Below are 57,671 nucleotides of genomic sequence, written 5' to 3'. Positions count from 1 at the left end.
CCATCGGCGCCGGGGCCGGCTTTCTGGTCTGGGACCACTGGTTTCGCGGCAATGCCGGTTACCCGCTGGAGGTGATCAAGCAAGCCAATGAAATGCAGGACCGCCTGCTGTCGTTCGACAGCCACATCACGGTGCCGATGGATTTCGGCACGGCCGGCAATGAGGCCGACAAAGATGGCAGCGGCCAGTTCGACCTGGCCAAGGCGGCGCGCGGGCGCTTGTCGGGCGCAGCCCTGACGATTTTCGGCTGGCCGGAAATCTGGAACGGCCCCAACGCGCCGCATAAGCCCACCGACGGTTTTGTCGAGGAGGCCCGCCACGAGCAAGAGGTGCGCTACAAGATCATCTCCGGCATGGTGCGCGACTTTCCCAACCAGGTTGGCATCGCCTACACCCCGGACGATTTGCGCCGCCTGCACGGTGAGGGCAAATTTGCGGTGTTTATCAGCATGCTCAACGCCTACCCGCTGGGCGATGACCTGAACCAACTGGACCTGTGGGCGGCGCGCGGCATGCGCATGTTCGGCTTCAGTTATATCGGCAACAACGCCTGGTCCGACTCGTCGCGCCCACTGCCGTTTTTCAATGATTCGACCGACGCCCTCGAAGGACTGTCGCCCATCGGCCAGCAGGCGGTGCATCGCCTCAATGACCTGGGCGTGATCATCGACGTGTCGCAAATGTCGACCAAAGCCCTGGAGCAGGTGGCGCAATTGAGCCGTACGCCGATGGTGGCGTCCCACTCGGCGCCGCGCGCCTCGGTAGATATCCCGCGCAACCTCAGCGACAAGGAGTTGCAACTGATCAAGAACAGCGGCGGCGTGGTTCAAGTGGTGGGCTTCCCCGCCTATTTGCGTCCGCTGAGCCAGCCAACCCAGGACAAACTCAACGCCCTGCGCGCGCGGTTCGACCTGCCGCCGCTGCCCAACCTGGCCATGGCCCTGATGCCCGGCGACGCAATCATTGCCGCCTGGCCCGAGCAGAAGTTCGGCCAGTACGCCCAGGGCCTGTACGGCATTCTCGAAGAAGAACCCAAGGCCACCCTCAAGGATTGGGGCGACGCCATCGACTACACCGTGCGCAAGATCGGCATCGATCACGTCGGCATCTCGTCGGACTTCAACGACGGCGGCGGCATCCAGGGCTGGGAGAACGTCGGCGAGGTGCGCAACGTCACCGCTGAGCTGATCCAGCGTGGCTACTCCGAAGCCGACATCGCCAAGCTGTGGGGAGGCAACTTCCTGCGCGTATGGGACCAGGTACAAAAAGCCGCCAAGCCCTTGGCCAACCGCTAACCACCTAGAAGCACGTCCATGACTGATCGCCGTACATTTCTCAAACAGGCCGGTGTCTTCGCCGCCAGCCTGCCGCTGGGCGCTGCGCTGATACCTCAAGCATTGGCCGACAACCCGGCACCCGCTGCGAACGACCCATGGACGGGGTTGAAACAGCTGTTCAACCAGGACCCGAACTACCTGCACTTCTCCAACTTCCTGGTGGCCTCGCACCCCAAGCCGGTGCGCGAGGCGATCGACCGCTACCGCCAGCAGATCGACCGCAACCCAGGGCTGGCGATGGATTGGGGTCTTGAGGAAACCTGGAAACGCGAAGGCCAGGTACGGGAATGGGCCGGTCGCTACTTGAACGCCAAGCCGGCACAAATTGCTCTCACCGGCAGCACCTCCGAAGGGCTGGCGATGATCTACGGCGGGATAAAGCTGCGGCCCGACCAGGAAATCCTCACCACCGTGCACGAGCATTACGCCACCCAGAACGTCCTGGATTTTCGCGTGCTCAAGCAAGGCACGCAGGTGCGCCGGTTCAGGCTGTTCGAAGACGCCAATCGCGTGTCTGCCGACGAAATCCTCGGCAATATCCAGCGCAATATTCGCCCCAACACCCGCGTGCTGGGCATGACCTGGGTGCAGTCGGGCAGTGGCGTGAAACTTCCGATTGGCGAGATCGGCAGGCTGGTGGAGGCACTCAACCGTCACCGCGATGAAAACGACCGCATTCTCTACGTGGTGGACGGCGTGCACGGTTTTGGCGTGGAAAACCTCGACTTCCCCGACATGCACTGCGACTTCTTTATCGCCGGCACACATAAATGGATGTTCGGTCCGCGCGGTACCGGCCTGGTGTGCGCCCGTGACGCCGAAAACAAATACGTGACGCCGATGGTGCCGACCTTCTCCGAAGACACCAATTTCGCCACCACCATGACGCCCGGCGGTTACCACGCTTTTGAGCATCGCTGGGCGGTGGACGAAGCCTTCAAGCTGCATTTGCAGTTGGGCAAGCCGCAAGTGCAGGCGCGCATTCACGCGCTCAACAGCGAATTGAAAAGCCGTTTGCTGGCTCACTCGCAGATCGAACTGGTGACGCCGCGCAGCCCTGATCTCTCCGCCGGTTTTACCTTCTTCCGCGTCAAGGGCCAGGACAGCGAGGCCGTGGTCGCCCACATGATGAAAAACCGCGTGGTGATCGATGCGGTAGACCGCGATGTCGGCCCCGTGATTCGCACCTCCCCCGGCCTGCTTAACAGCTCGGATGAAATCCAGCGCTTCATGAGCTTGCTGAGCCAACGGTTGTGAACCCTTTTTCCTTTGAACGAGATGCCCACATGACTCCATCCCAACTCAAGCCCCTCACTGCCCTGGCGCTGACCGCCCTGTGCGGCGCGCTGTTGCCAGGCCTGGCCCAGGCCGCCACCGCGCAACCGGGCAAAGTATTCAAAGACTGCAAGGACTGCCCGGAAATGGTCGTGCTGCCGGCCGGCACCTTTACCATGGGCACCCCGGAAGACGAAGTCGGCCGCGAGCCCGACGAAGGCCCGATGCATGAGGTGACCTTCGCCAAACCCTTTGCCATGAGCCGCTTCCATATCACCGCCGGTGAATGGGACAGCTATATCCGCCAGACCGGCGTCAAGATCGCCGACGGCGACACCCGCCCAGGGCGCGAATGCATCGCCAGCAAGCCACGCTACCCACAAGGCCCGCGCCAGCCGGCGGTGTGCATGGACATGGACGACATCAAGAACTATGTGGCCTGGCTGTCGAAAAAGACCGGGCAGAAGTACCAGATGGTCAGCGAAGCGCAACGTGAATATGCGGCGCGTGCGGGCACCACCGGGCCGTTTCCGTTTCCTTTCGATGAGGGCAAGGGTTACAGCATCGCCGAACATGCCAACACCTACGGCCCGGCGGATGGCTACAGCTATTCCTCGCCGGTGGGCAGCTACCCGCCGAATGCGTTTGGCATGTACGACATGCATGGCAATGTCTATGAGCGGGTTGCCGACTGCGAGCACCCCAACTACGTCGGTGCGCCCACCGACGGCAGCGCCTGGGTCGAACCGAACTGCGAGAGCTACCAGATCCGCGGCAATGACTGGGGCGAAGCGCCCGTGTTTTCACGCTCGGGCAACCGCAACAATATTTACCCGCAAACGCGCGGCGACTGGATTGGCTTTCGGGTAGTGCGCGAGCTTTAAGCGCGGCGCCGTTCAAAATGTGGGAGCTGGTTTGCCTGCGATAGCGGTGTGTCAGTCATCACTTTATCGACAGGGCCGCCGCCTTCGCGGGCAAGCCCGCTCCCACATTTTGCCCTGAGTACACCAGGTAAAAATTCGCGATACCTGTTGGGGCGACTGGGCCTAGGGTCGTGCGCAAGCCGTCAAGACCGCCACCGTTCAAATGTGGGAGCTGGCTTGCCTGCGATAGCGGTGTGTCAGTCACCCTTTTATCGCCAGGGCCGCCGCCTTCGCGGGCAAGCCCGCTCCCACATTTTGCCTTGCGTAAATCAGGTAAAAATTCGCGATACCTGTTGGGGGCGGCTGGGCTTAGGGTCGTGCGCAAGCCGTCAAGACCGCCACCATTCAAATGTGGGAGCTGGCTTGCCTGCGATAGCGGTGTGTCAGTCACCCCTGTATCGACAGGGCCGCCGCCTTCGCGGGCAAGCCCGCTCCCACATTTTGCCTTGCGTACATCAGGTAGAAATTCGCGATACCTGTTGGGGGCGACTGGGCTTAGGGTCGTGCGCAAGCCGTCAAGACCACCACCATTCAAATGTGGGAGCTGGCTTGCCTGCGATAGCGGTGTGTCAGTCACCCCTGTATCGACGGGGCCGCCGCCTTCGCGGGCAAGCCCGCTCCCACATTTTGCTTTGCGTACATCAGGTAAAAATTCGCGGTACCTGTTGGGGCGACTGGGCTTAGGGTCGTGCGCAAGCCGTCAAGACCGCCACCATTCAAATGTGGGAGCTGGCTTGCCTGCGATAGCGGTGTGTCAGTCACCCCTGTATCGACGGGACCGCCGCCTTCGCGGGCAAGCCCGCTCCCACATTTTGGTTCTGCAGGTACCCATAGGGCTGTGTTCAGGCCTGCTTGGCCAACAACTCCAAGCCTTCGTGCAACGCCGGGAACAGGCTGTTGTTGAAGTTGTTCCAGCGCAGTTCGAGGATGGTGTCCTCGGGCGAAATCTCGGTTTTCAGCACGTCGTGAAACACTTCACCCGAATCAATGCCGTTATCCACGTAGTGGAACGACGCGCCGGTGAGGTACAGCGGCTCGGACGGCGTGGTGGCCTTGGTCGCCCAATCCACCACGGTTTGCCCGCGCGCACCATACAACGCATTCCAGGTGGCGTACGCGCCGCGGCGTTCGTAAGGCGATTCGATGCGCGTAATGCCTGGGTGAATGTTCATGATGCGCCGCGCAAACGGCGCGCCTGGCCGCACCAACTCATCCAGAATCACCAGCAAACCATCCAGCACGACGATATCGGCTTTCAATTCCACCAGCGTGTCGTGCAGGCGGCGCTCGAAATCCTGCTTGCCGGCGATGTGCTCGGCGCTGCCGCGTGGCAGACGGCGATAGGTGGACGGCACGCTCAGCAACAAATCGTTAACCAACCGGCCCTGCACCCGCAAATCAACCGGGTACAGCCACTGGCGGCCTGGTTTGTAGGCAAAGCCGTAATCGCTGACCAGTTGCTGGTCGCGCGGGTTCTGTTCGTCATCGTCGTACACCACGCCAACCAGGTTGTACGCCTCGCCCAATGGGGTGTCGTTCAACGAGCCCACCAGAAACTCCAGCACCGACTTCATGTAGCGCTCGTGGTCCTTGTAGGCCACCGGCTGCCCGGCCTTGTCGGCTGCGGCATTTCGCAGGGACCACACATACACCAGGTTCTTTTTCGTCATTGTTTCGCTCTCGCTGAATGGACTGCGCGCGGCGTCGATGCACGTGCGCCTACAGCACAAGAACGAACCAGCTGCGCGGCAATTTATGCCGCGCCACCAGCAAAGGGCACGCCGAGCTAAATACTCGCGCCGGCGCTTCGTTTGTCATGGGTAAGGGTCTGTGTGCCCAGCCCCTCTTTTCATTCTCCGGGAAGTACTTATGACCGACCCCAAACGCAGCGCCTTCAAGGGTTTACTCGCCTTGCTAAGGCCCTTTCGTACCATCGTGACGATCTCCGTCGCCCTCGGCATGGTGGGCGGCCTGGCCATTACCTTGCTGCTCGCCACCATCAATAACGCGCTGCATTCGGTCAACGGCATGACCCAAGGCGTGGTCCTGACCTTTGCGGCGCTGTGCGTACTGGCGCTGATCAGCTCGATAATTTCCGACATTGGCACCAACTATGTCGGGCAACGCATCATTGCCGCCCTGCGCAAAGATCTGGGCGAGAAAGTGCTGTCGGCACCCATCGGCCAGATCGAGCGCTACCGCTCCCACCGGCTGATCCCGGTGCTGACCCATGACGTCGACACCATCAGCGATTTTTCTTTCGCCTTCACGCCACTGGCCATCGCCGCCACGGTGACCCTCGGTTGCCTGGGCTACCTTGCCTACCTGTCGGTGCCGATGTTCCTGATGATGGTGGTGGCGATCATCATCGGCAGCGCCGTGCAATTCATTGCCGGTGGCAAAGGCATCCAGGGCTTTGACTTGGCGCGCAGCCATGAAGATGAATTGCAGCGCTACTACAACGCGATCGCTTCCGGCGCCAAGGAGCTGCGCATGCACCGCCCACGGCGCTATCGCATGAATACCCATCGCATCCAGGAAACCGCAGACCGCATCAGCGATATCCAGGTGCGTTCGGTCAACATTTATATCCTCGCCAAGACGTTCGGCTCGATGCTGTTCTTCGTGGTAATCGGCCTGGCCCTGGCGATGCAGGCCTACAACCCGAACCCCGACCCTACGGTGATCACCGGCTTCGTGCTGGTGCTGCTGTACATGAAAGGCCCGCTGGAACACCTGCTCGGTTACCTGCCGGTGGTGGGCAAGGCCAAGATCGCCTTTGGCCGGATCAGCGAGCTGTCGGAGCGCTTCTCCTCCCCCGAACCGCACCTGCTGATGGATGACAGCGAAGCGCCAAAACCGGTCGTCAACAGCCTGGAACTGCGCGGCGTGAGCTACAGCCCACCGGCGATTGAAGGCAGCGAACCGTTCCACCTGGGGCCGATCAACCTGAGCATCAAACAAGGCGATATCGTGTTTATCGTCGGCGAGAACGGCAGCGGCAAGACCACCCTGATCAAACTACTGCTGGGCTTGTATCCGCCCCAGGCGGGCGAGATCCGCCTGAACGGCGAGGCCGTCACCGACCCCGAGCGCGATGACTATCGCCAACTCTTCACAACGATCTTCTCCGACTACTACCTGTTCGACGATCTGGTGCAAGGCAGCGCCACCCATTCACTGGATAGCGCCGCCAAATACCTGGAGCGCCTGGAGATTGCGCACAAGGTCAGCGTCAAGGACGGCGTGTTCAGCACTACCGACCTGTCTACCGGCCAACGCAAACGCCTGGCATTGGTCAACGCCTGGCTCGAAGAGCGCCCGGTACTGGTGTTCGACGAATGGGCCGCCGACCAGGACCCGGCTTTCCGCCGGATTTTCTACACCGAGCTGCTGCCGGACCTCAAGCGCCTGGGCAAAACCATCATCGTAATCAGCCACGACGACCGCTACTTCGACATCGCCGATCAATTGGTGCGACTGCGCGCCGGCCAGGTGGTGCACGAAATGGAGCCTGCCTGAAATTTATTTTCCGGTTTTTACAAGTAGGAACGTCTCACTAGTGGTAATGAGAACAATACTCAATAAACACCTATAACTTGCCCACTTAAACATAGAAGAGAAAGCATCCATGCCAGCAAGACTCGGTCTCAGCCCCCTGAGCAAAGCGCTATCCATGCGCCGGGCCCTGAACATCAATCTTCTTCCGAGCGCCTTGGCCCTGGCGATATCGCTGCCGGTTGCAGGTTATGCGCAGGCACAGGAGATCGAGCTGGATATTCCTGCACAGTCGCTAGGGAGCGCACTGCAGGAGTTTGGGCGCCAGACCAACGTGCAGGTGCTGTACAGCCCGAGCGATGTGCAGGGCAAGAGCAGCCACGCAGTCAAGGGCAAAATGGAACCGCAGCGGGCAATCGACACCTTGCTGGGTGGCACAGAGACAACCCACACCTTCAATGGCAACTCGCTGACCGTGACCGCCGCCGGTACATCCGCAGCGTTGGAATTGAGCCCTACCGAGGTAACCGGCAACGCCCTGGGCAACATCACCGAGGGCTCCGGTTCCTACACGCCAGGCACCATTGCCACGGCAACCCGCTTGAGCCTGACGCCGCGGCAAACCCCGCAGTCGATTACGGTGATCACCCGCCAGCACATCGAAGACTTTGGCCTCAATAACGTCGATGACGTGATGCGCCACACCCCGGGCATCACCGTGTCGGCCTATGACACCGACCGTACCAACTACTATTCCCGTGGTTTTTCGGTCAACAGCTTCCAGTACGACGGCATTCCGTCCACCGTGCGCAACGTTGGCTATTCGGCAGGTAACACCCTGAGCGACATGGCGATCTACGACCGCGTCGAAGTTCTCAAGGGCGCCACCGGCCTGCTCAACGGTGCCGGCTCTCTGGGCGCGACCATCAACCTGATTCGCAAGAAGCCCACCTCGGAATTCAAAGGCCATGTGCAACTGGGCGCAGGTTCCTGGGACAACTACCGCAGCGAAGTCGACGTCAGCGGCCCGTTGACCGACAGCGGCAACGTCCGTGGTCGCGCAGTGGCGGCGTACCAAGACAAAAATTCCTTCATGGACCACTACTCCCGCAAGACCGAAACCTACTACGGCATTACCGAGTTCGACCTGTCCCCCGATACCATGCTGACCGTGGGCTTCGACTACCAGGACAGCATTCCACAAGGTTCGAGTTGGTCTGGTTCCTTCCCGCTGGTGAAATACGACGGCAGCATCAACAAGATGCCCCGCTCCTACAACAACGGCACCACCTGGAGTTCCTGGGAACAAAACACCCGCACCGCCTTTGCCATGCTCGAGCATGATCTGGGCGATGGCTGGGTCACCAAGTTCCAACTTGACCACAAGATCAACAGCTACCACGCCGACCTTGGCTCGATTCAGTTCGTTGAGCCCCAGTCCGATGGCAGCGCGTCGGTCAATGGGCAGAAGTACACGGGCGAAACCAAAAGCACCTCGGCCGATCTGTATGCCACCGGGCCTTTCAGCTTGTTCGGCCGCGACCATGAACTGGTCGTAGGCGGCTCGATCGGCACCTCGCGCTGGCAGGGCAAGGGTTATTGGTCACCGGAATGGCCAGGCGGCAACAAAGTCGATTTCTACAACTGGAATGGCAAGATCGCCAAGCCGATCTACGGCCCGGTCCAGCAGTACACCGACGACAATATCCGTCAGACCGGCTACTACGTGACGACACGCTTGAACGTAATGGATGACCTGAACGTGATTCTCGGCGGTCGCGTCGCCAACTATCACGTCACCGGTATTAACCCCTCCTATAAGGAAACCGGCCGGTTCATCCCGTATGCGGGTGTGATCTATGACCTGAACGACAATTTCTCGGTGTACACCAGCTATACCGATATTTTCCAACCTCAGGAAAGCACCTATAAAGACCGCAACCAGACGCTGCTGGAGCCGGACGAAGGGCAAAACTACGAGATAGGCTTGAAGGGCGAGTTCTTTGACGGCCGCTTGAACACCAGCCTTGCGTATTTCGAGGTGCATGAGACCAATCGCGCTATCTCTGACGATGCCTACAACAACCAAACCCCGACACCCGACAACTATGCGTTCAAGGGTTCCAAGGCCGTCACTAAAGGCTACGAAGCAGAAATCTCCGGTGAGCTGAGCCCAGGCTGGCAGCTGCAGGGCGGTTACACCCACAAGATCGTGCGCGACGAAGACGGCAAGAAAATCTCCACCTTCGAGCCGGAAAATCAGGTCAACCTGAACACCACCTACAAACTCAAGGGTGCTCTGGATAAGTTCACCGTCGGTGGCGGTGTGCGCTGGCAGACCAAGGCTTGGAATGAAATCTGGAACCAGCCGCTCAATAAAAACCAGGACATCACCCAGTCGTCCTATACAGTGGTGGACCTGATGACCCGCTACCAGGTCACCAAGAACCTCTCGGCGACCGTCAACCTCAACAATATCTTCGACACCACCTACTACACCAACGTGGGCTTCTATAACTCGGCCGCCTACGGTGAGCCGCGTAACGTGATGTTCAGCACCCGCTGGGACTTCTGATCAAATGCACTGATCGCCCAGGCGATCAACCCAACGCCCGATGAAAGCGCCGCTCTCATCGGGCTTTTTTATGCCTGTGTATTAAGACCATGCTCGGTCAACTGTGGGAGCTGGCGTGTCTGCGATGCATGCACCTCGAAATATCAGGCCCCCAGTCGATGCCATCGCAGGCAAGCCAGCCCCCACAGAAAATCACGTCTGCGGAGCCCTTTTTGATGCCTGCCCGACCTGAAATCCAGCACAAAAAACCCGGATCAATGATCCGGGTTGATTCGTGCGTCGCCCTCCTTACTCCATGGCGGCCACCAGGCTGTTGATGAACGCGGCGCTGTCGATAATGCCGTCATGATCGGTGTCGATCATCACCGAACGCTCGATGCGCCCCTGCCCAATCACCTTCGCCATGTTCTGTTCGATCAGGTCCTTGAACTGCCCCGCGCGGCTCAATGAGGCCCACCAGCAACTGACCGACGCCTGGATCGGCTTGAAGTCCGCCGCTTCCAAGCGTTCGCTCAACGCACGGTCAACCTCCCAGGAAATCTGCGCCTCGTTGCCACGCAGCAACTCTTCCTTGATGCGGGTAAAACCTTCACCCAAATGCTGCTCTGCCCAGGCCACGAACGCGTGCCATTGCCCGTCTTCATCCGCTGCCTGACGCTGGCACTCCTGCCACGCACCTTCAATCTGCTCGGAAAACGCCGGGAACATTGCCCCAAGCAACGCCGCACGGCGCTCATTGGCGGATGCCTCGCGCCCCTCCTCCACGATCACCGCGTCCCAATACGGCTTGAGCCACTGCGGCGGCGCCGAATCGATCCAGCCGACAAACTCCACCTCACGCCCTGCTTGCTCCAGCGCATAGGCGACTTCCATCGCCAGGTTGCCGCCCAGCGACCAACCGGCCAAGCGATAGGCACCCTGTGGCTGAGCCGCCAATAATTGCGCGGCGTAATCGTCAACCATCGCCTGCCATTCAGGCACCGACGCGCCCTCTTCCACCAGCGCACGACAGATCACCCCGTACACCGGGCGTTGCTCGCGCAGCGCCAGGGCGATCGCGGTGTAGCAATGCACCGAACCAAAGCTTGGGTGGAACATGAACAGCGGCGTACCTTGAGTCTGGCTGTTGAGCTTGACGATCAACTCGCTGCGCGCATCGCCCTGCAGGCAATTAACCTGCCCGCGCACGGTTGGGTTGAGCATCAATTGGCTGACAGACAGGTTGACCCCGCTGACCTGCCGGATGCGCTCCTTGAGCAACAGCACGCGCAAGGAGTGGCCGCCCAACTCGAAGAAGTTGTCGTTCAACCCCACCCGCTCAACACCCAGCACCTCGCTCCAGATCGCTGCAACCTGTTGCTCAATCTCGCTGTGCGGCGCCTGGTATTGGTCTGCGCCGCTGGCTTCAGGCTTGGGCAGCGCCTTGCGATCCAGTTTGCCATTCGGGCTCAGCGGCATCTGCTCAAGCACGACCCACTGCGCGGGCACCATATAATCCGGCAAGTGCGCAGCCAAGTGCGTGCCGACCACGGATTTCCAATCCTCACTCGGCGCCTGCAGTACCAGGTAACCCACCAAATGCGTGCCGTCCACGGCCAGCACGGCCGCTTCACGCACGCACTCATGCTCCAGCAGACGCGCCTCGATTTCACCCAACTCGATGCGCAGCCCGCGCAGTTTGACCTGATGGTCGATGCGGCCCGCGTACTCGATCACACCGTCGTCGCGATAGCGCGCCAGGTCGCCAGTGCGGTACAGCCGCTCTCCACTGCCGAAGGGGTCAGTCACAAAACGCTCAGCGGTCAACGCCGGCCGACGGTGATAACCCCGCGCCAGGCCAATACCGCCCAGGTACAACTCGCCCAACACGCCCACCGGCGCCGGCTCCAGGTTGCTGTCCAGCACGTAGCAGCCCAGGTTGGCGATGGGCTGGCCAATCGGCACGGCATCACTGCCTTCCTCGACACAGGTCCAGTGGGTCACATCAATCGCGGCTTCCGTCGGCCCGTACAGGTTGTACAACCGGGCAGCGGGCAGCTTGGCAAAAACCTGTTGCTGCGCGTCCACCGGCAATGCTTCGCCGCTGCACACAATGCGTTGCAGGCTATGGCAAGAGCCGACCGCCGCGTCCTGCAAGAAGGCTTGCAGCATGGATGGCACAAAGTGAAGCGTGGTGACCTGCTCGGCGTTGATCAAGCTGATCAACCGGGCCGGATCGCGATGATCTCCCGGCGCTGCAACCACCAGACGCGCGCCGGTCATCAGTGGCCAGAAGAACTCCCACACCGACACGTCAAAACTGAACGGGGTTTTCTGCAGCACCGTATCGCCGCCATCCAGGCTGTATGCCTGCTGCATCCAGCAAAGTCGATTGGTCAATGCCGAATGCCGATTGCCGGCGCCCTTGGGCTGCCCGGTCGAGCCCGAGGTGTAGATCACATACGCGAGGTTCTCGCCATCCACTGCGACATCAGGATTGTGCTCGCTGTAACCTTCAAGCCATGCTTCGCCGGTCTCCAGCACCAGGCTTTGCACGCCTGTCGGGAGCGGCAGTTGCGCCAACAAATGTGCCTGGGTCAGCAGCAGATTCACGCCACTGTCTTGCAGCATATAGCTGAGTCGGTCACGCGGGTATTCCGGGTCCAGCGGCACATAGGCGCCGCCGGCCTTGAGCACGGCCAACAGGCCGACAACCAGCTCGATGGAGCGCTCCACCGCCAGCCCCACCAGCACGTCCGGCCCGACACCCGCCGCCACCAAACGATGCGCCAGGCGGTTGGCCCGACGGTTAAGTTCGGCGTAGCTCAACTGCTGCCCGGCAAAGGCCAGGGCCGGACTGTGCGGCGTACGTAGCACCTGGGCCTCAATCAACTGATGCACGCCCTGATGCAGCGGGTAAGTCTGAGCCGTGGCGTTCCATGCCAGCAACGTCTCACGCTCGGCCTGGGTCACGGACGGCAGTGCGGCCAGGCGTTGGTCGGCATCGACGATCAAGGCATTCAATAACTGCTGGAAGTGCTCGGCCAAGCGCTGGATATGTGCGGCGCTGAAGGCCTGACGGTCATAGTTGAACTCAAGCCCGAGGCTTTCGCCCATGCCCAGCAGCACGGTCAACGGGTAGTGCGTCTGCTCCAGGCTGTGCACCGCACCAAAGCGCAGGCCCGACGGCGCGCCTTGCTCCAACGCCTCGGACACCGGGTAGTTCTCGAACACCAGGATGCTGTCGAACAGCGCCTCGCCACCCAACCCGGCCCAACGCTGGATCTCGAACAGCGGCGTGTGTTCTTGCTCGCGCAAGCGCACGTTCTGCGCCTGGATCTGTTGCAGCCACTGGCTGACCGACAGCTGCGCCTCAGGCGTGGCCACCACAGGCAGCGTGTTGATAAACAAACCCACTTGCTGCTCGATACCGCGCAGCTCGGCCGGGCGACCTGCCACGGTGGCGCCGAAGGCCACGGTAGCCTGCCCGGTGTGATGTTGCAGCAGCAATAACCAGGCAGCTTGCACCAAGGTATTGAGGGTAACCTTGTTGCTTTGCGCGAACGCTTTGAGGCGTTCGGTGTGAGCGGCGTCAAAGCTCAGGCGATGCTCACCATTGGCCGCCAATGCAGCAGGCTCATCGCTCGACAGGCCAGGTGCCAGACGCGTAGGCGCCTGCAGATTGACCAGTTGAGCCTTCCAGAAGGCTTCGCTGACGGCCTTGTCCTGCGCCTGCAACCAGGCGATGTAGTCGCGGTAACGCCCGGTCGGTGCAGACAGCGGCTCGCCGGCATAATGTTGCAACACCTCACCAAACAGCTGCGAACCACTCCAGCCATCCATCAGGATGTGGTGATTGGTGTAGATCAAGTGATAACTCGACGCACCCGTGCGTATCACCGACAGGCTCAACAGTGGCGCCTGCTCCAATACAAAACCTTGAACGCGTGCCGATTCGGCCAGGCTATCGAGTGCCGTAGGGCAATCGGCGCGGTCCTGCCAATCAAGCGCCTCAAGCGGCATTCGTCGCTGCTTGTAGACCACCTGCAACGGTTGCTCCACATCGGTCTGCCAGAGGAAGCCGCTGCGCAGGATTTCATGCCGGTCAACCGCCGCCTGCCAGGCCTGGCGGAAGCGCGGTACATCCAAACCGTCCACATCGATGCGCATCTGGTTGATGTAATCGCCCGACCCTTCGCCATACAGCGACTGGAACAACATACCTTGCTGCATCGGCGACAAGGGGTACAGGTCTTCAACCTCAGAAACGGCAAGCGGCAACGCATCCAGTTGAACTTGCGACAGGCGCGCCAGCGGGAAGTCCGACGGCGTCACGCCCTGATTGGCCGCAGCACAGCAGTGTTCGATCAAGGCTTTGAGTTCCAACGCGTACTCATCAGCCAGCTGTTGCACGGTTGCTTGGGCGAACATGGCCTGGCTGAAACTCCAGTTCAACTTCAGCTCGCCGCCGTACACCTGGCCATTGATTTCCAGCCAGTTGCCCAGCGGCGCATCGAGGCTTTGTTCGGCGCCACTGGCGTCACCGGAAGGCGCGAACAAGCCCTCCTGTTCGCCGCTCTCAAAGCTGGTGTCGAACTGTCCCAAGTAATTGAACGTGATGCGCGGGCGCGGCAAACCCGCCAATGCCTGTTGCGCCTCGGCACTGCCCAGGTAACGCAAGGCGCCAAAGCCCAGGCCTTTGTGCGGTACCGCGCGCAGCTGTTCCTTGATCTGTTTGAGCGAACCCGCCAGGGAGTCGGTTGGTGCCAATTGCAATGGATAAAGGCTGGTAAACCACCCGACGGTGCGAGTCAGGTCGATCTCGTCGAACAGGTCCTCACGGCCGTGGCCTTCCAGGCGGATCAGCATCGACGCGTCACCGGTCCAGCGCACGATAACGCGCGCCAAAGCGGTCAGCAGCACGTCATTGATCTGGGTCCGGTAGGCACTTGGAGCGTCTTGCAACAAGCGCCGGGTAAACCCTTGATCCAAGTGCGTCGTCACGCTCAGGGCGTGCCGGTTACTGACACTGGCCTGCGGGTCGGCGCCCGGCAAACCGGCGCGGCTGCCCTGCAGCTGCGACTGCCACCACGACAACTCCTCGGCCAGCGCCGCAGTACCGGCGTACGCTTGCAAACGCTCGGCCCAGGCGCGGGTGGAACTGGTCTTGGCCGGCAGCACCACGCTGACGCCTTCGACCAGTTGGTGGTAGGCGGTTTGCAGATCTTCCAACAGGATGCGCCAGGACACACCGTCCACCACCAAGTGATGGATCACCAACAATAAGCGTTGCGAGCCGTCGGCCATGCCCACCAACACCGCACGCAGCAGCGGGCCTTGGCTCAGGTCGAGGCTGCGCTGGGCTTCTTCGCCCAGGGCCTCAAGCTCTTCAGCGGTGTTCAGCGTGGTCTGCCACAACACCTGTTCGGCCTGATGCTGCTGCGCAGTTCGATACACCGCACGCCAGCCGTCTGCACCTTGGACAAACATAGTGCGCAGGGCGTCGTGATGCACGATCAACGCCTCAAGTGCCGCCAACAGCACAGGCACCTCCAACCGTTGGTGCGGCTGCAGCACCACCGACTGGTTCCAGTGCTCGCGCTGCGGGATGTCATCGGCAAAAAACGCGTGCTGGATCGGCAGTAGCAGCAACTCGCCGGTCAGCGCCGACTGATCCAGCACCACTGCGCCCTCACCTTCGCGGGCTACGGCTGCCAGGCTCTGCACCGTCTGGTGCTGGAACAGGTCCTTGGGCGTGAAGCGCACACCCGCTTGGCGGGCGCGGCTGACCACCTGGATCGAAATGATCGAGTCGCCGCCCAGTTCAAAGAAATTGTCATGCAAGCCCACACGCGGCAGGCGCAGCACGTCGGACCAGATCGCGGCAATCTTCTGCTCCAGTTCACTCTGTGGCGCTACGTAGACCTGCTGCATCTGGCTCACGTCGGGCAGCGGCAAGCCTTTGCGGTCCAACTTGCCATTGGGCGTCAGCGGCATGCGCGGCAAAAACATCAGATGCGTGGGCACCATGTAATCCGGCAGACGGGTTTTCAAGGCACGACGCAGCGCCTCGCGGCCGTTCGATTGCGCCACGGCATCGTCGATCAACGCCGGGGCCAACGGCACCACATAGGCGACCAATTGCTTGCCGGATGGGCCCTCCTGAGCCACCACCACGGTTTCACCGACACTGTCCTGCTCGCGCAGACAGGCTTCGATTTCACCCAATTCGATACGGAAACCACGGATTTTCACCTGATGGTCGACACGGCCCAGGTAGTCCACCACACCGTCCGGGCGACCACGGGTCAAGTCGCCGCTGCGGTACACGCGGCTGCCAGGTTTGCCGAACGGGTCCGGTACGAAACGCTCAGCGGTCAGTGCCGGGCGCTCGAGGTAACCACGCGCCACCCCCTCACCGCCCAGGTACAACTCACCAGCGACGCCGATGGGTTGCAGGTTCAACTGCGCATCCAATACGTAACCGCTGCGGTTGCCCAGCAACGTGCCGATGGGCGCATACACCGCGCCGCACGGGTCGCCCTTACGGGCTTTCCACAGCAGCGGCGTCACCACGGTTTCGGTCGGGCCGTAGCCGTTGAACAAGTAGGTGGGTTTCAGTGCGCGCCATGCCAGGTCGTAACTCGCCTGGGCTACCGCGTCCCCGCCAAAGCAGTAGACGCGCACTGCCGGTGGGTTGCCATCGCGTTCGGCGTGCTCGGCCAGTTGTTGCAGGTAAACCGGTGGGAACACCGCCATCGTCACATTGTGGCGGTGCATTTGGGCGTAGGTGTACTCCGGCAGCCACAGGCTGTCGTCGCGGATCAGCACGCTGGCGCCGTTGATCAGCGGGTGCATCCAGCCTTCGTGGGAGCCATCGAAAGCGAACGACATGAAGTGCAGTTCGCAATCCGCCGGGCCGGTTTCGTAACGCTCGCCAGTGGCGATGATGTGCGCCACCAGCGGACCGTGGGACACGGCCACCCCTTTGGGCATACCGGTGGAGCCGGAGGTGTAGATCACGTAGGCCAGGTTGTCGCCGTCCAGTGCAACCTGAGGGGCGCTGTCGTCAGCCTCGGCCCAAGTTTGGACCTGATCAACCGCAAGCGCTTCCAGGCCTTCGGGGATCGGCAGCCGCTGCTGCACAGCCGAGTGGGTCAGCAACAATTTTGCACGGCTGTCTTGCATCATGTACAGCAGGCGATCACGTGGGTATTCCACGTCCAACGGTACGTAGACGCCACCGGATTTCATCACCGCCAGAAACGCCACCATGATCTCGGCACTGCGCGGCATGGCGATGGCCACGCGTACTTCCGGCCCCACACCTCGGGCGATCAGCGCATGCGCCAGGCGATTGGCCTGGCCATCGAGTTCACCATACGTCAGGGTTTGCGAATCGAATTTCACTGCCACTGCATTCGGGTTTTCCCGCGCACGGTCGGCGACCAATTCGTGCACCAGGCGTTTGGCCGAGAAGCCCGAATCGGTGCAGTTCCACAGGTGCAGAATCTGTTGCTGCTCGGCACTGTCCAACAGCGGCAATTGGCTGAGGCTTTGCTGCGGGTTGGCGACCATGCCCTGCAACAGGTTCTGCCAATGGCGAGCCATACGTTGCACGGTGCCGGCCTCAAACAAATCCTGGGCATACCCCAGCGTGGCCCAGATACCCTCGTTGGATTCCTGGATATCCAGGTCCAGATCGAAGTGCGCGGTCTTGCTCTCCCAGTCCAGCCCCTCTACCTGCAACTGCGGCAGTTGGTGCTGAACCTGGGCCTGACCCACATCGGTCTGGTGGTTGAACATCACCTGGAACAACGGGTTGTGGCTCAGGCTGCGCTCCGGTTGCAAGGCTTCGACCAGTTGCTCGAACGGCAGGTCCTGATGCGCCTGAGCATCCAGCGCGCGCTGGCGCGTGTGCTGCAATAACTGCTCGACGCTCATCTGGCCATGCAGGTCGGCCTTGAGCACTTGCGTGTTGACGAAGAAGCCGATCAGGCGCTCGGTTTCCCTGCGATTGCGGTTGGCAATCGGCACGCCGACGCGGATTTCTTCCTGACCGCTGTAGCGGTGCAGCAAGGTCTGGAACGACGCCAGCAACAGCATGAACAGTGTCACACCTTGCTGCCGGGCCAATGCCTTGAGGTCATGGGCCAGTGTCGGCGCCAGCTCGATAGGCAGACGTGCGCCACGGTGGCTCTGCACGGCCGGGCGTGGATGGTCGAAGGGCAGCTCCAACACGCTCTGCTCACCGCCCAGCACCTCTCGCCAATAGGCCAGTTGGCGCGCTTTCTCACCCGCGCCCATCCAGTTGCGTTGCCACACAGCGTAGTCAGCGTACTGAATCGGCAACGCCGGCAATTGCACGCCCTGCCCTTGGCTGTACGCGGCGTAAAGCTGTACCAGTTCCTCCACCACCAGCTGCATCGACCAACCATCGGACACGATGTGATGCTGAACCAGCACCAACACATGCTCGTCAGCCGCCAGTCGCAGCAGCGTCACGCGCAGCAACGGCCTCTGTTGCAGGTCGAACGGCTTGGCAATTTCAGCTTCTACTCGCGCCTTGAGCTGGGCCTCCTCGACATCGCCACACACTATCTGCACCGACGCCAACGGGTCGATCACCTGCACTGCGCCGTCGTGGGTCTGGCGCACATGCGTGCGCAGGCTTTCATGCCGTGCCAGCAACGTGTCGAAACTGCGCTGCAACGCGGCAATGTCCAACTGCCCTTTCAAACGCAAGGCACTGGGCACGTGATACGCCGCGCTTTGCGGCTCCAGTTGCCAGAGGAACCACTGGCGCTCCTGGGCATACGACAACGGCAGCGGTTGGTCACGCCCCACCGGCACCAGCGCCGGCGCCTTTGGCGCGGTCGGGGAATGGGCTTCAATAGCGGCGACGAAACCGTCCAGGCGCGGCTGCTCGAACAGAGCCTTGAGCGGCACTTCCAGGTTCAGCGCGTGACGAATACGCGAGACCACCTGCATCGCCAGCAACGAATGCCCGCCCAGCTCGAAGAAGTGCTGGGTCAGGCCTACACGCTCAGTGCCAAGGATATCGGCCCAGATCGCCGCAACCTGCTGTTGCAAGGCGGTGAATGGCGCTTGCCAATCGACTTGCACCGCGGCGGCATCGGGTGTTGGCAGGGCCTGACGGTCCAGCTTGCCATTGGGGTTCAACGGCATGCGTGCGAGGAAGATCAGGTGCGCAGGCACCATGTAATCCGGCAATTGCTCGCGCAGGCTGGCCTTGAGTTGCTCACCAGCAGCCAACTGTTCTTGCTCGGCCAGCGGTTGCGTCGGCACCACATAGGCCAGCAGCTGATTGTCAGCCGCCAGCAACAGCGTTTCGCGCACGCCTGCCTGGGCCAGCAGCAACGCCTCGATCTCACCCAGCTCGATACGGAAACCACGGATCTTGACCTGATGATCGACCCGCCCGACGTACTCGATCACGCCATCAGCGCGACGGCGAGCCAGGTCACCCGTGCGATACAGGCGCGCACCCGAATGACTGAAAGGGTCGGCGACAAACCGTTCCGCCGTCAGCGCAGGGCGTTGCAGATAGGCACGCGCCAGGCCGCTTTCACTGGCGATATACAGCTCACCCACGGCACCGACCGGCAGCAGGTTCAAATCACGGTCGAGCACATACAACCCACGCCCCGCCAGCGCGCGGCCGATAGGGCTGTTGCTGGCGCCGATCATAGTGGTGTCGGCGCTGCAGTCCAGCACGCTGGACACCACGGTCGCCTCGGTCGGCCCATAAGTATTGAGCAGGCGCACATGCCCAAGCCCAGCACGACGCCACAACGCCGGGCCATCCAGCGGCATGGCTTCGCCGCCGATATGCACCTGGCGCAGTGCGCCGTAAGCGCGCGGGCCCGCCGCCAGGCAATCCTGCAAAAAGAGTTTCCAGTAGGCCGTGGGCAAGTCGGCCAGGGTGATGCCCTGAGCAATAACCTGCCGGTACAGCTCGGCACCGTCCCACAGTTGCGCGCCACGCAGCACCACGGTGGCACCGAGGGTCAGGGCTGGGTACAGCTGCTCGACGAAGCCGTCGAAGTTCAAGGTCGCGAACTGCAGAACTCGGTCGTCCGCAGTCAGGCACGAATAGTCAGCGGCAATGCTCGCGAACTCACTCAAGGCGGCATGGTTGATGGCGACGCCCTTGGGCTTGCCGGTAGAGCCTGAGGTGTAGATGACGTAGGCCAGGTTGCGCGGTTCGAAGTCGAGTCCTGGATTGTGCTCGGCACATTGCGCCAGTTGCGCATCCGCCAGGTCGATGTCCAGGGTCGCCAAATGCCCAGGCAGCGGCAGGCGCTGACGCAGCGACGATTGCGTGAGCACCAGCCTCACGCCGCTGTCTTCAAGCATGTGCAGCAGGCGCTCACGCGGGTATTCCGGGTCGAGCGGCACGTACGCACCGCCCGCCTTGAGCACCGCCAGCAGGCTCACCACCATAGCAAACGAGCGCTCCACGGCGATGCCGACCAGCACTTCCGGGCCTACGCCCTGGGCGATCAGGTAGTGGGCCAGACGGTTGGCCTGGCGGTTCAACTCGCCATAGCTGATGGCCTGCTCGTCCAGCGCCAAGGCCTGGCGTTCAGGGTGCTGCCGGGCCTGAGCCTCGAACAGTTGATGCACCGCGTGCAGTTCGATGCCGGTAGCTGGCGCGTTCCACTCCTCGAGTACCACCGTTTGTTCGGCGGCGCCGAGCATCACCACATCACTGAGACGACTCTGCGGTGCGCTCACCACTGCGTGCAGCAGGTTCTGCCAGTGCTGCGCCAAACGCTCGATCGTTGCGGCCTCGAACAGGTCGGTCGCATAGGTCAGCGCCGCCCAGATGCCTTCGGCGGACTCATGGGTGTCCAGGCTCAAATCGAAGTGCGTGGTCTGGTTGTCCCAGTCCAGTTCCGAGACGCGCAGCCCCGGTAATTGCTGGCCCTCGCGCCCGCCCTGGGCGTCGGTCTGGTGGTTGAACATCACCTGGAACAATGGGTTGTGGCTCAGGCTGCGCTCGGGCTGCAACGCCACCACCAGTTGTTCGAACGGCAGGTCCTGATGGGCCTGGGCTTGCAGCGAGCGATGCTTGGTCTGCTGCAGCAGTTCGACGAAACTCATCTGCCCGTCAAGGTCGGCCTTGAGCACTTGGGTGTTGACGAAAAAGCCGATCAGCCGCTCGGTCTCGACCCGGTTGCGGTTGGCAATCGGCACGCCGACACGGATGTCCGACTGTCCGCTGTAGCGATAGAGCAAGGTCTGGAACGCAGCCAGCAGCAGCATGAACGGGGTCGCGCCCTCTTGCTGCGCAAGGCGCTTGATACCACTGACCAGCGTCGGTGACAGATGCACCTGCAAACTGGCACCGCGATGGCTTTGCTGAGCCGGTCGCGGGTGATCGAGGGGCAATTCCAGCACCGGTTGCTCGCCGCCCAGCAGTGACTCCCAGTACGCCAATTGACGGGCTTTCTCACCCGCTTCCATCCAGCCGCGCTGCCACAGGGCATAGTCAGCGTACTGGATCGGCAGGTCGGGCAATTCCAGGCTGCGGCCCTGGCTGCTGGCGGCATAGAGCTGCACCAGCTCCTCGACCATGACCTGCATCGACCAGCCATCGGAAATGATGTGGTGCTGCACCATCACCAGCACATGCTCATCGTCGGCCAGTTGCAGCAGCGTCACTCGCAACAGCGGTGCCTGGAGCAGATCGAAAGGCCGCGCGACCTCAGCTTCCACCTGCGCCATCAGGTGCTGTTCGTCCGTGCGTCGCTGCACGATTTCAACGCGAGCCTCAGGCATCACGGCCTGCAACAACTGCTCACCATCCTGTACCAACCGGGTACGCAGGCTTTCGTGGCGCGCCAGCAAACGGTCGAAACTGTGCTGCAGCGCCACCAGGTCCAACTGGCCTTGCAGGCGCAGCGCGCCAGGGATGTGATAGGTGGCGCTGTCAGGGTCCAACTGCCAGAGGAACCACTGGCGTTCCTGAGCGTAAGACAAGGGCAGCGCTTGGACCTCGTGGCGGGTCGGGGCAATCGGCAGTTGCGCGAAGCTCATGCCACGCGCTTGCAGGCGCTGATAAAACTGCTGACGTTGTTCAAGCGGCAGGCGAAGAAAGCGCGAGACCAGATCGATATTAGGGTTGGAAAGCATGGTTCAAATCGCCTCTAGTTCGCTCAAAAAGTCACGAAGATCATCAAAATCTTCCGCGCTGCCGGCGCGGAAGGTGGCTGCGGCCTGCACATAGGCGCGCAGCGTTTCGGTCTGGAACACTTCAACCAGGGGCACTTCCAGGCCCAGCTCGGACTGGACCCGCGATGTGATCTGGATCGCCAGCAAAGAATGGCCGCCGACTTCGAAGAAGTTGTCGTCCAGGCCCACTTGCGGCAGGCGCAACACCTCGGCCCAGATCGCCGCAATCTGCTGTTCCAGTTCGGTTTGCGGGGCCACGTAGCGTTGCTGCATCAGGCTCACATCCGGCGCGGGCAAGCCTTTGCGATCGAGCTTGCCGTTGGGGGTCAGCGGCATCTGCGCGAGGAACATGAAGTGCGTGGGCACCATGTAATCCGGCAGGCGGGTCTTGAGGGCCCGACGCAAGGCGTCGCGGAACTCGGCCTGGTCGATCAGGGCCGGATCGGTGGGTACGACATACGCCACCAGTTGCTTGCCGGTCGGGCCTTCCTGTGCCACCACCACGGTTTCACCGACACTGTCCTGCTCGCGCAGACGGGCTTCGATTTCACCTAGTTCGATGCGGAAACCCCGGATTTTCACCTGATGGTCGACACGGCCCAGGTAGTCCACCACGCCGTCCGGGCGACCACGGGTCAAGTCGCCGCTGCGGTACACGCGGCTGCCAGGTTTGCCGAACGGGTCCGGTACGAAACGCTCAGCGGTCAGTGCCGGGCGCTCGAGGTACCCACGCGCCACCCCCTCACCGCCCAAGTACAACTCACCAGCGACGCCGATGGGTTGCAGGTTCAACTGCGCATCCAATACGTAACCGCTGCGGTTGCCCAGCAACGTGCCGATGGGCGCATACACCGCGCCGCACGGGTCGCCCTTACGGGCTTTCCACAGCAGCGGCGTCACCACGGTTTCGGTCGGGCCGTAGCCGTTGAACAAGTAGGTGGGTTTCAGTGCGCGCCATGCCAGGTCGTAACTCGCCTGGGCTACCGCGTCCCCGCCAAAGCAGTAGACGCGCACTGCCGGTGGGTTGCCATCGCGTTCGGCGTGCTCGGCCAGTTGTTGCAGGTAAACCGGTGGGAACACCGCCATCGTCACATTGTGGCGGTGCATTTGGGCGTAGGTGTACTCCGGCAGCCACAGGCTGTCGTCGCGGATCAGCACGCTGGCGCCGTTGATCAGCGGGTGCATCCAGCCTTCGTGGGAGCCATCGAAAGCGAACGACATGAAGTGCAGTTCGCAATCCGCCGGGCCGGTTTCGTAACGCTCACCGGTGGCGATGATGTGCGCCACCAGCGGACCGTGGGACACGGCCACCCCTTTGGGCATACCGGTGGAGCCGGAGGTGTAGATCACGTAGGCCAGGTTGTCGCCGTCCAGTGCCACCTGAGGGGCGGCGTCGCTGAAGTTGGCCCAGTCCTCGCTGCGGTCGATTGCCAGAGTGTTCAGTCCTTGCGGGACCGGCAATTGCTGCAAGGCGCTGGTGTGCGTCAACAGCAACTGGGCGCGGCTGTCGTCCATCATGTAGAGCAGGCGATCCCGCGGGTACTCAATGTCCAGCGGCACATACACACCACCGGCTTTGAGCACGGCGAGGAACGCCACCATGATTTCAGCGCTGCGCGGCATGGCGATCGCCACGCGAACTTCGGGCCCCACACCACGAGCGATCAGCGCATGCGCCAGGCGGTTGGCCTGTGCATCAAGCTCGCCGTAAGTCAGGGTGTGCGAGTCGAATTTCACCGCCACGGCATCTGGGGTTTCCCGCGCGCGGTCGGCGATCAGTTCGTGCACCAAACGTGCGGCTGAGAAGCCCGAGCCGGTGCAATCCCACAGGTGCAGAATGTGCTGCTGCTCATCCGGGTTCAGCAGGTTCAACTGCCCGATGGCCTGCTGCTGATCATCGACCATGGCCTGCAACAGGTTCTGCCAATGCCCGGCCATGCGTTCGATGGTCGCGGGGGCAAACAGATCAGTGGCGTAACTCAGTGATGCATGCAGTGCTTCGCGCGACTCTTCCACATCCAACGCCAGGTCGAACTGTGCCACGCCCTCATCCCAACTCAACACCTCGACCTGCAGGCTCGGCAAACGCTGCAAATGGCTGCCCGCCGAGGTCACGCGGTGGTTGAACAGCACTTGGAACAACGGGCTCAGGCTCATGCTGCGCTCGGGCTGCAGCGCCTCCACCAGTTGCTCGAAAGGCAGGTCCTGATGGGCCTGGGCTTCCAGGGAGCGTTGGCGCACCTGATGCAACAGTTGCGCCACGCTCATCTGGCCGTTGACGTCAGCCTTAAGCACTTGGGTGTTGACGAAGAAGCCGATCAGGCCCTCAGTTTCAAGGCGGTTGCGGTTAGCGATCGGCACGCCGACGCGCACATCTTCCTGACCGCTGTAGCGGTGCAGCAAGGCCTGATAGGCCGCCAGCAACACCATCGGCAACGTGACCCCGGCCTGTTTCGCCACACTACGCAAGCCAGCCAACAGCTGCGGTGTCAATTCAAAGCCCAGGCGCGCACCGCGATGGGTCGGCAACGCCGGGCGCTGGTAGTCAAACGGCAACTCCAGTACCGGCTGCTCACCGCCTAACTGTTCACGCCAGTACGCCAACTGGCGTGCTTTCTCGCCGGCCTCCATCCAGTTGCGCTGCCACAGGGCGTAGTCGGCGTATTGAATCGGCAACGCCGGCAGATTCGGCGTGTGGCCGTCGCTGAAGGCGGCGTAGAGTTTCACCAACTCCTCGACCATCAGCTGCATCGACCAGCCATCGGAGACGATATGGTGCTGCACCAGCACCACCACATGATCGTCCGCGGCCAGGCGCAACAATTTCACGCGCAGCAACGGCCCGCGCAGCAGGTCAAACGGCTGCGCGACCGCCTCGGCCACTTGCGTCTTGAGCCCGGCTTCATCGGTATCGCAACGTTCGATTTCAATCAGGCCCAGGTCTTCAATCACTTGCACCGCACCGCTCGCGTCTTGGCGCAGATGCGTGCGCAGGCTTTCATGGCGCGCCAGCAAGGTGTCGAAACTGCGTTGCAGCGCGGCCACGTCCAACGCGCCTTTCAAGCGCAAGGCGCTGGGGATGTGGTACGCCGAGCTGTGCGGGTCGAGCTGCCAAAGGAACCACTGGCGCTCCTGGGCGTAAGACAGTGGCAACGGCTGCGCGCGGTCGGCCTTGAGCAGTGCAGGCGCGGTGACGCCCTCCTCACCCAATGCACGCACAAAGTCACCGAGCACAGGCTGTTCGAACAGGGTCTTGAGCGCGACTTCCAACGCCACTACCTGACGTACTCGCGACACCACGCGCGTGGCCAGCAGCGAATGCCCGCCCAGTTCGAAAAAGTGGTCATCGAGGCCCACCTGCGGCACCTCCAGCACATCAGCCCAGATCGCCGCGACCTGCTGTTCGCGCGGGCTGACGGGCGCCACATGGGCTTTGAGCAACAGCTCGGCATCCGCCTTGGGCAGTGCCTTGCGGTCGAGCTTGCCGTTGGGAGTCAGCGGCAGGGTTTCAAGGAATATCAGGTGCGCAGGCACCATGTAGTCCGGCAAACGCGCGCGCAGATCAACCTTGTATTGCTCACGCAGGCTCGCCTGTTGCTCGGGAGCAAAGGTCACTAGATAGGCGATCAAACGGTCGTTGTCGGCCAGTACCACGGCTTCACGCACCGCCGCGTTCTCACGCAGGCAGGCTTCGATTTCACCCAGCTCGATACGGAAACCGCGCACCTTGACCTGATGGTCTACGCGGCCGATGTACTCCACTACGCCGTCCGGGCGATAGCGCGCCAAATCGCCGGTGCGGTACAGGCGCTCACCGGGTGCGCCATACGGGTTGGGCACGAAACGTTCGGCGGTCAGCGCCGGGCGCGCGTGATAACCGCGCGCCAGACCAGCGCCGCCGATCAGCAATTCACCGGCCGCCCCTTGTGGGCATGGCGTCAGCCCGGCGTTGAGAATGAACAGCGACGTGTTGGCAATCGGGCGACCAACAAAAGGCTGCGCCTGCTCAAGGCGGTGAGCAGCCGACCAGATGGTGGTTTCCGTCGGGCCATAAAGGTTCCACACCGGGCCCTGCAGGTCGAGCAGTCGTTGGGCCAGGTCGACCGGCAGCGCTTCGCCGCCACACAGGCATTTGATGCCCTGTAGCAGCGACGCGCGCGGGCTTTCCAGGAGCATCCGCCAGGTCGAAGGCGTGGCTTGCAGCACATTGGCGCACTGGTTGTGCACCAGATCGAGAATCGCCTCCGGGTCGAGCGCCAGTTCCTTGCCGCTCAGCAGCACCGTGGCGCCCACGGTCAGTGGCACGTATAGCTCAAGGGCGAAGATGTCGAATGAGAAAGTGGTCAGCGACAAAATCCGCGCATCACTGCCGATCTGCAGGGTGTCCGCCATGCCGCAGGTAAAGCTGCACAGTGCCTGATGCCGCACCATCACGCCCTTGGGCTTGCCGGTGGAACCAGAGGTGTAAATCACGTAGGCCAGGTGCTCCGGCGTGACATTGACCTGCGGGTTGTGTTCGTCCCCACACGCGTCATCGACCAGCAGCACGTGCAGGCCCTGCGGTTGCGCCAGGCGACCATTGAGGTGTGGCTGGGTCAGCAACACCTGCGCTTGGCTGTCTCCGAGCATGAACGCCAGCCGATCCGCCGGGAACTGCGGGTCGAGCGGCACATAGGCGCCGCCGGCCTTGAGGGTCGCCAATAGGCCGACGACCATGTCCAACGAGCGCTCGACATGCACCGCCACCAGCACGTCAGGGCCGACGCCCGCCGCAATCAGGCGATGGGCCAAGCGGTTGGCGCGGCGGTTGAGTTCGCAGTAACTCAGGGTGTCGCCATTGAATTGCAGTGCGCTTGCGTCCGGTGTTGCCAGTACTTGCGCTTCGAACAACTGATGCACGCAACGCGTATGCGGGTACTCGGCGTGGCTGTCGTTCCAGCTGTGCACAGTCTGTTGCCATTGCTGCTCGCTGAGCATCGGCAGTTCGTCCAGCGCCTGCGACGCGTCATTCACCACAGCGCGCAGCAGGCTTTGCCAATGTTGCGCCAGGCGCGCAAGCGTCTCGGGTTCGAACAGATCGGTGGCGTAGGTCAGCGAGGCCCACAGGCCGTCGGCAGACTCTTCGGTTTCCAGGCTCAAATCGAATTGCGTGGTGTGGCCGGCCCAATCCAGTGGCTCTAACGCCAGGCCCGGCAGTTGCACCGGGGCGGAGCGCAGGTTGTCCTGGTGATTGAACATCACCTGGAACAGTGGGTTGTGGCTCAGGCTGCGCGCTGGCTGCAGCGCTTCTACCAACTGTTCGAACGGCAGGTCCTGATGGGCTTGGGCCTCCAGGGCGCGCTGCTTGACCTGACCGAGCAATTGCTCGAAGGCCATCTGCCCGTCAAGGTCGACTTGGATGACTTGGGTGTTGACGAAGAAACCGATCAGCCGCTCGGTTTCGAGGCGGTTGCGGTTGGCGATCGGCACCCCGACACGCAGCCTGGACTGCCCGCTGTAGCGATGCAGCAAGGTCTGGAACGAGGCCAGCAAGAGCATGAACAGGGTCACGTCCTCACGCTGGGCCAATGCCTTCAGGTCAGCCAACAACGCAGGTTCGAGTTGGGCCTGCTGACGCGCACCGCGAAAGCTCTGCACCGCCGGGCGCGAGTGGTCCAACGGCAGTTCCAGCACCGGGTGTTCATCGCCCAGGCGCTGTTGCCAGTAATCGAGTTGGCGCTGTTGTTCACCGGCCGCCATCCAGTTGCGCTGCCACACGGCATAGTCGGCATATTGGATCGGCAACGCCGACAGCTGAGCTTGGCCCTGATACAGCGCCACCAACTCATCCACCATCACGTGCATCGACCAGCCGTCAGAGATGATGTGGTGTTGGGTGATCACCAGCACATGGTGATCGGGCGCGATCACCAGCAGTTTGACGCGCATCAGCGGGCCGTTGCGCAAGTCGAACGGGCGCTGGATCTCTTGCTCCACACAGGCCTGGATCGCCGGGGCCGCTGCCCTCGCCTGCTCGACATTTATCGCCAGGTCGGGATGAATCACCTGCCAGGTCCGCTCACCGTCGTCAGCAAAGGTGGTGCGCAACGGTTCATGGCGCAGCACCAGCGCCTGGAACGTGCGCTCCAGCGCGGTGATGTCCAATTGGCCGCGCAAATGTAGCGCCGTAGGTACGTGATACGCGGCGCTGGTGGGGTCCAGTTGCCACAAAAACCACTGGCGTTCCTGGGCGAAAGACAGCGCCATCGGCTGGCCACGTTCCAGCGCCACCAGCGGCTGAGCGCTGTGTTGATGCAAGCCCGAACAGGCCGACGCGAACCCTTGCAGCGTCGGCTGCTCAAACAGTGCGCGCAGCGGCACTTCCAGTTTCAACTCATGACGCACGCGGGAAATCACTTGGGTGGCCAACAATGAATGCCCGCCCAGCTCGAAGAAGTGATCCGTCAGGCCGACCTGCTCGACCTGCAACACCGCTTGCCAGATCGCCGCCAATTGCACTTGCAGCGGGCTTTGTGGGGCCACATACGCCTGTTGACGCAGGTTCAGGTCAGGCGTCGGCAGTGCACGGCGGTCAAGCTTGCCGTTGTTGTTCAGTGGCAGAGCGTCAAGTACCAGCCAATGCCCCGGTACCATGTAATCGGGCAGAGACTGGCGCAAGGTGGCCGCCAGGGCCTGAGCGTCCAGGGTGTGACCATGGGCGGGCACCACATAGGCGACCAGTTGCATGCCAACCGCACTCGGCTGGGCGATCACCGCGGCTTCACGCACCTGCGGCAAAGCTTGCAGGCCGGCCTCGATTTCGCCCATTTCGATGCGGTAGCCACGAATTTTTACCTGATGGTCGATACGCCCGACGTACTCCAACGCACCGGCTTCGTTGTAACGCGCCAGGTCGCCACTGCGGTAGAGGCGTGCACCGGGCACAGCAGAAAACGGGTCCGGCAGGAAGCGTTCGGCGGTCAAGGCCGGGCGGTCGAAGTAGCGCTGGGCCAGGCCCGCTTCGGCGCCGATGCACAGTTCGCCGACGCCGTCGGTGGCGAGCAGTTCGAAACCACTGTCGAGCACATACAACGAACGGCCTGCGATGGCGCGGCCAATCGGCACGCCGAACGCATCACTGGCATCCGCCAGTTGGCAATCGTGCACGCTGGACACCACCGTCGCCTCGGTCGGCCCGTAGGTGTTGACCAGGCGCACAGCGCCCAGCCCCGCCGCATGCCAGGCACGGATGCCTTCCACCGACATGGCTTCACCGCCCACGTGCACCTGGCGCAGGTTGCCCAAGGTGCGGCGGTCGACGGCGCACTCCTTGGCCAGCAAATACCAGTAAGCGGCCGGCAAGTCGGCCAGGGTCACGCCCTGTTCGACGATCTCGCGCGCCAGTTGGCCGGCGTCCCACAGCTCGTCGCCACGCATAATCAAGGCGGCGCCCACGCACAGCGGCGGGTAGCACTGCTCGACAAAGCCGTCGAAGCTGAAGGTCGCAAATTGCAGTACACGGTCTTGCGCACTGAGCCGGCTGTAGGCCTCTGCGCTGTCGCAGAACTGGCCGAGCGCGGCATGATCGATGGCCACGCCTTTGGGCAGGCCGGTAGAACCGGAGGTGTAGATCACATACGCCAGGTCGGCCGCCGCCGCCGTGTTGGGCGGATTGGTCGCCGGGTAGCCGTCCAGTTCTTCACCAGACGCACTGAAATCCACACGGACCAAACCTTGCGGCAGCGGCAGATCCGCGAGCAACCCGGTTTCGCTGAGCAGCACGTTCAAACGACTGTCCGCCAGCATGTAGGCCAAACGTTCGGCCGGGTATTTCGGGTCCAGCGGCACATAGGCAGCACCGCTTTTGAGCACCGCCAGCAGGCTGACGATCATCTGCGGACCACGCCGACTGGCCAGGCCTACACGCTGGCCCGGTCCCACGCCGAGCGCCAACAGATGATGGGCCAAGCGGTTGGCTCGCGCGTTGAGCTGGGCGTAGCTCAGCCGCTCACTGCCCGCCTGAACCGCCAGCGCGTCAGGTGTGGCGTGGGCCTGGGCAGCGATGCGCTCATGCACGCGCTGAGGACGCTGGGCGGCACCGGCAGACTGGCTGAGCGTGAGTACATCGTGCTGCGCCGCGGCGTCAAGCAGTTGCAGGTTACCCAGCGGCACACCGGCGTCCGCCATCATTTGCGCCAACAGGTAACGCACGTTGGCGCCCAGCCGCTTCACCTGCTGCTCGCTGAAATGGGCGCGGTCATAGCTGAAGTCCAGGCGCAGGCCGGCACCGAGTTCGACGCCCAGGGTCAGCGGGTAGTTGGTGCGTTCATGGTTGTGCATGCGGCCGAAGGTCAGGCCTGCGGGCGCACCTTGCTTCAATGCGTCGGCCACCGGGAAGTTTTCGAACACCAGCAAGGTGTCGAACAACGCCGCACCTTGCTGGCCGGCCCACGCCTGGATGTCGTACAGCGGCACGTGTTCATGGTCACGCAAGCTGAGGTTCAAGGCTTGCAGCTCGCTGAGCCAGGCGTCGGCCGATTGGGCGGGCGACGCGGCACTGATCAACGGCAAGGTGTTGATGAACAAGCCCAACTGCTGCTCAATCCCCGGCAGCGGCGCTGAACGCCCGGCGACGGTCGCGCCGAACACCACACAAGCCTGGCCGCTGTAGCGTTGCAGCAACAGGCTCCAGGCGCCTTGCAGCACAGTATTGAGCGTGACTTTTTGTTGGCGGGCAAATTCGCCGAGGGCCTGGGTAAAGTCGTTGTCCAGCAGCACTTGATGGTCAGCCATGCCCACGCCGCCGACCGGCGCACGCAGTGCCTGAGCCAGCAAGGTTGGCGCTTGCAACGGCGCCAGGGCATTTTTCCAGTAGCCCTCGCCCGACGGTTGCTGTTGCAGCCAGCCCAGGTAATCGCGGAACTGCCCCAGCGGCGCCGGCACGGCCTGGCCTGCGTAATGGGCAAGCACTTCGCCGAGCAACTGCGCGTTACTCCAGCCATCCATCAGGATGTGGTGGCTGGTGAAGATGAAGTGCCAGGCCGAACCGGTGCTGCGCACCAGCATCAGGCGAAACAGCGGTGCGGCATTGAGTTCAAAGCCGCGTGAGCGCTCGGCATCGGCCAGCGCATCGAGGTCGGCATTCACGTCTTCGATCACCTGCAACTGCACGTCGACCTGACGCCTGATTACCTGATGGGCGCTGTCCAGGCCCAGCCAGTGGAAGCTGCTGCGCAAGATGTCGTGGCGGTCCAGTGCCGCTTGCCAGGCGCGGCCGAAAATCAGCAGGTCAAGGCCTTCAATATCAAGGCGCAGTTGGTTGATATAGGCCTGGCCCTGGGGCGCGTACAGGGTGTGGAACAGCATGCCCTGCTGCATCGGCGACAGCGGGTAGAGATCGGCGATGTCCGGCCCGGCCACGGGCAGTGCATCCAACTGCTGCTGCGTAATACGCGCCAGCGGGAAGTCCGACGGCGTGACCTGCCCGGCAGGCGTTGCACAGCAATGCTCGATCAACGCCTTGAGTTCCGTAGCGTAGTCATCCGCCAGGCGCTGAATAGTCGCAGCGTTGAACATCTCGCGACTGAAACCCCATTGCAGCGACAACTCACCGCCATACACCTGCCCTTCCACCGTCAACCAGTTGGCCAACGGTGCTTGGGGGTCCTGCGCCTGGCCGCTGCCTTCGCTGGCCGGGACGAAAAGCGCTGCCTCGTTGAACTGGCGGTCAAACTGCCCCAGGTAGTTGAAGGTGATACGCGGCGTAGCCAAATCGGCCAGGGCTTCACGCGATTGCGGTTGGCCCAGATAGCGCAGCAGGCCGTAGCCCAGGCCCTTTTCCGGAACCGCGCGCAGTTGCTCCTTGATCGACTTGATTGCATCCGACAGTTCGCCTGCGGCCTGTAAACGCACCGGAAACAGGCTGGTGAACCAGCCGACCGTGCGGCTCAGATCGAGGCTGTCGAACAGGTCTTCGCGACCATGGCCCTCCAGCTGGATCAGCGCGGCGGCCTGGCCGCTCCAGCGGCTGATCACGCGCGCCAGCGCCGTCAGCAGCAGGTCGTTGACCTGGGTGCGATAAGCCGCTGGCGCGTCTTGCAGCAGTTGCCGGGTGTGTTCGGCATCAAGGCGGGTTTCAAGCGTGGCGCCCAGGCGATTGTGCAGGCCGCCCTGGGGGTTATCGCATGGCAGCTCGGCATCGCAGGACTGCGCCAGCCAAAAAGGCAGTTGCTCACCCAGCGTATGCGCGTGAGCCTGCAACTGCTGCGCCCACTGTTGGTAGCTGCTGGTTTTGGCGGGTAATGGGACCTGGCGGTAAGCCTGTTGCAGATCCTCAAGCAGCACGCGCCAGGACACGCCGTCGACCACCAGGTGATGGACCACCAGCAGCAGGCGCTGGGCGCCGTCAGCCAGGGTGACCAACGCTGCGCGCAGAATCGGGCCTTGCTCAAGGTTCAGGCTGCGCTGGGCTTCATCGCACAACGCGGCCAATTCAGCCTCGGTGCCGACGCTGGATTGCCACAGTACAGATTCAGCGGCCGGTGCGGCGTGGGCTTGCTGCCAGCCATCGGCCTGCCGGGTGAATCTCAGGCGCAGGGCGTCGTGGTGGTTGATCAACTGTGCGAGGGCGGCGTCCAGCTGCGCAGGTTCCAGCGCCTCGCGCGGGGTCAGCAACAGTGATTGGTTCCAGTGGTGGCGCGCAGCAATTGCCTGGCTGAAAAACGCCTGTTGCACCGGGGTCAGAATCACCTCACCGGTGACCGGCCCCTGATCAATAACCACTGCCTGCTCAAAGCTCGCCACCAGCGCCAGGCTACGCACGCTCTGATATTGGAACACGTCGCGCGGGCTCAGGCGAATGCCTGCCTGACGGGCACGGCTGACCACCTGGATGGAGATGATCGAATCGCCGCCCAGCTCGAAAAAGTTGTCGTCCACACCCACGTGTGGAACGCCCAGTACATCACTCCAGATCGCCGCAAGGGCTTTTTGCAGGTCGCTCGAAGGCGCGATGAATGCCTGTTGCGGCGCAGCATCCGGCAGTGGCAAGGCTTTGCGATCGAGCTTGCCGTTGGCGGTGACCGGCAACTGGGTGAGCACGACGAAATGGGTCGGCACCATGTATTCCGGCAAGCTGCTGAGCAACCAGGCCTTGAGGTCCGCTGGCTCCTCGCTGTCGAGCACCAGGTAGGCGACCAACTGCTTGCCACCCTGCACCAGCACCACCGCCTCGCGCACCGAAGGGTGTTGGAGCAGGCGCGTCTCGATTTCGCCCAGCTCAATGCGCAAGCCGCGCAATTTAACCTGGTGATCAAGACGGCCGAGGTATTCGATCACGCCGTCAGTGCGCTGACGCGCGCGGTCGCCGGTGCGATAAAGGCGCTCGCCGTTGACGAACGGGCTCGGCACAAAACGCTCGGCAGTCAGCGCCGGGCGCCGATGATAACTGCGCGCCAGGCCGGTACCGCCCAGGTACAGCTCGCCGGACACACCGGCCGGCACCGGGTTGAGTTGAGCGTCGAGCACATAGGTGGCGAGGTTGGCGATGGGCCGCCCGATGGGCACGCTGTCGGCGCCTTCATCGATGCAGGTCCAGTGGGTCACGTCGATGGCCGCTTCGGTCGGGCCGTAGAGGTTGAACAACCCGGCTGCTGGCAGCTTGGCAAAGACCTGCCGTTGCGCATCCAGCGGCAAGGCTTCACCGCTGCACACGATGCGTGTGAGGCTGGCACAGGCTTGCACGCCCGGCTCATGGATAAACGCCTGCAACATCGACGGCACGAAGTGCAACGTGGTGATGGCGTGGCGGCCAATGGTTTCGATCAGCCGGGCCGGCTCGCGGTGTTCGCCGGGGGCCGCGACCACCAGGCGCGCGCCGGTCATCAGCGGCCAGAAAAACTCCCACACGGACACGTCAAAACTGAACGGGGTTTTCTGCAGCACCGCATCACTGGCCGTCAATTCGTAGGCTTGCTGCATCCAGCACAAGCGGTTGACCAAGGCGCGATGGCTGTTGCCTGCGCCCTTGGGCTTGCCGGTCGAGCCGGAGGTGTAAATCACGTAGGCCAGGTTGAGTGCGTGAACGCCGCTGTCGGGCGAGGCACTGCTGTAGCCCGCCAGCCAACTGGCCGGCTGGTCGAGGGCAATCACCTGAATACCTTCGACAGGCAAGACGGCCAGCAGGCTTTGCTGGCTGAGCAGCAGCGTGATGCCACTGTCTTTGATCATGTAGGCCAGGCGTTCCTGAGGATATTCCGGGTCCAGCGGCACGTAGGCGCCACCGGCCTTGAGGACCGCCAGCAGGCCCACGACCATTTCGACGGAGCGCTCGACGCACAGCCCCACCAGCACGTCCGGGCCCACGCCCTGCTCGCGCAAAGCATGCGCCAGTTGGTTGGCGCGGGCATTGAGTTGGGCGTAGGTCAACGCGGTTTCGCCGAATACCAGCGCGGGTGCATCCGGCGTGCGCTGCACCTGGTCTTCGATCAGTTGATGGATGCCGCGCTCGGTTGGGTAGGCTTCGCCGGTCTGGTTCCACGCATGGGTCAGTACGTGCTGCTCATCGGCTGCCAGCATCGGCAATTCACCAATGCGCTGTTCGCCGTCGGCCACCATGGCCTGTAACAAACTGATCCAGTGTTGTGCCATGCGCGCAATGGAAGGCGCCTCGAACAGGTCATTGGCATAGGTCAGCGCAGCATGCAGGGTGCCGGACTTCTCATAGGTATCGAGGGTCAGGTCAAATTGGGTGGTGCGCCCTTGCCATTCCACCAGCGAAAGCTCAAGGCCTGAAGCGGTGCTGACATTGGCAATGTCGGCCACCACCGGCTGGTGGTTGTACATCACCTGAAACAGCGGCGTATGGCTCAGGCTGCGCTCGACCTTGAGGGCCTCCACCAGGCGCTCAAAGGGCAATTCCTGATGAGCCTGGGCGCCCAGCGCTTGCTCCTTGATGCCTTGCAGCAGTTCGCCAACGCGGGTTTGCCCGGTCAGTTCGGTGCGCAGGACTTGCGTGTTGACGAAAAAGCCGATCAGCCCTTCGACTTCGGTACGGTTGCGATTGGCGATCGGCACACCGACGCGAATGTCTGCCTGCCCGGTGTAACGGTGCAGCAGCACATTGAAAGCACCCAGCAACAGCATGAACAGCGTGACGTTGTGCTTTTGCGCGCAGGTTCGCAGTTGCGCGGCCAGGCTTGGGTCAATCGCGAAATGATGGCGAGTGCCCTGATAACTCGGCATCGCTGGACGCGGGTGGTCGGTTGGCAGTTCCAGCACCGGATGCTCGTCGCCCAGACGCGCCTGCCAGTACGCGAGCTGACGTGCCTGCTCCCCTGCTTCCAACCAGCGGCGCTGCCACAGGGCGTAGTCGCTGTACTGGATCGGCAGCGCCGGCAATTGCGGCGCCTCGTTGCGCTCATGGGCGTCGTAGCAGCGGATGAACTCGTCGATCAGCACATTCATCGACCAGCCGTCGGAGACGATGTGGTGCAGGGTCAGCAGCAGCACATGCTCCTGCGCGTTGAGCTTGAGCAACTGCACGCGCAGCAAAGGCCCGTGCTCCAAATCGAACGGCAACAGCGATTGACGCGTCGCCGCGTCGTTGACGGCCTGCTCCTGCTCAACGGCGGCCATGGCGCTGAAGTCCAGGTGCTCGACGACAAGCGAGGGCTCTATCGAAACCTGGGTCAGGCGTTCATCGGCCTGGCGTTGGAAGACTGTGCGCAAGGTTTCATGCCGCGCCACCAGGCTGGCGAAGGCTTGCTCCAGCGCACGCAGGCTGAGCGCGCCCTTGAGCCGCACCGCGCCGGGCAGGTTGTAGGCGCCGCTGGCCGGGTCCAATTGCCACAGAAACCACATGCGCTGCTGCGCGTAGGAGAGCGCCTGGCGATCCTCTGCCTCCACACTCGCCGGAATCGGAAACCGGGAAAAATCCACGCCCTCTTTCTGCAAGGCCTGCAGGAATACTTGGCGTTTTTCCAGGGGCAGCCCGATAAACCGGCGAGCAAGTTTCAAGGAGTCTTCAGCATTCATTTCTTGGAGTCCGGAGCAATAGGCAGGAAGCACAAAGGCACGTCGTCCCTATAAAACGAACCGGGCGGGGAAAAATTAGCGGGGGATGAAGGGCGTGAGGCGCGGTGTCATCAAGGGTTACATCAATCTCAGCAAAGACACACAAAGCCGGGCTAGCATTGACGAACACCACTTTTTGCAACTACATTTAGTTACACGCAGGGAACGCCGTGTCCAAAAATGAAAAGCTGCTCGCCAAACTGCTCAACGAGCGCATGGCCTTTACCTGGCCAGAGCTCGAAACGCTACTCAAGCGTCTTGGCTACACACAGATTGAAGGGGCTGGAAGCCGCGTCAAATTCGACATCGGCGACCCCAGTGCAATGATCACCTTGCACAAGCCTCACCCCGGCAACGAACTGAAACACTACATTCGGCGCCAGATCATCGAACAATTGAAATCAGGAGAACTGATTCAGTGAACAACCAACTGAAACACAACGGCTACATCGGCTCTATCGAAGCCAGCCTCGAAGACAATTGCCTGTTTGGCAAAGTGCTGTTTATCAAGGCGCTGGTCAGCTATGAGGGCAAAACCGTCGCGGAGCTGGACGTGGCCTTTCGAGAGGCCGTGGAAGACTACCTCGCGACGTGCCACACCCTCGGGCAAACACCGGAGAAACCGTGCAAGGGTTCCTTCAACGTGCGGGTCGGCCATGACCTGCATCTGGCTGCAGCCCTGGCAGCGACCCGTAAGAAAGTGACGCTCAATGACCTGACGCGCCAGGCGCTGAATGAGTTTTTGCAACATCATTGCGCAGAACCTTCTCCGGCGATCGGCTGATCAGCCCAACCTTCGATAGCCCAGCAGCGCTGAGCCCAGCACCACCGCACCCGCCACCAGCGCCACCCAGAACCCGCTGGTGGCGCCGAAATGGTCGATCATCCAACCCGAGCTGGCGGCACCAATGGCCACCCCGATACTCAGGCCGGTGATCAGCCAGGTCATGCCTTCGGTCAGGCGGCTGGGCGGGACGATCCGCTCCACCAGGGCCATGGACACGATCAGCGTCGGGGCAAAGAACAAGCCTGAGATGAAGATGGCCACGGCCAGCCCGGGGATATTTGTCACCAGCAACAACGGCAAGGTGGTCAACGCCGTCGCCACGCCGCAGAACAGAAACTGGCGGGGCAACGGCGCCTTGAGCTTGAGCGTGCCGAACGCCAACCCCGCCAGGCACGAGCCAATGGCATACACCGAAAGCACGATGCTTGCCGCCGCCGGTTGGCCTTGATGCTGGGCGAATGCGACGCTGACCACGTCCACCACGCCGACAATCACGCCCATGGCCAGCAACAGGATCATCAGGATCAGTACCGACGGTGAGGCGATCAGCCAGCGGCCGTGATGGTCCTGATGTTCATGCACCGGCGGCTCAGTTGCGCGTTGCAGCACGAAGGTGGTCACCCCCACCGCCAGCAGCAGCGCTGCCACCAAGGGTCCGGCTTGCGGGAACAGCACCACACTCAGGCCCACCGAGATCGGCGGGCCGATGATGAAACAGACCTCGTCGAGCACCGACTCAAGGGCAAACGCGGTCTGCAACTTGGGCTGGCCGCGGTACAACTCGGTCCAGCGCGCCCGCACCATGGCCGACATATTGGGCATGCAACCGGCCAGGGCGGCGAACACAAACAACGTCCAGCTTGGCGCCTGCAACCAGGTGCACAACAGCAACAGCAACAACGCCCCACCGCCAATCAGCGCTGCTATCGGCAGCACCCTGCCCTGGCTGTAGCGGTCCACTAACCGCGAAACCTGCGGCGCACAAAACGCCGTGGCCAAGGCAAACACCGCCGCCACCGCGCCCGCCAGGCCAAAGCCGCCATGCACTTGCGACAGCATGGTGATCAGGCCGATACCGGTCATCGATATCGGCATGCGCGCAAGCATGCCGGCCAGTACAAAAGCCCGGCTGCCAGGGGCGTGGAACAACTCGGCGTAGGGATTTGCCATCCTGCTTGACCTCTTGCTCAAGACCTTGAAGCTTGCTATCGGCAGGCATCAGGGCAAAATACATACGGTGCGTATGTGGCAAATCATGCGTAACATACGCAGCGTATGTCAAACCCTCAAACACCCTCGCGAGCCCACCCCATGAGCCGAGCCCGTGCCGAAATAATCGAAGAAACCCGCGCCCGCCTGATCGCCAGCGCCCGCCAAGCCTTCGCCACACAGGGCTATGCCAACACGTCGATGGACGACTTCACCGCGCGCGCCGGCCTGACCCGTGGTGCGTTGTACCACCACTTTGGTGACAAGAAAGGCCTGTTGGCCGCCGTGGTTGCCCAACTCGACAGCGAAATGGACGCGCGACTGCAGCACATCACCGATCAGGCCCAGCACCCGTGGGAAGGTTTTCGCGAACGCTGCCGAACGTATTTGCGCATGGCCCAGGACGACGAAATCCAACGCATCGTTTTGCAGGATGCGCCGGCCGTGCTCGGCGATACCGGGTCGCAGCAACACTGCGTCGCGTCGCTGTGCCAGTTGCTTGAGGGCTTGATGCAGGCCGGTGCCATTGAACAGGGCCCCAGCGTCGCGCTGGCGCAGTTGATCAATGGCAGCCTGGTCAACACCGCGCTGTGGATCGCCCGCGATGAACACCCGGGCGATCGCCTGGAGCAAGGCTTGCAAGGTCTGGAGTTACTGCTGCGCGGCTTGAAGCAATAAGCCCGCGCTACACCAGCCGCTTGATCTGCTTGTGCCGCCACACCAGCCGGTAATACGCAGTCTGCAGCGCCAGCATCGCCAGGTAGGTCACCGGAAACGCCATCCACACACCTTGCAGGCCGAAATGCGCATTGAGCACATACGCCATCGGCAGCTCCACACACAGTACGCAGAAAATCGAGATGGCGACCGGCATCAGCACCACGCCGCTGGCGCGCATGATGCCGCCCACCACCGCCTGAAAGCCGAAGACCAAAACGCTCCAGAGCATAATGTGCAGCAGGTGCTCGGCATTAAGCCGCGCGGCGTCGTCGGTGATGAACAGCCCCAGCAGCCAGTGCGACAACAGGTAGCCGAGCACAATCAATCCACCGGTCAGGCAGGTGTTGATCAACAGGCCGGTGCGCAGGATCGGCCCGATTCGCTCCAGGCGCCCGGCGCCAATCGCCTGGGCACCGAGGATCGAAGCGGTAATGGCAATCGACAGCGCCGGGAACTGCACATAATTGACGATCTGCGTCACCGCGCCATACGCCGCCGTGGCCTGGGAACCGTGGCTGTTGACCAGCGCAAGAATGACCAATTCGGACAGCGACAACACCACCATCTGCAAGCCGGTCGGCAAGCCGATGCGCAGCACTTTGCCGAGGATCGCCCGGTCCAGGCGCAAGGCAGCCAGCAACTCACGGTCCGGCGCCATCACATGGTTCTTGTGGCGCAGGCGCAGGATCAAAAACAGCATCGCCGAGGCATTACCGACCAGCCCCGCGTACACCGCGCTCTGGATGCCCATGGGCGGCAGGCCGATCCAGCCGCGAATCAGCGCCGGCGTCAGCAACAGGCCGATCAGGGTCGAGACCATCAGCGCCAGCAGCGGCGAGATCGTGTCACTGACGCCGCGCAGCAACTGGGTGTAGAGGATGAAGACCAACAGCAGCGGCATGATCAGCATCATCACCTGGGCATAACCCACGGCATCGTCGAGCACATCCATCGGGGTGCCCAGCGCCTGCAGGGCCGGGCGCGCGAACAGGCTGCCGAGCACCGCCGCGATCAGGCCTACCAGGGCGCCAAGGGTCAGCGTCGCACCGGTGATCACCTTCACCATTCCGGTTTCCTGCGCGCCCCAGGCCTGGCCGATCAGCACCGAAGCGCCCGCCCCCAGGCCGATCACCAGGGCAATAAAGAAAAACACGATGGGAAACATCCCCGACACCGCCGCCAGTGCCTGGGTGCCGAGCATTTGCCCGACATAGATGCCGTTGAGGGTGCCGGAAAAGCTTTGCAGAAAATTGGACAGCACCATCGGTGCCAAAAAAATCAGGTAGATCTGCCACAACGGCCGTTGCTGAGTGACTTCCATGGTCGTTCGAGTCCCGGAATTATTGTTAGACGGGGAAAGCATTGCGCGACAGCCAGGCCAGGTACGTCTGCACATCCTTCGGCCAGTGCCCGATCTTACCGGCGAAGGCCGCCGCATCTTCAGCGAACAATGCCCGTGAGGCGTCTTCAAACCCAGGCAGGTCGCCGCCGATGGCGCTCATGAAACGATAGCTGGCTTCCTTGGCCAGACGCGCCTGATCACGGCCAGCGCTGGCATTTCGCGCTTCATCCACCAACCGGCGCAAGGCCGCCGAGGCGCCGCCGGGTTGTTGGCCCAGCCATTCCCAGTGGCGCGGCAGCAGCGTAACTTCCCGCGCGACCACACCCAGCTTCGGGCGGCCCACCGTTGGGGCTGCGGGAAGCTCTTCGTCGATTGCTGTGTCTGCGGGTTGCTCGGGCACATAACCGCCAGGCCATGGGTAATCGACTTGGGCGCCGGTGGCGTCATCAAAGACCAGGAAGGTGCCGGCTGTCAGGTCCAGCCCTGCCAGGGTTTCGGCCACCGCCGAATAGGCGCCGGCCGCCACGCGCTGGTGACGGAAGAAGGCAGTGCACAGCGGTGTGTGTTGCGTAGGCATGGCTTATTACCCGGATGTTATTTGTTTTACCCGGATCATATTAGCCCTAATTGGTCAGCATGCAAGGCTATTGTCGCGAAACGTCCAAGTGTTCACCCCGCACCGTTACTCGCATCCCTTGCACAGCAGGATCGCGCAGCAAGCACTCCGCGATCGCCGGCTCCAGCTCCACCCGTACACGACGGCCCAGCGCACGCGCGCCAAACCGTGCGTCGTGCTGGCGACACAACCATGCCCTTGCCGACGCATCCATGCTTAATGAGCGCTGGTGCGCCGCCAGACGCTGATTGAGCTTCTCCAGCTCCACGTCCAGCAGCGCATCAAGCCAGCGCTTGTCGAGGGGTTCGAACATCAGGATACGATCGATGCGGTTGAGAAACTCCGGCTCGAAATGCCCGTGCAACGCCTCTTCCAACACCGCCGCTTCGCCCCGCACAAATACCCGCAGCAGCCGCCGCCAGCCCTGAGCGAAGCGTTGGCGATGCCGACGCGCCTGGTGCGCGCCGATGTTGCTGGTCATGAAAATCAGGCTGTTACGAAAATCCAGGGTGCGCGTGCCACCCGCCAGGGTCAGTTGGCCGTTTTCAAGAATGCCCAGCAGGCTGCGCACCACCTCCTGGCTGGCTTTTTCCAGTTCATCGAACAACACGATGCCAGGGCGGCTGTAGCTGCCCTGGATCAATTCGCTGTTGAACAGGCTGATGCCTTCCTTGCTGCCCACGTACCCCGGCGGCGCGCCGGTCAGCGCGGCGGCGTAATGCTCCTGGGCCAGGGTGTGCATGTCGATGCGGCAAAACCCGTCGGCCCGGCCATGCAGCGCCTGGGCCAGCAGGCGCACGATTTCGGTTTTGCCCACGCCGGTCGGGCCCATGAACAGGTTGACGCTCAATGGCCGATCGCGCTCGCCGATATCGGCCTTGACCACCTTGAGCAGCCGCTCCACCTGCGCCAGCGCCGCCTCCTGGCCAACGATGCGACTGCGCAACAGCGCCATCACCTGCGCCGGTTCAAAGGTAAACCGCATGCCCTACTCCACCCCTTTTTCTTTGCCGCCATGGGGCAGTTGCCCCACCGGGCACTCGGCGACACCCACGGTGCTGCGGGTGATTTTTTCGACATTCTCCTGGGCCTTTTGCGCGTCCAGCACCCAGGTGCGGTAGAACTCGAACGGGCAGTCCGCCACGCCCTTGTCGCCATCGCCCGAGGCATGCATGCCGGTATAGCCACGGTGCAGCAACTTGAACAGGTGGTTCTGCGACTGGTCGTTGGCCCGCGCATCGCGAATCTGCGACACCGACAGTTGCGCGTACTGGATGCCCATCTCTTCCTCGCCGCACTCACCCAGGGTGCGCCCGTCAAAGCCGATGATCGCCGAGTGGCCGAAGTACGAATACACCCCATCGAACCCCGCCGCGTTGGCCACTGCCACATAGCAGTTATTCGCCCAGGCCATGCTCTTGGACATCTGCACCTGCTGCTCTTTGGCCGGGTACATATAACCCTGACAGCGCACGATCAACTCGGCGCCCTTCATCGCGCAGTCGCGCCAGATCTCCGGGTAATTGCCGTCGTCGCAGATAATCAGGCTGATCTTCATGCCCTTTGGCCCGTCGCACACATAGGTGCGGTCACCCGGATACCAACCCTCGATGGGGCACCACGGGATGCACTTGCGGTAGCGCTGCACGATTTCGCCGAGGTTATTGATCAACACCAGCGTGTTGTACGGCGCCTTGTGCGGGTGCTCCTCGTGGCGCTCGCCGGTCAGGGAAAATACGCCCCAGGTGTTTGCCTGGCGGCACGCTGCCGAGAAGATCGCGGTCTCATCGCCGGGGATACTCGCGGCCGTGGCCATCATCTCGTCGTGGTCGTACATGATGCCCATGGTGCTGTATTCGGGGAACACCACCAGGTCCATGCCGGGCAAGCCCTGCTTCATGCCGAGGATAATCCCGGCGATTTTCTTCGCGTTGTCGATGACCTCGGCCTTGGAATGCAGGCGCGGCATCTTGTAGTTCACCACCGCGACACCGACGGTGTCTGGGCTGCTGGAAATATCGCCATGACGCATAACATCACTCCTGGTCTAGTGACTGATCATCCACGGCCGTGGCCCGGTCCTGGTCTTGAGGCCCAAGGGGTTGGCCTTGCTCGGCTCGACTTTTTTGCGGGTGCCGCAGCAGCTGCAACCGGCCGGATGTTTGCGGCTTTGCTGGTATTCGCCGACGGTTTGCGGCGCATGGGCGCTGCGCTCGTTGCCGGCGATAGCCTTGCGCTGGTTGGCCGACAGCGTTTGCAGTGCCGGGGCCGAGACCCTGAGCGGGCCGCCCGGCCCTTCGCAGTACGGGCACTGGCTGGGCTCGTTGCGTTGGGCGATGGGCCGCAACATCGTGAACGTGCCGCAGGTGTCACAGGCATATTCGTAAGTCGGCATGGCTACAGGTCCGGGGCAATGGGCAGGTCGACGCTGCCGTCGAGGAACTGGGTGGGGCCGTTGGCATTGGGGTTGATGTCGAACTCGAAGATTTCCGTCGGCAGCCACAAGGTCGCGCAGGCATTCGGAATATCCACCACACCGCTGATATGCCCCTGCACCGGCGCCGAGCCGAGCAAGGCATAGCCCTGGGCCGGCGAGTAGCCAAACTTGGTCAGGTAGTTGATCGCATTCAGGCAGGCCTGGCGGTAGGCGACGTTGACGTCCAGGTAGTGCTGCTGGCCCTGTTCGTCCACCGAGATGCCTTCGAAGATCAGGTAGTTCTTGTAGTTCGGTGTGATCGGGCTGGGCTTGAACACCGGGTTCTTGATCCCATACTTGGCCATGCCGCCCTTGATCAGCTCGACCTTCATGTGCACCCAGCCGGCCATTTCGATGGCGCCGCAAAAGGTGATCTCGCCGTCGCCCTGGCTGAAGTGCAGGTCACCCACCGACAACCCGGCGCCGTTGACATAGACCGGGAAAAAAATCTTCGAACCGCGCGACAGGTCCTTGATATCGCAGTTACCGCCATGCTCACGCGGCGGCACCGTGCGCGCGCCGGTCGCAGCCGCGTCGTTACGGGCCTGGCCCTTGAGCTTGCCCATGTGCGCGGTGGTGGCCAGTGGCGCATTGGCCAGCGGCGGCACGCGGGTCGGGTTGGTATCGATCAGTTCCTGCTCGCGGCGGTTCCAGTCGGCGAGCATCACCGGGTCGGGCAGGCAGCCGATCAGGCCGGGGTGGATCAGGCCGGCAAAGTTAACCCCCGGAATGTGCCGCGAACGGGTGAACATGCCTTTGAAATCCCAGATGGCTTTTTGCGCGCTGGGGAAATGATCGGTGAGAAAACCGCCGCCGTTCTGCCGTGAGAAGAAGCCGTTGAAGCCCCATTGCGAATCCGCCTTGGCGCCGATATCGAGCAAGTCCACCACCAGCAAATCACCCGGCTCGGCGCCGTGCACACCCACCGGGCCTGACAGGTAATGCACGGTGGACAGGTCCACGTCGCGCACGTCACTGGCATCGTCATTGTTCTTGATTGCGCCGGCGGTCCAGTCGTAGGTTTCCAGAATGAAGTCATCGCCGGGCTTCACCCAGCACGCCATCGGGATATCCGGGTGCCAGCGGTTATGGATATTTTCGTTTTCAGTGACGGGCTGGTTGAGGTCGACTTTGATCAGCGTTTCGGTCATGGACTGGCTCCTGGGCGGATGGTCTGGTGCGTGGAATCCAGTCTCGGGGAGCCAGGGAAAACCGGAAATACGTTGGATGACGTATGAGATTTTCAAAGCAGACACAAAACAACTGTGGGAGCGGGCTTGCTCGCGAAAGCGGTGTGTCAGTTAACAGATAAGTCGACTGGTACACCGCTTTCGCGAGCAAGCCCGCTCCCACATTAGAACTGTGTTGTTTTAGACGGACAGGTAGCGGCTGATGGTCGCTTCATCCACGCGGTCGCGGGTCTCTTCGATCACGAAGCGGCCCTTCTCGATCACCAGAAAGCGGTCGGCAATCTCCAGGGTGAACGACAGCACCTGTTCGGACACCACGATGGTCAAATCGCGCAGGTTGCGAATCTCTTTGAGCGTGCGCGCAATGTCCTTGATGATCGACGGCTGGATGCCCTCCGTCGGCTCGTCGAGCAACAACACCTTGGGGTTAGTCGCTAGCGCCCGCGCAATCGCCAGTTGCTGTTGCTGCCCGCCGGACAGGTTGCCGCCCTTGCGCGACTGCATGTCATGCAGCACCGGAAACAGCGCATACAAATCCTCCGGCACCTTGCCGCGGGCCGACGCTGGCAACCCGGTCTGGATATTTTCCAGCACCGTCATGCTCGGGAAAATCATGCGGCCCTGGGGCACATAGGCAATCCCGCGCGCCACCCGCTCGTGGGTTTCCAGCGCCGACACATCGTGCCCGTCCACACTGACCTGGCCTTGCCACTGCGGCAGAATGCCCATCAGGCTCTTGAACAGCGTGGTCTTGCCCATGCCATTGCGGCCCATCACCGCGACGATCTCGCGCTTGGCCACGTTCAGTTGCAGATCGTGCAGGATCTGGCTCTGCCCGTAACCACAGGACAACTGGTCGATCTTGAACATGCCGGATTCCTCAGTGGCCCAAATACACTTCAATGACTTTCGGGTTGCTTTGCACCGACTCCATGCTGCCCTCGGCCAGCACCTTGCCCTGGTGCAGCACCGTGACTTTATGCGCGATGCTTTTGACGAACTCCATGTCGTGCTCGATCACCAGCACCGAGCGGCCCTGGCTGATGCGGTTGAGCAATTCGGCGGTTTGCGCGCGCTCATTCACGCTCATGCCTGCCACCGGCTCGTCGAGCATCAGCAACTCCGGGTCTTGCATCAGCAGCATGCCGATTTCCAGCCACTGCTTTTGCCCGTGGGACAGCAGGTCGGCCTGCTGTTGCAGCAAATCACCCAGGAAGATTTCCCGCGCCACCTCTTCCACCCGCGCAACCACCTGAGCGCTGCGCTTGAAAAACAGCGCGCCCCACACCTTGCGCCCGGCGGGATAAGACATCTCGAGGTTTTCAAACACCGTGAGGTTTTCGTAGATCGACGGGTTCTGGAACTTGCGCCCCACGCCGGCGCGCACGATGTTGTACTCGCGCATCCTGGTCAGTTCCTGGCCGTCGAACTGGATGCTGCCGCTGGTAGCGCGGGTTTTGCCGCAGATCAGGTCGAGCACCGTGGTCTTGCCGGCGCCATTGGGGCCGATGACCACGCGCACTTCATTGCGGTCGATATACAAGTTGAGGTTGTCGACCGCCTTGAAGCCGTCGAACGACACGGTGAGGCCTTCAATGGCCAACACCGGTTTTTTCATTTCAAAGCCGACGGCGGTCATGGCTGGGTCTCCAGGATGTTGCTTTTAGCCTTGGGTCTAACCGCCGGACTCACCGGGGGCGCCGCCACGGGTTTGCGCCGCAGCAGTCTGGCCAATGCCTGGCGACCGTGGCTGTCCCACAACCCGGCCAGGCCATTGGGGAAATACATGACCACGGCAATAAACAGCCCGCCCATCAGGTACAGCCATAATTCAGGAAAGGACTCGGAAAAGTAGGTCTTGCCGTAGTTCACCAGCAGCGCGCCATACACCGCGCCGAGCAGTGACATGCGCCCGCCCACCGCGGCGAAAATCACCATCTCGATTGACGGCACGATGCCCACGAACGACGGAGACATAAAGCCCACCTGCAAGGCAAACATCGCCCCGCCAATCGCCGAAAACGCGGCGGCCACGCAGAACACAAAGATCTTGAAACTGGCCACGTCGTAGCCGGAAAACCGCACGCGCTCTTCTTTGTCGCGCATCGCCATCAGCAGCCGGCCCAGCTTGGACGCGAGGATAAAACGGCCGATAAAGATGCAGCCGAACAGCAAGCCGGCGTTGATGAAGTACAGGATCATTTTCGCGCTGTCGGTGCGCAGGTCCCAGCCCAGCAGGGTCTTGAGGTCGGTGATGCCGTTGACGCCACCGGTCAGGCCTTGCTGGCCGACGATCAGCACGGTAAGGATCAGCGCAATCGCCTGGGTGACGATGGAGAAATACACATCGCCCACGCGCCGCTTGAACAGCGCCATACCGATGATTAACGCCAGCAGCACCGGCACCGCAATCACCGCTACCAGCGTGAAGCTGAAACTGTGAAACGGCTGCCACAGCCAGGGCAGTTCGGTGATCTGGTTCCAGTCCATGAAGTCCGGGATGCCCGGTGTGGATTGGATCTTGGTGCTCTCGGGGTCGGAGGCTTCCAGCTTGAGGAACATCGCCATGCAGTAACCGCCGACGCCGAAGAACACACCCTGCCCCAGGCTGAGAATGCCGCCATAGCCCCAGCACAGCACCAGGCCCACGGCGACAAACGCATAGGTCAGGTATTTGCCGACCATGTTCAGGCGGAACGCGTCCAGGGTCAGGGGAAATACCACCAGTACCAGCAATGCCAACAACACGATACCGATCAGGTTTTGCTGGCCGCCCAGCAGCTTGTCTAAAGCCTTCATCTGCTCGCCTCTACTTGCGCACTTTGATGGAGAACAACCCTTGCGGGCGCAGCATCAGGATCAGAATGACCGAGGACAACGTGAGTACCTTGGCCATCGAGCCACTGAGGAAAAACTCCGACAGCGATTGGGTCTGGGCGATCACGAACGCCGAGGCGATGGTGCCGAACAGGCTCTGCGCGCCGCCGAATACCACCACCAGGAAGGTGTCGACGATGTACTGCGAACCCGCCGTCGGCCCGGTGGAGCCAATGGTGGTAAACGCCGCGCCCGCGACACCGGCCACGCCGCAGCCGAGGGCGAAGGTCATGCGGTCGACCTTGCGCGTATTGATGCCCACCGCGCGGCTCATCAGGCGGTTCTGCACCGTGGCGCGCACCTGCAGGCCCCAGCGCGAGCGGTACAGCATCAGGAAGATCGCGGCGGTCAGCAGCAGGGTCAGGCCCATCATGAACAGGCCGTTGCGCGGGATCTCGATGGCATCGGTGAAGTTCACCGAGCCCATCAGCCAGGCCGGCGGTTCGGCGCTGACTTCACGCGCGCCGAACACCGAGCGAAAGGTTTGCTGCATCACCAGGGACAACCCCCAGGTGGCGAGCAAGGTGTCCAGCGGACGCTTGTACAACCGGCTGATCATCGCCCACTCCACCAGCCAGCCGATCGCGCCGGCAACAAGGAATGACAGGGCAATGGCAACGAAGAAGTAATAGGGTTGAAAGCTTGGCGCAAAGTGCGCGGTAAGGCTGGAACACACGTAGGTGGTGTAGGCGCCGATGGTCAGGAACTCGCCGTGGGCCATGTTGATCACGCCCATCTGGCCAAAAATGATCGCCAGCCCCAATGCCATCAGCAACAGCACGCAGAACACGGACAAACCGTTGAACCCCTGCATCGCCGCGATGGCTCCAAATTCCGATAGCCATTCCATGATGATGGTCTCCTACAGAGAGATGAAATGCAGGCTTGTGCCGTTTTGCCTTATGTGGGAAGGGGCTTGCCGCGATGAGGGTGGGTCAGCTTATAAAGCGGTGACTGACCCACTGCTATCGGGGGCAAGCCCCCTCCCACAGTTTGAAACTCAGTGTGCCTGGGGGTTATTGGTAACCCTTGGGAAACGGGTTCGGCTCGATCAGATCCGACTCGTAGATCACCTTGAACTGCCCGTTGGGCTGCACTTCGCCGATACGCGACTTGCTCCACAGGTGATGGTTCTCGTGGATCTTCACGTAGCCTTCCGGCGCGTTTTTCAGCTCGATGCCAGGGCTTGCCGCCACGACTTTATCCACGTCGAAACTGCCGGCTTTCTCCACCGCCGCTTTCCACAACCAAGGGCCGAGGTACGCCGCCTGGGTCACGTCGCCGATGACCGCGTCCTTGCCGTACTTGGCCTTGAAGGCTTCGACGAAGGCTTTGTTGTTCGGGTTGTCCAGGCTCTGGAAGTACTTCATCGAGGCGTAGAAGCCGGCCATGTTTTCGCCGCCGATGCCGAGCAATTCGTCTTCGGTGACCGACAGGGTCAGCAGGGTTTGTTTGGACGAATTCACACCCGCCGCATTGAGTTGCTTGTAGAACGCCACGTTGGAGCCGCCGACCACGGCCGCAAACACCACGTCCGGCTTCTTCAGCTTGACCTTGTTGATCAACGAGCCGAACTGAGTGTTGCCCAGCGGGTAGTAGTCTTCGCCAACCACGGTGCCGTGCAGCACGTTCTCAATGTGCTTGCGCGCGATCTTCATTGAGGTGCGTGGCCAGATGTAGTCCGAGCCGACCAGGTAGAAGGTCTTGGCGCCCTTGGTCTTGGCGATCCAGTCGAGGCTGGCGAGGATTTGCTGGGTGGCTTCCTGGCCGGTGTAGATGACGTTTTTCGACTGTTCCAGGCCTTCATAGAAGGTCGGGTAGTAGAGCAAGCCGTTTTCTTTCTCGAAGATCGGCAGCACGGCTTTGCGTGAAGCCGACGTCCAGCAGCCGAACACGGCGGCGACCTTGTCGTTGACCAGCAGCTTCTTGGCTTTTTCGGCAAAGGTCGGCCAGTCGGAGGCGCCGTCTTCCTGGATCACTTTGATCTGGCGTCCCAGGATCCCGCCCGAAGCGTTGATCTGTTCGATGGCCAGGCGCTCGGCCTGGATCGAGCCGGTCTCGGAAATCGCCATGGTGCCGGTGGCCGAGTGCAACTGGCCGACGGTGACTTCGGTAGGGGTCACGGCCAGGCCTTCGTTATCGGCCAGCACGCCCTGGCTGAACAGAGCGGCCGCCAGTAAGGACAAGGCCAACAGCGGTGTGGAGCGGATCAATCGTGGTGCCATGGGGCGACTCCTCTGCAATGAGGGGTTCAGCATGGCGGCAGCGAGCCATCGCGGGTATACGCAGCCTGACGTAACGGTGTACGTCATTTGACGTATGCCGTTGCGCACTGTTTCAGGGCAAGTTGTGGCGAGCGGGCTTGCCCCGCGTTGGGCTGCGAAGCAGCCCTGTTAAGAACAGCGCATTTTTCCAGGTAAATAGTGTTGTCTGGTTTCAGGGCTGCTACGCAGCCCAACGCGGGGCAAGCCCGCTCGCCACTGCAAACCCGCTCCCGCATTTGGACCTGCGGCACCTGTCAGGGCATGGAAGTTGCTCATTCAATCTCGCCCTTCTGCGGAGTCCTCAACCGTGCACCCCACCTCCGGCACCCAGCGCATCGTCAAGATCCGCCGCGACTACAACACCTGGGTCGCCGACGAGACCATGGAAGACTACGCCCTGCGCTACACGCCCAAATCCTTTCGCAAATGGTCGGAACTGCGCATCGCCAACACCGCCCTGGGCGCCGTGTCCTTTCTGGCGCTGGAAGCCATCGCGGCGTGCTCGCCTTGAGCTACGGTTTCACCAACACGTTCTGGGCGATCCTGGCGATCAGCCTGGTGATTTTCCTCACCGGCCTGCCCATCAGTTATTACGCCGCCCGTTATGGCGTGGACATGGACCTGCTGACCCGCGGCGCCGGCTTTGGCTACATCGGCTCGACCATCACCTCGTTGATTTATGCCAGCTTCACGTTCCTGTTCTTCGCGCTGGAAGCGGCAATCATGGCCCTGGCCCTGGAGCTGTATTTCCACATTCCGCTGGCCATCGCCTATGTGATCTGCTCATTGCTGGTGATTCCGCTGGTGGCCTACGGCGTGACCCTGATCAGCCGCCTGCAATTGTGGACGCAACCGCTCTGGCTGCTGTTGCTGGTGCTGCCCTACGGTTTTGTCTGGTGGAAAAACCCCGACGTCTTCAGCGACTGGACCAGCTTTGTCGGACGCAGTGGCGACGGCGGCGGGTTTAATTTGCTGTCGTTCTGCGCCGCCTGCACCGTGGCGCTGTCGCTGGTCACGCAGATCGGCGAACAGGTCGACTACCTGCGCTTCCTGCCGGAAAAGACCGCCGCCAACCGCAAACGCTGGTGGGCCGCCCTGCTCTGCGCGGGGCCCGGCTGGATCATCCCCGGCGCGCTGAAGATGTTCGCCGGGGCGTTTCTGGCGTTTCTCGCCCTGCAACATGAAATCCCCATGGAGCGCGCCGCCGAGCCCACGCAGATGTACCTCGTTGCATTCCGCTATGTGTTCAGCTCGCCGGAATGGGCGCTCGGCGCGATGGTGCTGTTCGTGTTCATCTCACAGATGAAAATCAACCTGACCAACGCCTACGCCGGCTCCCTGGCCTGGTCGAACTTTTTTGCCCGCGTGACCCACAGCCACCCCGGCCGCGTGGTGTGGCTGGTGTTCAACGTGGCCATCGCGCTGATGTTGATGGAGCTGGGCGTATTTGATGTGATCGACCAGGTGCTGGGGCTCTACGCGAATATCGCGATTGCCTGGATCGGCACGCTGGTGGCCGACCTGGTGATCAACAAGCCGCTGGGTCTGTCGCCCAGACACATCGAGTTCAAGCGCGCGCACCTTTACGACATCAACCCGGTGGGCGTCGGCTCGATGCTGATTGCCTCGTTGCTGTCGATCCTCGCCCACTTCGGCCTGTTCGGTGCCCTGGCCCAGGCCGCGCCGCCCTTCGTCGCGCTGGGCACGGCGCTGATCATGGCGCCGCTGTTGGCCTGGCTGACCCAAGGCAAGTACTACATCGCGCGTACCAGCGACGTGACCCTGATTCACCCGGTGGCCCCCGCCACTCACGCGATCTGTGGGCTGTGCAGCAACCCGTTCGAAACCGCCGACATGGCGTTTTGTCCGGCCTACAGCACGCCGATCTGTTCGCTGTGCTGCTCGCTGGACGCGCGTTGCGGTGACCGGTGCAAACCTCATGCGCGCCTGGTCACGCAGTTCGAAGGCGTATTGCGCTGGCTGCTGCCCACCACCCTGATGCCGCGCCTGCATACCCGGCTGGCGCATTACCTGGGGTTGTTATTGGTGCTGGTGCTGCTACTCGCAGGCGCGCTGGCGTTGATTTACGTGCAAGCCGCCCAAGGGTTGCCGCATTCCGAGACCTTGTATCAGGCGTTCTTCAAGGCTTTCCTGACCCTGTCAGTGCTGGCCGCCGTGCTCGCGTGGTGGGTGGTACTGACCCGCGAAAGCCGCCGCGTCGCCCAGGAAGAATCCGACCGCCAGACCCTGCTTTTAATGCAGGAAATCGACGCCCACAGCCTCACCGACCAAGCCCTGCAACAAGCCAAAGAGGCCTCCGAAGCCGCGAACGCCGCCAAAAGCCGTTACGTCACCGGGCTCTCTCACGAGCTGCGCACGCCGCTGAACAGCATCCTTGGTTTTACCCAGATCCTACAGCGCGACAACGCCATGCCCGAGCAGCATCAGGACGCGCTGGCGACCATCCTGCGCAGCGGCTCGCACCTGCTGTCGCTGATCGATGGCCTGCTCGACGTGGCCAAGATCGAGGCCGGCAAACTGCGCCTGGAACTCACGGAAATCCCCTTCCCCGAGTTGCTCCACGACCTGGAACAAATGTTCACCCCACAAGCCCAGGACAAGGGCCTGCGCTTTCGCCTGGACTGCGTGGGCAAGATCCCGGCCGTGGTGCGTGGCGATGAAAAGCGCGTGCGCCAGATCCTGATCAACCTGCTCGGCAACGCGGTGAATTTCACAGACAGCGGCGAGGTGCGCCTGCGGGTCAGCTACATGCGCGAAACCGCCAATTTTGAAATCATCGACACCGGCATCGGCATTGACCCTGGGCAGATCGAGCGGATATTCCAGCCGTTCGAGCGCGGCGATCTGATGCGCCAGGACAAGGGCGTGGGCCTGGGGCTGACCATCACGCGCATGCTCACCTCGCTGATGGGCGGCGAGTTGCGCGTTACCAGCGAGCTGGACAAGGGCACGTGTTTCCAGGTGCGGCTGTTCCTCTCCCAGGTGCGCGCGCCGCAGGCGGTGGTGCACGTGGAGCACGACATCATCGGTTATCACGGTGTGCGCCGACGCATTCTGGTGGTGGACGACCATGTGGACCATCGCAAGGTGCTCAGTGGCATGCTCACACCGCTGGGGTTTGAGGTGATCCAGGCCAGCAATGGCCAGGACGCAATCCGCCAGGTGGCGCTGCTGGCGCCGGACTTGATCCTGATGGACCTGTCGATGCCGACCCTGGATGGCTGGGAAACCAGCCGCTTGATCCGCCGCAATGCGCTGTCCAGCGCGCCGATCATCGTGATCTCGGCCAACGCTTTTACCGACGACCGTGAACGCAGCATCGCCGCCGCCTGCAACGACTACCTGGCCAAACCGGTGCGCACCCCGGAACTGCTCGGGCACCTGCAACAGCACCTGGATCTGCAGTGGCTGCGGCGCACCAGAACGTCCGCACCGCCTGCACCGCCCAGCGTATTGCCCAGCCCCGAAGACCTCGCCGCCCTCGCCGAACTCAGCGCCATCGGCTACGTGCGCGGCTTGCATGAAAAACTCGACACCATCCTGGAACACCATCCGGACGCCGCGCCTTTCATCGCCAAAGTGCGCGGGCTGCTCAAGGGTTTCCGCCTGGATGAACTCAACCGAACCTTAAAGGAGGCCGAAGATGAATGCGCTCACCCGCAGCACTGAACCTGGCGTGGTGCTGATCGTCGATGACACCCCGGACAACCTCGCCATGCTGTCCGACGCCCTTGATGACGCGGGCTACATGGTGCTGGTGGCGCTGGACGGCCTCAGCGCGTTGAACCGCGTGCAACGCCGGCGCCCGGACCTGATTCTGCTGGACGCAATGATGCCGGGCCTGGACGGCTTCGAAACCTGTCGCCGGCTCAAGGCGCAACCGGCCAGTGCGGACATCCCGGTGGTGTTCATGACCGGGCTGACCGACAGCAAGCACGTGGTGCAAGGCTTTGAGGTGGGTGGCAGTGATTACGTGACCAAGCCGATCCAGACGGATGAGGTATTGGCGCGGGTGGCAGCGCATTTGCGTACGTCACGAATCCTGCTCTCGGCGCGTGCCGCCACGCAGCCGAGCGTGCTGACCCTGGAGGACGCCCCGGCGCAACGACTGTTATCCGCGCGGTTTCAACTGACCGAGCGTGAGGTGGAAGTGCTGCGTTGGGTGGCGTGTGGGAAAACCAACCGGGACATCGGCGACATTCTGGGGCTGAGCCCCAGGACGGTGAACAAGCATCTGGAGCATGTGTATGTGAAGCTCGGCGTGGAGACTCGAACAGCCGCGACCTCAGTTGCACTGGCCGCGATCTGAATGTGTGTGGTGCTTGTGTGGGTCTCATTACATCAGGCAGAGGCTGTGCTGATCTGCATTGCCCTAAAACCTCGGGCTGTACTCGGTCAATGTGGGAGCGGGCTTGCCCGCGATGGCATCAACTGGTTATGCCTGACACACCGAGGTGCCTGCATCGCAGGCAAGCCAGCTCCCACAGAAAAGCAAAGCAGTGAGGTGGTGACGGGCTGCACTCGGTCAACTTGTGGGAGCGGGCTTGCTCGCGAAGGCGGTGGGTCAGTGACACATGAGCTGACTGAACCACCGCCTTCGCGAGCAAGCCCGCTCCCACATTTAGAGCTCAGTGCATCAGATAGAGGTGTGTTGCTGTGTTTTTGATCCGCTTTTGCTTCTACCACTCAGGTCGGCTTTCAGGCCGCCGTGCTCTTGATCTTGCTTTTGATCTGACAGGCCCCGTCAACCACGCTGGCCGAACGCAGGCTCGAATCCGTGGGTAACCCGGCAGGACGCCGGGTTAGCCGCGTTGGGCCATGGATGGCCCGTCGCGGCGGCCCACGGATTCAAGCCGGAGTGAGGGAATGCCGAGCCTAGGCGAGGCACCGAGTGGTGGGGCAAAGACCTTTTGGTTACTTTTGGGGCGTTGGGTGTACGGACCGGACACATGGTTGACGGGTGTGCGGGGACATGGTGGACACTTTTGGCGAGCCAACTTCGCCGGAAAGCCATCATGCCCTGGGACACGAGAGATGCCATGAGCCTGAAAGAAGAGTTCATTGCCTTAGCACGGCAACCCGGCAGCAATAAACGAGAGCTGTGTCGGCGGTTCGGCATCAGCCCGCAAAAGGCCTATAAGTGGTTGAAACGCTATGAAATGCATGGGCAGTCCGGGCTGCAAGAGAAATCCCGAAAACCTGCGACTAGCCCAAAGCTAACCGCGCCAGCTTTGGAGGCGCAGGTCATAGCGCTTAGGCAAGCACATCCCGCTTGGGGCGGACGCACAATCAGCAGCCTTTTGAAAAAGCAGATTGCTCCTAGCACCGTCACCAATGTTTTGCACCGATGCGGGCTGATTCAGCTTGTTCAGAAGGAACAAGAAGCAAAGCTGAGATTTGAACACGATGCACCTAACGATCTTTGGCAGATGGATTTCAAAGGGCACTTCCCGACACAAGAAGGCCGATGCCATCCCCTGACGTTGTTGGACGATCACTCACGATTCAATTTGGCGATTCAAGCTTGTGATAACGAGCGTGGAATCACGGTGAAGGAAAAGATGATCGAGGTATTTCAGCGCTTTGGGTTACCGGCTCGCATCAACGTTGACAATGGACCGCCATGGGGCTCGCCACGCAACCCTGGAGAAATCACAGAACTAAGTATCTGGTTGATTCGCTTGGGGATCAGGATCAGCTTCAGTCGTCCTTACCACCCTCAAACCAATGGAAAGATTGAGCGTTTTCATCGTTCACTCAAAGCGGAGGTGCTTGATGGGCGTCAATTCTCCACGATCAAGGATGCTCAAACAGCGTTTGATCAATGGCGTGAGGTCTATAACTTAAAACGCCCTCACCAAGCACTGGATTACAAGGTGCCTATGGACCGGTACCGAGCAAGCCCTTGGGCTTATCCGCAGCAGCTATCGGAATTTGAATATGGGCCGGATGATGTGCTGGCCAAGGTTTATCACAGCCGATTTCGCTTTCAGAAACGTTATTTCAGCATCGCCAAGGGGCTGGTTGGGCAGCACATTGCCGTTCGACCCAACCCTGAAAGTGACGGGCTCTTTGACGTCTACTTCTGCCACCACTTCCTACGAACGATCGACATGAGCAAACCTGACTATGGTTCATAATGTGTCAACCATGTCCCCGCACATGTGTCCACCATGTGTCCGGTCCGTACAGGGCGTTTGCCAAAAGTGACCCGCTGTAAGAGCGGAACCGCCAGCCGCCGTTACCGCAGCAACGGATATGTACTCAAATCTACCAACAGAAGCGCCCGCCCAAAGACGGCCATAGCGCAACGGCACACAAGCTACCCACCAAAAGCCTGCGAAGGCCGACGCAACGTCGGATCAAACGGATTGATCCTCGGCCCGATCGCCGCCGCCTCACGCTTGAGCAACTCCACCACCATCGGCAACCGGCTCGGCCCCAATCGATCACTGATAGTCGCCACACTCAACGCCGCCACCGCAACCCCCTCCCGATTCAAAATCGGCACCGCCAACCCCGCCATGCCTTCCAGCACTCCGGTGTTGCGCGCGGCATACCCCAGGCTGCGCACATTCTCCACTTCCGAACGCAGCAGCACCTCGTCATACAGGTGAAAATCCTTGAGCCGAGGCAAGTTGTAGCGAATCACCGTCTCACGCTCCTCCTCCGGCAAGAACGCCAGAATCGCCAAACTGCCCTGCCCCACACCCAACGCCACACGCCCGCCAATATCCCCGGTAAAGGTGCGGATCGGGTACGGCCCTTCGCTGCGGTCCAGGCAGATCGCATCAAAACCACTGCGTGCCAGCAAAAACAACGAATCACCCAACGAAGCACTCAAGCGCAACATGCTCGGCCGCACCAGGTCACGCAGGTTGCCGGTCTTGCCCGCGTTCGCCGCCAGCGCGAAGAACTCCAGGCTCAGGCGATAGCGCTTGCTGCGCGCGTCCTGCTCGACCATCCCCTCGTCCATCAGGCTGCGCAACAGGCGGTGGGTGGTGGGCTGCGACAGCCCGACCTGCTGCGCCAGTTGCGTCACGCGTTCGCCGCCTTCGGGCACCTCGCCCAATGCACGCAACAGCGCGAACACCCGCGACACGCTGCCAGAACCCACTTCTTTGTCGCTGCCATTCCGCTCAGTGGAATCCATATCACATAATCTCGGCGTAAATTCTGCTGAATGAATAAATTGGAAAATAATAGTCCGTTGAGTGAAATTCCATCTTCCGCCCATCCTAGTCTTCGTCCTAATCTGCGTCCACAGGGGCGAAATGAACAACAAACGGCAGCCGACTCAAGATCGAGCGCCACCGCACCCGCAGCACTCTTTTCGCATCTGCCCAAAACAAAAAAGCGCGTTTCGACGCGACTCAAAAAGGTGGAACGCAGACATGGCATTTCTCCAACTCAACGCCTTGAGCAAACGCTACGGCGCCGTCGATGCGGTGGTCGCCACTGACCTTGCGGTAGAAAAAGGCGAGTTCGTTTCCCTGCTCGGTCCCTCGGGCTGCGGCAAAACCACCACCCTGCAAATGATCGCCGGCTTCGTCGACGTGAGCGGCGGGCAGATCCTGCTCGACGGCCGCGACATCACCCACGCCAAACCCGCCAGCCGTGGCCTGGGCGTGGTGTTCCAGAGCTACGCGCTGTTCCCGCACATGACCGTGCGCGACAACGTCGCCTTCGGCCTGAAGATGCGCAAAGTGCCGACCGCCGAAATCGCCCGCCAGGTTAAAACCGTGCTGGAACTGGTGCGCCTGGCGCCGCACGCCGAGCGCTACCCGCGTGAACTCTCCGGCGGCCAGCGCCAGCGTGTAGCGCTGGCCCGCGCGCTGGTGATCGAGCCGCCGGTGCTGCTGCTCGATGAACCGTTGTCCAACCTCGACGCCAACCTGCGCGAAGAGATGCAGTTTGAAATCCGCCGCATCCAGTGCGCGGTGGGCATCACCACTTTGATGGTCACCCACGACCAGGCCGAAGCACTGTCGATCAGCGACCGCGTGGTGGTGATGCAGGCCGGACGCGTCACGCAGATCGACGCGCCGTACACGCTCTACGAACACCCACGCACGCGCTTCATCTCGGACTTCGTCGGCAAGGCCAACCTGCTGCCGGGCGACTACGACGAACTTGGCACCCCACAAGTACGCCACGCCAGCGGCGACGGCGAGCTGACCCTGAGCCTGCGCCCGGAAAAAATCACCTTGGTGGCCGCAGGCAGCGGGCGCGTGCAAGGCAAGGTGCTCGACAGCTACTTCTTCGGCAGCCAGTGGCTGTACCGCGTCCATACCTCGCTTGGCGACATTACCGTGGTGCGCAGCAACGA

At 62.0% G+C, this 57,671-nt stretch carries 27 protein-coding genes and 1 pseudogene (2 of these 28 cut by a window edge); 12 read left to right on the top strand and 16 right to left on the bottom strand.

Features of this window, described 5'->3' with window-relative positions; genetic code table 11:
* The 3 genes in view from pvdM to ACM530_RS23580 are tightly spaced (at most 29 nt apart) and all read left to right on the top strand, a layout consistent with a single transcriptional unit that may run on beyond the window.
* Positions 1-1,295: the 3' portion of a pyoverdine-tailoring dipeptidase-like protein PvdM gene (pvdM, locus tag ACM530_RS23590; protein ID WP_242198368.1), read on the top strand. The gene continues 55 nt to the left of window position 1, outside the view; 1,295 of the gene's 1,350 nt are visible here — the last part of the coding sequence; its start codon lies off the left edge, out of view; it ends in the stop codon at positions 1,293-1,295.
* Between the two features lie 18 nt (positions 1,296-1,313).
* On the top strand, positions 1,314-2,594 hold the full coding sequence (locus tag ACM530_RS23585; protein WP_416363292.1) for an aminotransferase class V-fold PLP-dependent enzyme: 1,281 nt from the start codon (positions 1,314-1,316) through the stop codon (positions 2,592-2,594).
* Between the two features lie 29 nt (positions 2,595-2,623).
* The gene (locus ACM530_RS23580) at positions 2,624-3,496 is read left to right on the top strand and encodes a formylglycine-generating enzyme family protein (RefSeq protein WP_416363291.1); all 873 of its coding nucleotides are present in this window, start codon (positions 2,624-2,626) and stop codon (positions 3,494-3,496) included.
* A gap of 881 nt (positions 3,497-4,377) precedes the next feature.
* Here the strand turns inward: ACM530_RS23580 and ACM530_RS23575 are convergent.
* Positions 4,378-5,205 carry a N(5)-hydroxyornithine transformylase PvdF gene (locus tag ACM530_RS23575; protein ID WP_416363290.1) on the bottom strand — a complete coding sequence of 276 codons (828 nt, stop codon included), beginning with the start codon at positions 5,203-5,205 and terminating at the stop codon, positions 4,378-4,380.
* A 199-nt stretch (positions 5,206-5,404) separates the two neighbouring features.
* Here ACM530_RS23575 and ACM530_RS23570 point away from each other — a divergent pair, with 199 nt between their 5' ends.
* Positions 5,405-7,057 carry a cyclic peptide export ABC transporter gene (locus ACM530_RS23570; RefSeq protein ID WP_262206131.1) on the top strand — a complete coding sequence of 551 codons (1,653 nt, stop codon included), beginning with the start codon at positions 5,405-5,407 and terminating at the stop codon, positions 7,055-7,057.
* A gap of 109 nt (positions 7,058-7,166) precedes the next feature.
* Positions 7,167-9,608, top strand: coding sequence for a TonB-dependent siderophore receptor (locus tag ACM530_RS23565; protein WP_416363289.1), 2,442 nt, complete (start codon positions 7,167-7,169; stop codon positions 9,606-9,608).
* A 288-nt stretch (positions 9,609-9,896) separates the two neighbouring features.
* Here ACM530_RS23565 and ACM530_RS23560 read toward each other — a convergent pair whose 3' ends face one another.
* Together ACM530_RS23560 and ACM530_RS23555 are read right to left on the bottom strand one after the other, a co-directional pair.
* Complete coding sequence (locus ACM530_RS23560) at positions 9,897-21,749, bottom strand: non-ribosomal peptide synthase/polyketide synthase (RefSeq protein WP_416363288.1); 11,853 nt, start codon at positions 21,747-21,749, stop codon at positions 9,897-9,899.
* Positions 21,750-21,752: 3 nt separating this feature from the next.
* The gene (locus tag ACM530_RS23555) at positions 21,753-35,801 is read right to left on the bottom strand and encodes a non-ribosomal peptide synthase/polyketide synthase (protein ID WP_416363287.1); all 14,049 of its coding nucleotides are present in this window, start codon (positions 35,799-35,801) and stop codon (positions 21,753-21,755) included.
* 209 nt (positions 35,802-36,010) lie between these two features.
* Between ACM530_RS23555 and ACM530_RS23550 the strand changes: the two genes are divergently transcribed.
* Together ACM530_RS23550 and ACM530_RS23545 are read left to right on the top strand one after the other, a co-directional pair.
* Positions 36,011-36,262, top strand: a complete 252-nt coding sequence (locus ACM530_RS23550) for a type II toxin-antitoxin system HicA family toxin (protein ID WP_262206135.1) — start codon at positions 36,011-36,013, stop codon at positions 36,260-36,262.
* A complete protein-coding gene (locus tag ACM530_RS23545) occupies positions 36,259-36,624 on the top strand; it encodes a type II toxin-antitoxin system HicB family antitoxin (protein ID WP_145165728.1) in 366 nt (121 codons plus the stop codon). The genes ACM530_RS23550 and ACM530_RS23545 overlap by 4 nt, the downstream gene beginning before the upstream one ends.
* On the opposite strand, the gene ACM530_RS23540 is transcribed toward ACM530_RS23545, so the two are convergent.
* On the bottom strand, positions 36,625-37,797 hold the full coding sequence (locus ACM530_RS23540) for an MFS transporter (protein WP_262206136.1): 1,173 nt from the start codon (positions 37,795-37,797) through the stop codon (positions 36,625-36,627).
* A gap of 141 nt (positions 37,798-37,938) precedes the next feature.
* Between ACM530_RS23540 and ACM530_RS23535 the strand changes: the two genes are divergently transcribed.
* A complete protein-coding gene (locus tag ACM530_RS23535; RefSeq protein WP_416363286.1) occupies positions 37,939-38,514 on the top strand; it encodes a TetR/AcrR family transcriptional regulator in 576 nt (191 codons plus the stop codon).
* Positions 38,515-38,521: 7 nt separating this feature from the next.
* Here the strand turns inward: ACM530_RS23535 and ACM530_RS23530 are convergent, their stop codons facing one another.
* The 11 genes from ACM530_RS23530 to urtA all read right to left on the bottom strand — a co-directional run bounded on the left by ACM530_RS23530 (position 38,522) and on the right by urtA (position 49,282).
* Positions 38,522-39,877, bottom strand: a complete 1,356-nt coding sequence (locus tag ACM530_RS23530; RefSeq protein WP_242198400.1) for an MATE family efflux transporter — start codon at positions 39,875-39,877, stop codon at positions 38,522-38,524.
* Positions 39,878-39,902: 25 nt separating this feature from the next.
* Complete coding sequence (locus tag ACM530_RS23525; protein ID WP_416363285.1) at positions 39,903-40,475, bottom strand: DUF2239 family protein; 573 nt, start codon at positions 40,473-40,475, stop codon at positions 39,903-39,905.
* Between the two features lie 67 nt (positions 40,476-40,542).
* Complete coding sequence (locus ACM530_RS23520; protein ID WP_145165733.1) at positions 40,543-41,499, bottom strand: AAA family ATPase; 957 nt, start codon at positions 41,497-41,499, stop codon at positions 40,543-40,545.
* A gap of 3 nt (positions 41,500-41,502) precedes the next feature.
* The gene (locus ACM530_RS23515; RefSeq protein WP_404483125.1) at positions 41,503-42,546 is read right to left on the bottom strand and encodes an aliphatic amidase; all 1,044 of its coding nucleotides are present in this window, start codon (positions 42,544-42,546) and stop codon (positions 41,503-41,505) included.
* Positions 42,547-42,561: 15 nt separating this feature from the next.
* Positions 42,562-42,909: an FmdB family zinc ribbon protein gene (locus ACM530_RS23510; protein ID WP_145165735.1), complete on the bottom strand. Its 348-nt coding sequence runs from the start codon at positions 42,907-42,909 to the stop codon at positions 42,562-42,564.
* A gap of 2 nt (positions 42,910-42,911) precedes the next feature.
* The gene (fmdA, locus tag ACM530_RS23505; RefSeq protein WP_416363284.1) at positions 42,912-44,141 is read right to left on the bottom strand and encodes a formamidase; all 1,230 of its coding nucleotides are present in this window, start codon (positions 44,139-44,141) and stop codon (positions 42,912-42,914) included.
* A 219-nt stretch (positions 44,142-44,360) separates the two neighbouring features.
* Positions 44,361-45,050, bottom strand: a complete 690-nt coding sequence (gene urtE / locus ACM530_RS23500; protein ID WP_145165737.1) for an urea ABC transporter ATP-binding subunit UrtE — start codon at positions 45,048-45,050, stop codon at positions 44,361-44,363.
* A 10-nt stretch (positions 45,051-45,060) separates the two neighbouring features.
* Entirely contained in the window at positions 45,061-45,819 is a 759-nt protein-coding gene (gene urtD / locus ACM530_RS23495; protein WP_159957340.1) for an urea ABC transporter ATP-binding protein UrtD, read from the bottom strand.
* Positions 45,816-46,979, bottom strand: coding sequence for an urea ABC transporter permease subunit UrtC (urtC, locus tag ACM530_RS23490; RefSeq protein WP_416363283.1), 1,164 nt, complete (start codon positions 46,977-46,979; stop codon positions 45,816-45,818). The genes urtD and urtC overlap by 4 nt, the downstream gene beginning before the upstream one ends.
* 10 nt (positions 46,980-46,989) lie before the next feature.
* Complete coding sequence (gene urtB, locus ACM530_RS23485) at positions 46,990-47,907, bottom strand: urea ABC transporter permease subunit UrtB (protein WP_177410123.1); 918 nt, start codon at positions 47,905-47,907, stop codon at positions 46,990-46,992.
* Between the two features lie 166 nt (positions 47,908-48,073).
* Complete coding sequence (urtA, locus tag ACM530_RS23480; protein ID WP_369303273.1) at positions 48,074-49,282, bottom strand: urea ABC transporter substrate-binding protein; 1,209 nt, start codon at positions 49,280-49,282, stop codon at positions 48,074-48,076.
* Positions 49,283-49,628: 346 nt separating this feature from the next.
* Between urtA and ACM530_RS23475 the strand changes: the two are divergent.
* The 3 genes and pseudogenes from ACM530_RS23475 (at position 49,629) to ACM530_RS23465 (ending at position 55,482) form a co-directional block, all read left to right on the top strand.
* Positions 49,629-53,011: pseudogene (locus ACM530_RS23475) on the top strand (ATP-binding protein).
* The gene (locus tag ACM530_RS23470; RefSeq protein ID WP_053256610.1) at positions 52,986-53,651 is read left to right on the top strand and encodes a response regulator; all 666 of its coding nucleotides are present in this window, start codon (positions 52,986-52,988) and stop codon (positions 53,649-53,651) included. Before ACM530_RS23475 ends, ACM530_RS23470 begins: the two are co-directional and overlap by 26 nt.
* A gap of 706 nt (positions 53,652-54,357) precedes the next feature.
* Positions 54,358-55,482 (top strand): IS481 family transposase, encoded by a 1,125-nt coding sequence (locus ACM530_RS23465; protein ID WP_416363282.1) that lies wholly within the window; start codon positions 54,358-54,360, stop codon positions 55,480-55,482.
* 182 nt (positions 55,483-55,664) lie between these two features.
* On the opposite strand, the gene ACM530_RS23460 is transcribed toward ACM530_RS23465, so the two are convergent.
* On the bottom strand, positions 55,665-56,495 hold the full coding sequence (locus tag ACM530_RS23460; RefSeq protein WP_145166114.1) for an IclR family transcriptional regulator: 831 nt from the start codon (positions 56,493-56,495) through the stop codon (positions 55,665-55,667).
* Between the two features lie 241 nt (positions 56,496-56,736).
* Between ACM530_RS23460 and ACM530_RS23455 the strand changes: the two genes are divergently transcribed.
* Positions 56,737-57,671, top strand: partial view of an ABC transporter ATP-binding protein gene (locus tag ACM530_RS23455; RefSeq protein ID WP_416363281.1) — the 5' portion only. It continues 94 nt past the right edge of the window; the window shows 935 of its 1,029 coding nt (coding positions 1-935); its start codon is at positions 56,737-56,739; its stop codon lies off the right edge, out of view.

It is taken from the genome of Pseudomonas sp. NFX183, assembly GCF_047943075.1.
In the GTDB taxonomy this organism is placed as follows: Bacteria; Pseudomonadota; Gammaproteobacteria; order Pseudomonadales; family Pseudomonadaceae; genus Aquipseudomonas.
Note: the sequence above shows the minus strand (reverse complement) of the source record. Positions and strands in the feature narration are given on the sequence as shown.

Excerpts from the sequence above, each read along its gene's own strand:
- ACM530_RS23460 (WP_145166114.1), bottom strand. The coding sequence starts at position 56,495 with ATGGATTCCACTGAGCGGAATGGCAGCGACAAAGAAGTGGGTTCTGGC.
- ACM530_RS23560 (WP_416363288.1), bottom strand. The coding sequence starts at position 21,749 with ATGCTTTCCAACCCTAATATCGATCTGGTCTCGCGCTTTCTTCGCCTG.
- ACM530_RS23575 (WP_416363290.1), bottom strand. The coding sequence starts at position 5,205 with ATGACGAAAAAGAACCTGGTGTATGTGTGGTCCCTGCGAAATGCCGCA.
- ACM530_RS23470 (WP_053256610.1), top strand. The coding sequence starts at position 52,986 with ATGAATGCGCTCACCCGCAGCACTGAACCTGGCGTGGTGCTGATCGTC.
- ACM530_RS23515 (WP_404483125.1), bottom strand. The coding sequence starts at position 42,546 with ATGCGTCATGGCGATATTTCCAGCAGCCCAGACACCGTCGGTGTCGCG.
- ACM530_RS23510 (WP_145165735.1), bottom strand. The coding sequence starts at position 42,909 with ATGCCGACTTACGAATATGCCTGTGACACCTGCGGCACGTTCACGATG.
- ACM530_RS23525 (WP_416363285.1), bottom strand. The coding sequence starts at position 40,475 with ATGCCTACGCAACACACACCGCTGTGCACTGCCTTCTTCCGTCACCAG.
- urtC (WP_416363283.1), bottom strand. The coding sequence starts at position 46,979 with ATGAAGGCTTTAGACAAGCTGCTGGGCGGCCAGCAAAACCTGATCGGT.
- ACM530_RS23570 (WP_262206131.1), top strand. The coding sequence starts at position 5,405 with ATGACCGACCCCAAACGCAGCGCCTTCAAGGGTTTACTCGCCTTGCTA.
- ACM530_RS23565 (WP_416363289.1), top strand. The coding sequence starts at position 7,167 with ATGCCAGCAAGACTCGGTCTCAGCCCCCTGAGCAAAGCGCTATCCATG.
- ACM530_RS23540 (WP_262206136.1), bottom strand. The coding sequence starts at position 37,797 with ATGGCAAATCCCTACGCCGAGTTGTTCCACGCCCCTGGCAGCCGGGCT.
- ACM530_RS23465 (WP_416363282.1), top strand. The coding sequence starts at position 54,358 with ATGCCCTGGGACACGAGAGATGCCATGAGCCTGAAAGAAGAGTTCATT.
- urtA (WP_369303273.1), bottom strand. The coding sequence starts at position 49,282 with ATGGCACCACGATTGATCCGCTCCACACCGCTGTTGGCCTTGTCCTTA.
- urtE (WP_145165737.1), bottom strand. The coding sequence starts at position 45,050 with ATGTTCAAGATCGACCAGTTGTCCTGTGGTTACGGGCAGAGCCAGATC.
- ACM530_RS23555 (WP_416363287.1), bottom strand. The coding sequence starts at position 35,801 with ATGAATGCTGAAGACTCCTTGAAACTTGCTCGCCGGTTTATCGGGCTG.
- urtD (WP_159957340.1), bottom strand. The coding sequence starts at position 45,819 with ATGACCGCCGTCGGCTTTGAAATGAAAAAACCGGTGTTGGCCATTGAA.
- ACM530_RS23585 (WP_416363292.1), top strand. The coding sequence starts at position 1,314 with ATGACTGATCGCCGTACATTTCTCAAACAGGCCGGTGTCTTCGCCGCC.
- ACM530_RS23535 (WP_416363286.1), top strand. The coding sequence starts at position 37,939 with ATGAGCCGAGCCCGTGCCGAAATAATCGAAGAAACCCGCGCCCGCCTG.
- fmdA (WP_416363284.1), bottom strand. The coding sequence starts at position 44,141 with ATGACCGAAACGCTGATCAAAGTCGACCTCAACCAGCCCGTCACTGAA.
- urtB (WP_177410123.1), bottom strand. The coding sequence starts at position 47,907 with ATGGAATGGCTATCGGAATTTGGAGCCATCGCGGCGATGCAGGGGTTC.
- ACM530_RS23530 (WP_242198400.1), bottom strand. The coding sequence starts at position 39,877 with ATGGAAGTCACTCAGCAACGGCCGTTGTGGCAGATCTACCTGATTTTT.
- ACM530_RS23520 (WP_145165733.1), bottom strand. The coding sequence starts at position 41,499 with ATGCGGTTTACCTTTGAACCGGCGCAGGTGATGGCGCTGTTGCGCAGT.
- ACM530_RS23580 (WP_416363291.1), top strand. The coding sequence starts at position 2,624 with ATGACTCCATCCCAACTCAAGCCCCTCACTGCCCTGGCGCTGACCGCC.